The organism is Falsibacillus albus (assembly GCF_003668575.1).
In the GTDB taxonomy this organism is placed as follows: domain Bacteria; phylum Bacillota; class Bacilli; order Bacillales; family DSM-25281; genus Falsibacillus; species Falsibacillus albus.
Genome location: NZ_RCVZ01000020.1, coordinates 1 through 55229, shown reverse-complemented (window position 1 = coordinate 55229; position 55229 = coordinate 1). Strand labels below are relative to the sequence as shown.

Annotated in this window: 72 protein-coding genes and 2 other annotated features (1 of these 74 running past the window's edge); of the genes, 70 read left to right on the top strand and 2 right to left on the bottom strand. The window is 43.0% G+C overall.

What is annotated here, in order from left to right; genetic code table 11:
- The 68 genes from clpC to D9X91_RS19920 all read left to right on the top strand — a co-directional run.
- Nucleotides 1-1083, top strand: the 3' end of a protein-coding gene (gene clpC / locus D9X91_RS20255; protein WP_121682475.1) for an ATP-dependent protease ATP-binding subunit ClpC. Its footprint begins 1362 nt before the window's first position; 1083 of the gene's 2445 nt are visible here — the last part of the coding sequence; its start codon lies off the left edge, out of view; its stop codon occupies nt 1081-1083.
- Between the two features lie 202 nt (nt 1084-1285).
- Entirely contained in the window at nt 1286-2659 is a 1374-nt protein-coding gene (gene radA, locus D9X91_RS20250; protein ID WP_121682474.1) for a DNA repair protein RadA, read from the top strand.
- 4 nt (nt 2660-2663) lie between these two features.
- Entirely contained in the window at nt 2664-3737 is a 1074-nt protein-coding gene (gene disA, locus D9X91_RS20245; RefSeq protein ID WP_121682473.1) for a DNA integrity scanning diadenylate cyclase DisA, read from the top strand.
- 239 nt (nt 3738-3976) lie between these two features.
- Nucleotides 3977-5068 (top strand): PIN/TRAM domain-containing protein, encoded by a 1092-nt coding sequence (locus D9X91_RS20240; RefSeq protein WP_121682472.1) that lies wholly within the window; start codon nt 3977-3979, stop codon nt 5066-5068.
- 28 nt (nt 5069-5096) lie between these two features.
- Nucleotides 5097-5786, top strand: coding sequence for a 2-C-methyl-D-erythritol 4-phosphate cytidylyltransferase (gene ispD, locus D9X91_RS20235; protein WP_121682471.1), 690 nt, complete (start codon nt 5097-5099; stop codon nt 5784-5786).
- 251 nt (nt 5787-6037) lie between these two features.
- Complete coding sequence (gene ispF, locus D9X91_RS20230; RefSeq protein WP_121682470.1) at nt 6038-6514, top strand: 2-C-methyl-D-erythritol 2,4-cyclodiphosphate synthase; 477 nt, start codon at nt 6038-6040, stop codon at nt 6512-6514.
- Between the two features lie 90 nt (nt 6515-6604).
- Nucleotides 6605-8062: a glutamate--tRNA ligase gene (gltX, locus tag D9X91_RS20225; protein ID WP_121682469.1), complete on the top strand. Its 1458-nt coding sequence runs from the start codon at nt 6605-6607 to the stop codon at nt 8060-8062.
- Between the two features lie 38 nt (nt 8063-8100).
- Nucleotides 8101-8340: a binding site (T-box leader), on the top strand.
- A 55-nt stretch (nt 8341-8395) separates the two neighbouring features.
- Nucleotides 8396-9067 carry a serine O-acetyltransferase gene (gene cysE, locus D9X91_RS20220; protein ID WP_121682468.1) on the top strand — a complete coding sequence of 224 codons (672 nt, stop codon included), beginning with the start codon at nt 8396-8398 and terminating at the stop codon, nt 9065-9067.
- Entirely contained in the window at nt 9048-10445 is a 1398-nt protein-coding gene (gene cysS, locus D9X91_RS20215; RefSeq protein ID WP_121682467.1) for a cysteine--tRNA ligase, read from the top strand. Before cysE ends, cysS begins: the two co-directional genes overlap by 20 nt.
- Nucleotides 10446-10459: 14 nt before the next feature.
- Nucleotides 10460-10855, top strand: coding sequence for a Mini-ribonuclease 3 (locus D9X91_RS20210; RefSeq protein ID WP_121682484.1), 396 nt, complete (start codon nt 10460-10462; stop codon nt 10853-10855).
- Nucleotides 10856-10867: 12 nt separating this feature from the next.
- Nucleotides 10868-11611 carry a 23S rRNA (guanosine(2251)-2'-O)-methyltransferase RlmB gene (gene rlmB / locus D9X91_RS20205; protein WP_121682466.1) on the top strand — a complete coding sequence of 248 codons (744 nt, stop codon included), beginning with the start codon at nt 10868-10870 and terminating at the stop codon, nt 11609-11611.
- A 2-nt stretch (nt 11612-11613) separates the two neighbouring features.
- Nucleotides 11614-12123, top strand: coding sequence for an NYN domain-containing protein (locus D9X91_RS20200; protein ID WP_121682465.1), 510 nt, complete (start codon nt 11614-11616; stop codon nt 12121-12123).
- 99 nt (nt 12124-12222) lie between these two features.
- A complete protein-coding gene (sigH, locus tag D9X91_RS20195) occupies nt 12223-12849 on the top strand; it encodes an RNA polymerase sporulation sigma factor SigH (RefSeq protein WP_199738148.1) in 627 nt (208 codons plus the stop codon).
- Nucleotides 12850-12931: 82 nt separating this feature from the next.
- A complete protein-coding gene (gene rpmG / locus D9X91_RS20190; RefSeq protein WP_121682463.1) occupies nt 12932-13078 on the top strand; it encodes a 50S ribosomal protein L33 in 147 nt (48 codons plus the stop codon).
- A 47-nt stretch (nt 13079-13125) separates the two neighbouring features.
- Nucleotides 13126-13308, top strand: coding sequence for a preprotein translocase subunit SecE (secE, locus tag D9X91_RS20185; protein WP_121682462.1), 183 nt, complete (start codon nt 13126-13128; stop codon nt 13306-13308).
- 187 nt (nt 13309-13495) lie between these two features.
- Entirely contained in the window at nt 13496-14029 is a 534-nt protein-coding gene (nusG, locus tag D9X91_RS20180) for a transcription termination/antitermination protein NusG (protein ID WP_121682461.1), read from the top strand.
- A 170-nt stretch (nt 14030-14199) separates the two neighbouring features.
- A complete protein-coding gene (gene rplK, locus D9X91_RS20175; protein ID WP_148709099.1) occupies nt 14200-14625 on the top strand; it encodes a 50S ribosomal protein L11 in 426 nt (141 codons plus the stop codon).
- A 122-nt stretch (nt 14626-14747) separates the two neighbouring features.
- The gene (gene rplA, locus D9X91_RS20170) at nt 14748-15446 is read left to right on the top strand and encodes a 50S ribosomal protein L1 (RefSeq protein ID WP_121682459.1); all 699 of its coding nucleotides are present in this window, start codon (nt 14748-14750) and stop codon (nt 15444-15446) included.
- Nucleotides 15447-15497: 51 nt separating this feature from the next.
- Nucleotides 15498-15652: a sequence feature (ribosomal protein L10 leader region), on the top strand.
- Between the two features lie 79 nt (nt 15653-15731).
- Complete coding sequence (gene rplJ, locus D9X91_RS20165; protein ID WP_121682458.1) at nt 15732-16232, top strand: 50S ribosomal protein L10; 501 nt, start codon at nt 15732-15734, stop codon at nt 16230-16232.
- A gap of 64 nt (nt 16233-16296) precedes the next feature.
- Nucleotides 16297-16662 (top strand): 50S ribosomal protein L7/L12, encoded by a 366-nt coding sequence (rplL, locus tag D9X91_RS20160; RefSeq protein WP_121682457.1) that lies wholly within the window; start codon nt 16297-16299, stop codon nt 16660-16662.
- Nucleotides 16663-16764: 102 nt separating this feature from the next.
- The gene (locus D9X91_RS20155) at nt 16765-17367 is read left to right on the top strand and encodes a class I SAM-dependent methyltransferase (protein WP_121682456.1); all 603 of its coding nucleotides are present in this window, start codon (nt 16765-16767) and stop codon (nt 17365-17367) included.
- A 246-nt stretch (nt 17368-17613) separates the two neighbouring features.
- A complete protein-coding gene (rpoB, locus tag D9X91_RS20150; RefSeq protein WP_121682455.1) occupies nt 17614-21174 on the top strand; it encodes a DNA-directed RNA polymerase subunit beta in 3561 nt (1186 codons plus the stop codon).
- Between the two features lie 54 nt (nt 21175-21228).
- The gene (gene rpoC, locus D9X91_RS20145) at nt 21229-24822 is read left to right on the top strand and encodes a DNA-directed RNA polymerase subunit beta' (protein ID WP_121682454.1); all 3594 of its coding nucleotides are present in this window, start codon (nt 21229-21231) and stop codon (nt 24820-24822) included.
- Nucleotides 24823-24987: 165 nt separating this feature from the next.
- Entirely contained in the window at nt 24988-25236 is a 249-nt protein-coding gene (locus D9X91_RS20140) for a 50S ribosomal protein L7ae-like protein (RefSeq protein ID WP_121682453.1), read from the top strand.
- Nucleotides 25237-25342: 106 nt separating this feature from the next.
- Nucleotides 25343-25765, top strand: a complete 423-nt coding sequence (gene rpsL, locus D9X91_RS20135) for a 30S ribosomal protein S12 (protein ID WP_121682452.1) — start codon at nt 25343-25345, stop codon at nt 25763-25765.
- A gap of 45 nt (nt 25766-25810) precedes the next feature.
- Nucleotides 25811-26281 carry a 30S ribosomal protein S7 gene (gene rpsG, locus D9X91_RS20130; RefSeq protein WP_121682451.1) on the top strand — a complete coding sequence of 157 codons (471 nt, stop codon included), beginning with the start codon at nt 25811-25813 and terminating at the stop codon, nt 26279-26281.
- A 51-nt stretch (nt 26282-26332) separates the two neighbouring features.
- The gene (gene fusA, locus D9X91_RS20125; protein ID WP_121682450.1) at nt 26333-28411 is read left to right on the top strand and encodes an elongation factor G; all 2079 of its coding nucleotides are present in this window, start codon (nt 26333-26335) and stop codon (nt 28409-28411) included.
- 128 nt (nt 28412-28539) lie between these two features.
- The gene (gene tuf / locus D9X91_RS20120; protein ID WP_121682449.1) at nt 28540-29730 is read left to right on the top strand and encodes an elongation factor Tu; all 1191 of its coding nucleotides are present in this window, start codon (nt 28540-28542) and stop codon (nt 29728-29730) included.
- Between the two features lie 360 nt (nt 29731-30090).
- The gene (rpsJ, locus tag D9X91_RS20115; RefSeq protein ID WP_003354783.1) at nt 30091-30399 is read left to right on the top strand and encodes a 30S ribosomal protein S10; all 309 of its coding nucleotides are present in this window, start codon (nt 30091-30093) and stop codon (nt 30397-30399) included.
- A gap of 36 nt (nt 30400-30435) precedes the next feature.
- Nucleotides 30436-31065, top strand: coding sequence for a 50S ribosomal protein L3 (gene rplC, locus D9X91_RS20110; protein ID WP_121682448.1), 630 nt, complete (start codon nt 30436-30438; stop codon nt 31063-31065).
- A 30-nt stretch (nt 31066-31095) separates the two neighbouring features.
- The gene (gene rplD / locus D9X91_RS20105; RefSeq protein WP_121682447.1) at nt 31096-31719 is read left to right on the top strand and encodes a 50S ribosomal protein L4; all 624 of its coding nucleotides are present in this window, start codon (nt 31096-31098) and stop codon (nt 31717-31719) included.
- Nucleotides 31719-32003: a 50S ribosomal protein L23 gene (gene rplW, locus D9X91_RS20100; RefSeq protein ID WP_121682446.1), complete on the top strand. Its 285-nt coding sequence runs from the start codon at nt 31719-31721 to the stop codon at nt 32001-32003. Before rplD ends, rplW begins: the two co-directional genes overlap by 1 nt.
- Nucleotides 32004-32033: 30 nt before the next feature.
- Nucleotides 32034-32864 carry a 50S ribosomal protein L2 gene (gene rplB, locus D9X91_RS20095; RefSeq protein WP_121682445.1) on the top strand — a complete coding sequence of 277 codons (831 nt, stop codon included), beginning with the start codon at nt 32034-32036 and terminating at the stop codon, nt 32862-32864.
- A 60-nt stretch (nt 32865-32924) separates the two neighbouring features.
- Complete coding sequence (gene rpsS / locus D9X91_RS20090; RefSeq protein WP_121682444.1) at nt 32925-33203, top strand: 30S ribosomal protein S19; 279 nt, start codon at nt 32925-32927, stop codon at nt 33201-33203.
- A gap of 18 nt (nt 33204-33221) precedes the next feature.
- Complete coding sequence (rplV, locus tag D9X91_RS20085) at nt 33222-33563, top strand: 50S ribosomal protein L22 (RefSeq protein ID WP_121682443.1); 342 nt, start codon at nt 33222-33224, stop codon at nt 33561-33563.
- 3 nt (nt 33564-33566) lie between these two features.
- Complete coding sequence (rpsC, locus tag D9X91_RS20080; protein ID WP_121682442.1) at nt 33567-34223, top strand: 30S ribosomal protein S3; 657 nt, start codon at nt 33567-33569, stop codon at nt 34221-34223.
- Between the two features lies 1 nt (nt 34224).
- On the top strand, nt 34225-34659 hold the full coding sequence (gene rplP / locus D9X91_RS20075) for a 50S ribosomal protein L16 (protein ID WP_121682441.1): 435 nt from the start codon (nt 34225-34227) through the stop codon (nt 34657-34659).
- On the top strand, nt 34649-34852 hold the full coding sequence (gene rpmC / locus D9X91_RS20070; protein ID WP_003351417.1) for a 50S ribosomal protein L29: 204 nt from the start codon (nt 34649-34651) through the stop codon (nt 34850-34852). Before rplP ends, rpmC begins: the two co-directional genes overlap by 11 nt.
- A 19-nt stretch (nt 34853-34871) precedes the next feature.
- Entirely contained in the window at nt 34872-35135 is a 264-nt protein-coding gene (gene rpsQ, locus D9X91_RS20065) for a 30S ribosomal protein S17 (protein ID WP_121682440.1), read from the top strand.
- A 45-nt stretch (nt 35136-35180) separates the two neighbouring features.
- Nucleotides 35181-35549 (top strand): 50S ribosomal protein L14, encoded by a 369-nt coding sequence (gene rplN / locus D9X91_RS20060; protein WP_121682439.1) that lies wholly within the window; start codon nt 35181-35183, stop codon nt 35547-35549.
- Nucleotides 35550-35588: 39 nt separating this feature from the next.
- On the top strand, nt 35589-35900 hold the full coding sequence (rplX, locus tag D9X91_RS20055) for a 50S ribosomal protein L24 (RefSeq protein ID WP_121682438.1): 312 nt from the start codon (nt 35589-35591) through the stop codon (nt 35898-35900).
- A gap of 26 nt (nt 35901-35926) precedes the next feature.
- Complete coding sequence (rplE, locus tag D9X91_RS20050; protein ID WP_121682437.1) at nt 35927-36466, top strand: 50S ribosomal protein L5; 540 nt, start codon at nt 35927-35929, stop codon at nt 36464-36466.
- A gap of 22 nt (nt 36467-36488) precedes the next feature.
- On the top strand, nt 36489-36674 hold the full coding sequence (locus D9X91_RS20045; RefSeq protein ID WP_121682436.1) for a type Z 30S ribosomal protein S14: 186 nt from the start codon (nt 36489-36491) through the stop codon (nt 36672-36674).
- A 30-nt stretch (nt 36675-36704) separates the two neighbouring features.
- Nucleotides 36705-37103: a 30S ribosomal protein S8 gene (gene rpsH / locus D9X91_RS20040; RefSeq protein WP_121682435.1), complete on the top strand. Its 399-nt coding sequence runs from the start codon at nt 36705-36707 to the stop codon at nt 37101-37103.
- A 30-nt stretch (nt 37104-37133) separates the two neighbouring features.
- Nucleotides 37134-37670 carry a 50S ribosomal protein L6 gene (gene rplF / locus D9X91_RS20035; protein ID WP_121682434.1) on the top strand — a complete coding sequence of 179 codons (537 nt, stop codon included), beginning with the start codon at nt 37134-37136 and terminating at the stop codon, nt 37668-37670.
- A 32-nt stretch (nt 37671-37702) separates the two neighbouring features.
- Entirely contained in the window at nt 37703-38065 is a 363-nt protein-coding gene (gene rplR, locus D9X91_RS20030) for a 50S ribosomal protein L18 (protein ID WP_121682433.1), read from the top strand.
- A 23-nt stretch (nt 38066-38088) separates the two neighbouring features.
- A complete protein-coding gene (rpsE, locus tag D9X91_RS20025) occupies nt 38089-38589 on the top strand; it encodes a 30S ribosomal protein S5 (protein WP_121682432.1) in 501 nt (166 codons plus the stop codon).
- Nucleotides 38590-38601: 12 nt separating this feature from the next.
- Nucleotides 38602-38784 carry a 50S ribosomal protein L30 gene (rpmD, locus tag D9X91_RS20020; protein ID WP_121682431.1) on the top strand — a complete coding sequence of 61 codons (183 nt, stop codon included), beginning with the start codon at nt 38602-38604 and terminating at the stop codon, nt 38782-38784.
- 32 nt (nt 38785-38816) lie between these two features.
- Nucleotides 38817-39257, top strand: a complete 441-nt coding sequence (rplO, locus tag D9X91_RS20015) for a 50S ribosomal protein L15 (RefSeq protein WP_121682430.1) — start codon at nt 38817-38819, stop codon at nt 39255-39257.
- The gene (secY, locus tag D9X91_RS20010) at nt 39257-40549 is read left to right on the top strand and encodes a preprotein translocase subunit SecY (RefSeq protein ID WP_121682429.1); all 1293 of its coding nucleotides are present in this window, start codon (nt 39257-39259) and stop codon (nt 40547-40549) included. Before rplO ends, secY begins: the two co-directional genes overlap by 1 nt.
- 67 nt (nt 40550-40616) lie before the next feature.
- Nucleotides 40617-41270: an adenylate kinase gene (locus D9X91_RS20005; protein ID WP_121682428.1), complete on the top strand. Its 654-nt coding sequence runs from the start codon at nt 40617-40619 to the stop codon at nt 41268-41270.
- Complete coding sequence (gene map, locus D9X91_RS20000; protein ID WP_121682427.1) at nt 41267-42013, top strand: type I methionyl aminopeptidase; 747 nt, start codon at nt 41267-41269, stop codon at nt 42011-42013. Before D9X91_RS20005 ends, map begins: the two co-directional genes overlap by 4 nt.
- A 15-nt stretch (nt 42014-42028) precedes the next feature.
- Nucleotides 42029-42364 carry a KOW domain-containing RNA-binding protein gene (locus tag D9X91_RS19995; RefSeq protein ID WP_121682426.1) on the top strand — a complete coding sequence of 112 codons (336 nt, stop codon included), beginning with the start codon at nt 42029-42031 and terminating at the stop codon, nt 42362-42364.
- A complete protein-coding gene (gene infA / locus D9X91_RS19990) occupies nt 42342-42560 on the top strand; it encodes a translation initiation factor IF-1 (protein ID WP_003178377.1) in 219 nt (72 codons plus the stop codon). Before D9X91_RS19995 ends, infA begins: the two co-directional genes overlap by 23 nt.
- Nucleotides 42561-42598: 38 nt before the next feature.
- Nucleotides 42599-42712 (top strand): 50S ribosomal protein L36, encoded by a 114-nt coding sequence (gene rpmJ, locus D9X91_RS19985; protein ID WP_003156543.1) that lies wholly within the window; start codon nt 42599-42601, stop codon nt 42710-42712.
- A gap of 24 nt (nt 42713-42736) precedes the next feature.
- A complete protein-coding gene (rpsM, locus tag D9X91_RS19980) occupies nt 42737-43102 on the top strand; it encodes a 30S ribosomal protein S13 (protein ID WP_121682425.1) in 366 nt (121 codons plus the stop codon).
- Nucleotides 43103-43127: 25 nt separating this feature from the next.
- Nucleotides 43128-43517 carry a 30S ribosomal protein S11 gene (rpsK, locus tag D9X91_RS19975; protein ID WP_121682424.1) on the top strand — a complete coding sequence of 130 codons (390 nt, stop codon included), beginning with the start codon at nt 43128-43130 and terminating at the stop codon, nt 43515-43517.
- A 173-nt stretch (nt 43518-43690) separates the two neighbouring features.
- A complete protein-coding gene (locus D9X91_RS19970; RefSeq protein WP_121682423.1) occupies nt 43691-44635 on the top strand; it encodes a DNA-directed RNA polymerase subunit alpha in 945 nt (314 codons plus the stop codon).
- 54 nt (nt 44636-44689) lie between these two features.
- Nucleotides 44690-45052, top strand: a complete 363-nt coding sequence (gene rplQ, locus D9X91_RS19965; protein WP_121682422.1) for a 50S ribosomal protein L17 — start codon at nt 44690-44692, stop codon at nt 45050-45052.
- A gap of 313 nt (nt 45053-45365) precedes the next feature.
- On the top strand, nt 45366-46196 hold the full coding sequence (locus D9X91_RS19960) for an energy-coupling factor ABC transporter ATP-binding protein (RefSeq protein WP_121682421.1): 831 nt from the start codon (nt 45366-45368) through the stop codon (nt 46194-46196).
- Nucleotides 46181-47053: an energy-coupling factor ABC transporter ATP-binding protein gene (locus tag D9X91_RS19955; RefSeq protein WP_121682420.1), complete on the top strand. Its 873-nt coding sequence runs from the start codon at nt 46181-46183 to the stop codon at nt 47051-47053. Before D9X91_RS19960 ends, D9X91_RS19955 begins: the two co-directional genes overlap by 16 nt.
- Complete coding sequence (locus tag D9X91_RS19950; RefSeq protein WP_121682419.1) at nt 47050-47847, top strand: energy-coupling factor transporter transmembrane component T family protein; 798 nt, start codon at nt 47050-47052, stop codon at nt 47845-47847. The genes D9X91_RS19955 and D9X91_RS19950 overlap by 4 nt, the downstream gene beginning before the upstream one ends.
- A 13-nt stretch (nt 47848-47860) precedes the next feature.
- A complete protein-coding gene (gene truA, locus D9X91_RS19945; RefSeq protein WP_121682418.1) occupies nt 47861-48607 on the top strand; it encodes a tRNA pseudouridine(38-40) synthase TruA in 747 nt (248 codons plus the stop codon).
- Nucleotides 48608-48743: 136 nt separating this feature from the next.
- The gene (gene rplM, locus D9X91_RS19940; protein WP_121682417.1) at nt 48744-49181 is read left to right on the top strand and encodes a 50S ribosomal protein L13; all 438 of its coding nucleotides are present in this window, start codon (nt 48744-48746) and stop codon (nt 49179-49181) included.
- Nucleotides 49182-49202: 21 nt separating this feature from the next.
- Nucleotides 49203-49595, top strand: a complete 393-nt coding sequence (rpsI, locus tag D9X91_RS19935) for a 30S ribosomal protein S9 (protein ID WP_121682416.1) — start codon at nt 49203-49205, stop codon at nt 49593-49595.
- A 183-nt stretch (nt 49596-49778) separates the two neighbouring features.
- Complete coding sequence (locus D9X91_RS19930) at nt 49779-50225, top strand: YbaK family protein (RefSeq protein ID WP_121682415.1); 447 nt, start codon at nt 49779-49781, stop codon at nt 50223-50225.
- 83 nt (nt 50226-50308) lie between these two features.
- A complete protein-coding gene (gene cwlD / locus D9X91_RS19925; protein WP_121682414.1) occupies nt 50309-51019 on the top strand; it encodes an N-acetylmuramoyl-L-alanine amidase CwlD in 711 nt (236 codons plus the stop codon).
- Nucleotides 51020-51198: 179 nt separating this feature from the next.
- A complete protein-coding gene (locus D9X91_RS19920) occupies nt 51199-52257 on the top strand; it encodes an Mrp/NBP35 family ATP-binding protein (RefSeq protein WP_121682413.1) in 1059 nt (352 codons plus the stop codon).
- 44 nt (nt 52258-52301) lie between these two features.
- Here the strand turns inward: D9X91_RS19920 and gerD are convergent, their stop codons facing one another.
- A complete protein-coding gene (gene gerD / locus D9X91_RS19915; RefSeq protein WP_121682412.1) occupies nt 52302-52940 on the bottom strand; it encodes a spore germination lipoprotein GerD in 639 nt (212 codons plus the stop codon).
- 152 nt (nt 52941-53092) lie between these two features.
- Between gerD and D9X91_RS19910 the strand changes: the two genes are divergently transcribed.
- Nucleotides 53093-53740, top strand: a complete 648-nt coding sequence (locus tag D9X91_RS19910; RefSeq protein WP_121682411.1) for a KinB-signaling pathway activation protein — start codon at nt 53093-53095, stop codon at nt 53738-53740.
- A 109-nt stretch (nt 53741-53849) separates the two neighbouring features.
- Here the strand turns inward: D9X91_RS19910 and D9X91_RS19905 are convergent, their stop codons facing one another.
- Entirely contained in the window at nt 53850-54599 is a 750-nt protein-coding gene (locus D9X91_RS19905; protein ID WP_121682410.1) for a polysaccharide deacetylase family protein, read from the bottom strand.
- Nucleotides 54600-54737: 138 nt separating this feature from the next.
- Here D9X91_RS19905 and D9X91_RS19900 point away from each other — a divergent pair, with 138 nt between their 5' ends.
- Nucleotides 54738-54965 carry a hypothetical protein gene (locus D9X91_RS19900; RefSeq protein ID WP_121682409.1) on the top strand — a complete coding sequence of 76 codons (228 nt, stop codon included), beginning with the start codon at nt 54738-54740 and terminating at the stop codon, nt 54963-54965.
- Nucleotides 54966-55229: the final 264 nt, after the last annotated feature.

The following is a 55229-nucleotide window of genomic DNA, read 5'->3' as shown; positions in this document are numbered from 1 at the left end:
GAAACAAAGAAGACGTGGAAAGAAAAACAAGGCCAGGAAAACAGTGAGGTGACCGTCGAAGATATTGCGCATGTCGTATCAAGCTGGACGGGAATACCTGTTTCCAAGCTCGCGGAAACAGAAACGGAGAAGCTCCTTAACCTGGAAGAAATTCTTCATTCACGCGTGATCGGCCAATCAGAAGCTGTCAAAGCCGTTTCAAAGGCAGTGAGAAGAGCAAGGGCTGGACTGAAAGATCCGAAGCGCCCAATCGGATCGTTTATTTTCTTAGGACCAACAGGGGTTGGGAAAACGGAATTAGCCAGAGCGCTTGCAGAGGCCATGTTCGGCGATGAAGATGCGATGATCCGCGTCGATATGTCTGAGTATATGGAAAAACATTCGACTTCTAGGCTTGTAGGCTCCCCTCCAGGATATGTCGGTTATGACGAAGGGGGTCAACTGACTGAAAAGGTAAGAAGAAAGCCATATTCCGTCATTCTTTTGGATGAGATTGAAAAAGCTCATCCTGATGTATTCAATATCCTCCTTCAAGTATTGGAGGACGGAAGATTGACTGATTCGAAAGGTCGCACAGTCGATTTTCGAAATACCGTTGTGATCATGACATCCAACGTCGGAGCCGATGCATTGAAACGCAATAAATATGTTGGCTTCAACATTCAGGATGGCGAGCAGGATTACAAGGATATGAAAGGAAAAGTGATGGAAGAGCTGAAAAAAGCATTCCGTCCTGAATTCTTAAACCGTATCGACGAAATCATCGTGTTCCATTCACTGGAAAAAGAACACTTGAAACAAATTGTTTCTCTCATGGGAGAACAATTGACCATCAGACTGAAAGAACAGGAAATTGAACTTGAGCTCACCGATGAAGCGAAGCTGAAAATTGCCGAAGAAGGCTTCGATCCGGAGTATGGCGCACGTCCGCTGCGCAGGGCGATTCAAAAGCATATTGAGGACCGTCTATCGGAAGAGCTGCTTAAAGGAACTGTCCTGACAGGCCAGCATGTTATAATCGATGTGAAGGACGGAGATTTTGTCGTCAAGACGAAAGAAGCTACAGGGACACTGTCTAAATAATCAACAGAGGTACACGTTAAAGCATTTTGCGTGTACCTCTTTCTTCATGCTTGGAAGAGTCGGGACTATCAGGGGAAACTCCCTTCCGGTCCGCGGAATTTAGCAGAGTTATCGGAAAGAAGATTGTATTTTTTGGTAATTTTACAATAATATCAAGTATCTGTGGCATTTCGTCACATACACATATAGAGAGGAGCTCGGAATGGCTAAGAAAAAGACGAAATTTATGTGTCAATCGTGTGGATATGAATCACCAAAGTGGATGGGAAGATGTCCGGGATGCGGTGAATGGAACCAAATGGTGGAAGAAGTGGAGGTTGTCTCTAAAGCTAAAGGGGCTTTCCATCATACAGCCCCGGGTACAGCTGCAAAAGCCACGCCCATCACCTCGATTGAATCGATTGAGGAACCAAGAATCAAAACGAATATGAAAGAATTGAATAGAGTACTAGGCGGAGGAGTCGTCCCAGGATCGCTGGTGCTGATCGGCGGCGACCCTGGAATAGGGAAATCAACACTGCTTCTACAGGTTTCCGCCCAGCTTGCCAGACTTAAGCAGAAGGTCATGTACATTTCTGGTGAGGAATCCGTCAAGCAAACAAAGCTGAGAGCGGATCGGTTAAATGTATTGTCTCCTGAACTATTTGTCTATGCGGAGACGAATATGGAATCCATCCACCAAGCCATTGATGAAATCAAACCTGATTTTGTCATTGTCGATTCGATTCAAACGGTGTATAACCCTGAAGTCACATCTGCACCGGGAAGCGTCTCACAAGTACGGGAATGTACAGCAGAATTAATGAGGATCGCGAAAATAAATGGAATTGCCATTTTCATTGTCGGGCATGTTACAAAGGAAGGTTCGATTGCGGGACCAAGACTGCTTGAACATATGGTGGATACAGTTCTTTATTTTGAAGGGGAACGCCATCATACATATCGGATATTAAGAGCAGTCAAGAATCGTTTTGGGTCGACGAATGAGATGGGGATCTTTGAAATGAAAGAAGCCGGTCTGGAAGAAGTGGAAAACCCTTCAGAAATTTTCTTGGAAGAACGGTCCAAAGGTGCATCCGGATCCACGGTCGTCGCCTCGATGGAGGGCACCAGGCCTGTTTTGGTGGAAATTCAGGCACTTATTTCCCCAATGAGCTTCGGTAATCCAAGACGGATGGCAACTGGCATCGACCATAATAGAGTTTCGCTCCTGATGGCCGTATTGGAGAAAAGAGTGGGGATGCTGCTGCAAAATCAAGACGCTTATTTGAAGGTGGCCGGAGGGGTCAAACTTGATGAGCCTGCGATCGATTTAGCGATTGCCATCAGCGTGGCATCCAGCTTCCGTGACAGTCCTACAAGGGCAACGGATTGTTTTATCGGGGAAATCGGTTTGACCGGGGAAGTCAGAAGGGTATCTAGAATTGAACAGCGCGTACAAGAAGCGGCGAAGTTGGGATTTGACCGCGTCATCATCCCAACGAACAATATAGGTGGATGGTCATTTCCGGATGGAATCAATGTGATAGGAGTGTCGACAGTCAGCGAAGCATTGCAATTCGCATTAGGAGGATAAAGGGATGGATGAAAAAAAACCGGCAGAAAAGTCCATGTCAGATATATTGCAATTTATTGCACCGGGCACCCCGATCCGAGAAGGGATAGATAATGTGCTCCGCGCCAACACAGGCGGCCTTATCGTACTTGCGCATAGCGATAAAGTCAGGTCCATTGTGGATGGGGGCTTCCATATCAATTGTTTCTTTACCCCAAGTTTTCTATATGAATTGGCAAAAATGGATGGAGCAATCGTCTTGAATGAAACGGGAAGCAAAATCTTGATTGCGAATGCCCAACTTGCCCCGGACGCATCCATCCCATCATCTGAAACCGGCATGCGCCACCGGACGGCAGAAAGGGTGGCAAAGCAGACGAAAGCATTGGTGATTGCCATTTCCCAGCGTAGAAACGTCATTACCCTTTATCAAGGGAATTTCCGCTATGCATTGAAAGACATTGCCGTCATATTAACGAAAGCAAACCAAGCGATCCAGACGCTTGAGAAATATAAAGTGGTGCTCGATCAAAGCATTTCAAACCTTTCCATTCTTGAATTCGAAGAGCTTACTTCATATTCTGATCTGCTGCAGGTGCTGCATCGATTCGAAATGGTCTTAAGGATCAAAAATGAACTGCTTTCTTATTTGAGCGAGTTGGGGACGGAAGGAAGGCTGATCCGTCTGCAAATGAATGAGCTTCTGTCAGATATTGAAGAAGAAGCAATGATGATCATCAGGGATTACGCTTCTGACCGGGATTGCAAACCATTTGAAGTCCTCTACCGATTTCAGGAGCTTGTCAGCTCGGAAATATTGGATGACACTGTGCTCTTAAAACTATTAGGATATAACGGATATATTCATCTGGATGATGGGATATGTCCAAGGGGCTACAGAGTGCTGAGTAAAATACCGAGGCTTCCTGTCGTCATTGTGGAGAATTTGATCTCTACCTTTGAAATTTTGCCCAAAATCCTTAAAGCCAGTGTGGATGAATTGGATGATGTCGAAGGAATCGGGGAAGTGAGGGCAAGGAAAATAAAGGATGGTTTGAAATTGATCAAAGAGCAGATTTTCGCCGACCGCCAATTATGATTTCAAATAATTTCCCGCTGATAATTGTGTCTAAATTGACACATCAATAAAATTGACACTGCATTGCCGGCGGTGCTAATCTAGTACAAAGAACGAATTTACAAATGGTTACAATTCGAATAAAAACATTATTTTGATATAACAAAAACATTTCTTTTACGTGACAACGAGAAAATTGTTGTTTTTCTCACGTTTCAAATTTAGGAATTTGTTTATAATGAGTAGAAGGAGGTGAAGGAATGTTAAAGCGAATAGTGCAAGCGTGCTTTTTAATCGTAGGGGGAACGCTTGGGATTTTTCTCATTCCTGATTTATTGGATCTTACCGGTTTTTCTACACTGACTTTAATTAATAACCCATATGTCACCGCTATCTTAGGGGCTGTCATCTTTTACATTTTAGCTTTTTGGGCGATTGATTATGTAGTAGATTTTGTGAAATGGTTTGAGGATACTTTAGTAAAGGCTCCGGTAACTGATATCTTATTTGGCAGTTTAGGTCTGATTTTTGGATTGATCGTTGCATTTTTGGCAGGGCTTCCTTTGAATACGATAACAATCCCCATTGTAAATACAGTCGCACCCATATTATTGACCTTGTTGTTGGGGTATTTAGGATTTCAGGTTGGATTTAAAAAGCGTGATGAACTAATTAATTTATTCTCCAATGCAAACCGGACTAATAAAAAGAAAGTGGCAGAAGATGAGCTGGAAAAGCCAGCGAAAACGCTGAAAATATTAGACACAAGCGTCATCATCGACGGACGCATTGCGGATATCTGCCAAACAGGCTTCATAGAAGGGATCATTGTCATTCCTCAGTTTGTCCTTGAGGAGCTTCAGCATATTGCAGATTCTTCCGATGCCCTAAAACGGAACAGAGGCCGCCGCGGCTTGGACATCTTGAATCGGATTCAAAAAGAATTGGCGATCGAAGTCCAAATTTATGAAGGCGATTTTGAAGAAATTCAAGAAGTCGACAGCAAACTTGTAAAGCTGGCAAAGCTTACAAATGGAATTGTTGTGACGAATGATTTTAACTTGAACAAAGTATGCGAGCTCCAGAATGTACAAGTATTCAATATCAATGACTTGGCCAATGCCGTCAAGCCAGTTGTACTGCCTGGCGAAGAACTGAAGGTACAGGTGATCAAGGATGGCAAGGAGCAAAATCAAGGCATTGCCTATTTGGATGATGGTACGATGATCGTCGTGGAAGAAGGGCGCAATTATATCGGTAAATATATTGACGTGCTTGTCACGAGCGTACTTCAAACGTCGGCAGGACGAATGATTTTTGCAAAACCGAAACTATTGGAAAAGGCATTGTAATCGATAAACGGAATAGGAGATTGGATAGATGAATTATGAGGTAGTCATTCCGGCTGCTGGCCAGGGGAAGCGAATGGGTGCTGGACATAATAAGCTGTTGATCAAGCTTAGAGGCCGCCCTATTATTTCCCACACGTTAAAGGTGTTTCTGGAAGATTCATCATGTTCCAAAATCATTTTGGCAATCAATCCGGTTGAACGGGAGATTTTCTCGGACCTGATCAAAGACTTGGATCCGAATAAACCTATATCTCTTGTCCACGGGGGAGAAGAGCGGCAGCACAGTGTCTTCAATGCGTTGAAGTCGGCTGATGAAGGCGGCATCGTGCTCGTTCATGACGGTGCAAGGCCATTTATCCGGCAATCGGTCATCCAGCAGCTTGTGCAGACAGCCGACTCCTCAGGTGCTGCGATCGCTGCGGTGCCCGTCAAAGACACGATCAAAAAAGTGGAAAACTCAAAAGTGGCAGAAACAATTGAACGCTCTAGCTTGTGGTCCGTACAAACACCACAAGCTTTTCGCATTTCTTTATTGCTTCATGCCCATGCCGTGGCCGAACGTGATTGCTTCCTTGGAACAGATGATGCCTCTTTAATTGAGAGATTGGGGAAAGAAGTAAGGGTAGTCCAGGGTCATTATGATAATATTAAACTTACGACACCGGAGGATCTTTATTTTGCGGAGGCCATTCTCCGGAATAACCAAAAAGGTCAATGAATCGACCATCAGCACTTGGGAAATTTAGAATTGATTCGTATATAATGCGCTTTTTGAGTAATCATTTGTTATTGATTGGGGCAGAAGGTGCGAGACTCCGCAGCGGATTAAGGAGGTCGACCGACCGCCCCTCGGAAAGCGAGAATCCTTCCGAGGAATCCAACCTTGCATACCTTTGACCTATAACAACAATCTTTACCGAAACAGCCTATATTAATAACCATAGAGAAACTACAAAAGGAGAAGAGGACATGTTTAGAGTCGGACAAGGTTTTGATGTGCATCAATTGACAGAAGGGCGGCCATTGATCATTGGAGGAATCGAAATCCCTTATGAAAAAGGCCTGCTGGGGCACTCCGATGCAGATGTATTGCTGCACACAATTGCTGATGCATGTTTAGGCGCCATCGGGGAAGGCGATATCGGCAAGCATTTCCCGGATACCGATCCAGAGTTTAAGGATGCGGATTCTGCGAAACTCCTCATGCATGTATGGGGGATTGTAAAGGAAAAAGGCTATAAGCTGGGAAATATTGATTGCACAATCATTGCACAAAAACCGAAAATGGCACCTTACATCACCCAGATGCGCGAAAGGATTGCTGATTTATTGGAAGGTGAAATCGATCAAGTCAACGTAAAAGCCACGACGACTGAGAAGCTTGGATTTACTGGGCGCGGGGAAGGGATCGCCTCTCAGGCGGTTGTGCTCCTTCAAAAAGGATAAGGCAGAATTCAACGCTTTATTCCTGCGCATGGTGATGGTAAAATATCTTAAGAATTCAAGGACCTTTAATGAACATGAGGAGGCATATCTATGTCAAACGAAATCCGTGTGCGCTACGCACCGAGCCCAACAGGACATCTACATATTGGGAATGCGCGTACTGCACTCTTCAATTATTTATTTGCTCGTCATAATGATGGAAAATTCATCATCCGCATCGAAGATACGGACCAAAAACGAAATATCGAGGGCGGGGAAGAAAGCCAGCTGAAATATCTAAAATGGCTTGGAATCGATTGGGATGAAAGCATTGATATCCCTGGTGAATACGGACCTTACCGCCAATCGGAGCGTAATCATATCTATCAAGAATATTACAATGAGCTGTTGGAAAAAGGCCTTGCCTATAAGTGCTACTGCACGGAAGAGGAACTTGAGGCAGAACGCGAAGCACAACAAGCACGCGGTGAAATGCCGCGCTATTCTGGTAAATGCCGCCATTTGTCTGAAGAAGAGGGAGGGAAACTGGCTGCTGAAGGACGCAAGCCGAGTGTACGATTTAAAGTCCCTGCCGGAAAAGTGTATGCATTCAATGATATGGTCAAGCAAGATGTATCATTCGAATCAGATGGAATCGGCGATTTTGTCATTGTCAAAAAAGACGGGATTCCAACTTATAATTTTGCAGTGGCGGTTGACGACTACTTAATGAAAATATCGCATGTATTGCGCGGTGATGACCACATTTCCAATACGCCAAAACAATTGATGATCTTCGAAGCCCTTGGCTGGGAGCCGCCGATTTATGGCCATATGACGCTAATCGTCAATGAAAACAGAAAAAAATTAAGCAAAAGGGATGAAAGCATCATCCAATTCATTGAACAATATGCCGATCTCGGCTACTTGCCTGAAGCGCTGTTTAACTTTATCGCATTGTTGGGCTGGTCACCGAAAGGCGAAGATGAACTATTTACGAAAGAAGAGCTGATCGATATATTCGAAGCCAGCCGTTTATCCAAATCGCCTGCATTATTTGATAAACAAAAGCTCACATGGGTGAATAATCAGTACATGAAAAACCTGGACCTGGACAAAGTGGTTGAACTGGCGATGCCGCATTTAATCAAAGCGGGCCGCATCAGTGCTGATATGTCGGAAGCGGATTTGGAGTGGGTACGAAACGTCGTGGCTTTGTATCAGGAGCAAATGAGCTTTGGTGCAGAGATCGTTGAATTATCAGAAATGTTCTTTAAAGATGAACTTGACTATGAAGCGGAAGCAAAAGAGGTCATTGAAGAAGAACAGGTTCCACAAGTGCTTTCCGCTTTTCTTGAGGAAGTTGAAAAGTTGGAGCCATTCGAAGCAGCTGAAATTAAATCAGCGATCAAAGCGGTGCAAAAATCAACCGGCCAAAAAGGAAAGAAGCTGTTCATGCCGATCCGTGTGGCAGTCACTGGCCAGACACATGGACCGGAATTGCCGAATACGATTGAACTTTTAGGTAAAGATAAAGTTAAAAATCGTTTGTTGAGCATTATTAGTTAACATTTTTCACATTGTGTAATATAGTAAGATTATATATTGCGAAAGTGATGATGAGGAGAAGTAAAAAATTGATGCTTTCTAGAGAGAACCATCACCGGCTGAAAGTGGTTTAAGCCTCTCATTTTTTGAAATGCACCTCAGAACCTTGTGTCGAAAGCTCATGTTGAGTAGATGCAAGCGGGAGCCTGCCGTTACCAGGATAAGTTGGAATACAGCTTTTTTCGGCCTTCGGGTGCTGTATTCAAACAGAGTGGAACCGCGTGTCAAGCGTCTCTGTCTTTTACAGAGGCGCTTTTTTGTATGTTTGACTAAGAATAAAAAGAGGTGAAAATCATGTTTCGTCTTTTTAAAGAAGATATCGAGGCTGTATTTGAACAGGACCCTGCAGCAAGAAGCTACTGGGAAGTCATTTTAACCTATGCTGGCTTGCACGCCATTTGGTCTCATCGTATCGCTCATGGATTTTATAAACGGAAATTCTTTTTTATCGCAAGGGTCATTTCTCAAATCAGCCGATTCTTCACAGGGATTGAAATTCATCCTGGAGCCAGGATTGGACGGCGTTTTTTTATTGATCACGGCATGGGAGTGGTGATAGGAGAAACGTGCGAAATTGGGGATAATGTTACTGTATACCAAGGTGTGACGCTTGGCGGTACTGGAAAGGAAAAAGGCAAGCGGCATCCGACAATTAAAGATAATGCCCTGATTGCCACAGGTGCGAAAGTATTGGGATCGATCACGATCGGAGAATATTCCAAGATAGGTGCAGGTTCGGTCGTTTTAAAGGATGTCCCGGATAATTCGACGGTGGTCGGGATTCCTGGAAGAGTCGTGATACAGGACGGAGTGAAGATCCTTAAAGATCTAAATCACAGCGATTTGCCTGATCCGGTATCCGATCGCTGCCACATGATGGAAGAGGAAATAGAGAGATTAAAGAAAGAACTGAATGCTTTAAGAAAGAAAGGAGAACAGAATCAAAATGTCCATTCAAATTTATAATACATTGTCTCGAAAAAAAGAACCATTTATCCCGATGGAAGAAGGAAAAGTGAAGATGTACGTCTGCGGACCGACGGTTTACAACTATATCCACATTGGGAATGCGCGTCCTGCCATCGTGTATGATACTGTTCGAAAATACTTGGAATTCAGGGGATACAATGTAGAGTTCGTTTCGAATTTCACTGACGTCGATGATAAATTAATCAAAGCAGCGAATGAATTGGGCGAGGATGTACCAGCCATTGCCGAGCGGTTCATCGATGCTTATTTTGAAGATGTGTCTGCACTGGGCTGCACAAAAGCTGATGTCCACCCTAGGGTGACGGAAAATATCGAGCTCATCATTGATTTCATTAAAGTTTTGATCGAAAAAGGAATGGCTTACGAATCAGAGGGAGATGTTTATTATCGAACTAGAAAATTCGAAGGATATGGAAAATTATCGCACCAATCCATCGATGATTTGAAAGTGGGATCAAGGATCGAAGTCGGTGAGAAGAAAGAAGATGCGCTCGACTTTGTCCTATGGAAAGCGGCGAAAGAAGGAGAAATTTCCTGGGATAGTCCTTGGGGCAAAGGAAGGCCGGGATGGCATATCGAGTGCTCTGCCATGGCAAGGAAATACTTGGGTGACACGATTGATATTCATGCAGGCGGACAGGATTTGACTTTCCCGCATCATGAAAATGAGATTGCACAGTCAGAAGCTTTGACAGGTAAACCATTTGCAAGGTATTGGATGCACAATGGCTATATCAATATTGATAATGAAAAAATGTCCAAGTCGCTCGGGAATTTTGTGCTGGTCCATGATATCATCAAACATCATGATCCGCAGGTGCTGAGGTTCTTCATGCTGTCCGTTCACTATAGACATCCAATCAACTATAGCGAAGAGTTGTTGGAAAATGCCAAAACAGCATTGGAAAGGTTGAGGACTTCTTATCAAAATCTAAAGCACCGCAAAGAGTCGAGTGCTAACTTGGTGGACCATCAAGAAGAATGGCTGTCCAAAATTGAAGACTTCAAGCTGCGTTTCATCAAAGAAATGGATGATGATTTCAACACAGCCAATGGAATATCTGTTCTGTTCGATCTTTCCAAGCAAGCGAACTACTACTTGATGGAGAAAAACACATCAGAAAAAGTGATTGATGCATTTACAGAAACATTTGATCAGCTTGCAGCTGTTTTAGGATTTGGGATGGAAGCTGACGAACTGCTGGATGAAGAAATTGAAGAGTTGATTCAAAAACGAATCCAGGCCCGCAAGGATAGGGATTTTCAATTGGCAGACGATATTCGAGACCAATTGAAAGATATGAATATCATCCTTGAAGATACACCGCAGGGAACGAGATGGAAAAGGGGATGATCCCGATGTTTGAAATGGGAAATAACAGCGTGGATCCGAAGCAATTGAATAGCTTGGCGCTTGCTTACATGGGTGATGCCGTATATGAAGTGTACGTACGGCGCCACCTCCTCGAGCAAGGAAAGGTGAAGCCGAACCAGCTTCATCGCGAAGCGACGAAATATGTATCAGCAAAAGCCCAGGCGCAAATATTGCATGAACTTTTCGATAGATCGTTTTTTTCGGATGAGGAACAAAGTGTCATCAGGCGCGGAAGAAATGCAAAATCGGGAACGGTGCCGAAGAATACGGATGTTCAAACGTACCGCTACAGCACTGCTTTCGAAAGTCTGATTGGCTATTTGCATTTGTCGGGAAGCAAGGAAAGGATGGAGGAAATCATCCTATGGGCACTGCAAAGGAATATGTGAGGAGGACAAGCAATGAGCCAGGAGTATATTTCCGGGAAGAATCCCGTCATTGAAGCTTTAAAATCCGACCGTGATATCAATAAAATTTGGATCGCGGAAGGTTCGCAAAAGGGTCAGATGCAGCAAATCATCAGTCTTGCCAAAGAGACGAGGGTTTTCGTACAGTTTGTACCCAAAAAGAAAATCGATCAAATGGTGGAAGGAAATCACCAGGGAGTGGTTGCCCAAGTGGCAGCATACGACTACGCTGATATCGACGATCTATTTAAGAATGCCGAAAGCAAAGGGGAGCCTCCATTTTTTATCATCCTTGATGAATTGGAAGATCCCCACAATCTAGGATCCATCATGAGGACGGCCGATGCAATCGGTGCCCACGGCATCGTCATTCCAAAGCGTCGGGCGGTTGGTTTGACCGGAGCGGTAGCCAAAGCATCGACCGGCGCCATTGAATATATCCCGGTAGCCAGGGTCACCAACTTGGCGAGGACGATCGATGAAATGAAAGACCGTGGGATATGGGTGTTCGGAACAGATGCAAAAGGCAGCGAGGACTATCGAAAAATGGATGGCTCGATTCCGCTCGCATTAGTGATTGGCAGTGAAGGAAAAGGAATGGGGCGTTTGATCAGGGAAAAGTGCGACTTTTTGATTCATCTTCCGATGGTCGGGAAAGTGACTTCTTTAAATGCTTCCGTAGCAGCCAGTCTACTCATGTATGAGGTTTATCGAAAACGTCATCCGCTGGGAGAATGAAAATGGATATTCTCCTTGTGGATGGCTATAACATCATTGGGGCCTGGCCGGAGCTGAGGGAATTAAAGAATAGAGATTTAGCTGCCGCCAGGGACCGTCTTGTGGAGCGCTTAGCGGAATATCAGGGCTACACAGGGTATCGGGTGATTGTGGTCTTTGATGCTTATTACGTCAAGGGGATCGAAAGGAAGTACAAAAACTATCGGATCGATGTCATTTTCACCAGGGAAAATGAAACGGCAGATGAGCGGATCGAAAAGATGGCCATAGAGTTAAATAATATAAAAACACAAATTCATGTAGCTACCTCCGATTTTACGGAGCAGTGGGCAATTTTTGGACAGGGCGCATTAAGGAAGTCAGCCAGGGAATTATTGAATGAAATAAATGAGATCGATCGAAAAATCGAAAAAAAACTGCAGAAAAACCATGGCGTACGCCCTTCCTCCAAGATTTCCCTCAGCCGGGAAGTGGCAGAAATTTTTGAAAAATGGCGAAGAGGAGACGGTTGAGCGGTTGACGCTTTTTTGGAGGTTGCTGTATAATATTTCTATCTATTGTTTTGCGCGGTTCAAGGGGGGACTTGTGTGAGCTTAAACAAAGGAATAGGAATGTATGAAGAGTTCGAACAGCTGGAGGATGAGCATCTAGTAGACCTGGTCCACCAAGGTGATAGCGAAGCCTTGGACTTTCTTATTCAAAAATATCGGAATTTTGTGAGAGCAAAGGCTAGGTCCTATTTCTTAATAGGTGCAGACAAAGAGGATATTGTTCAAGAAGGTATGATTGGACTTTATAAAGCCATTCGCGATTATAAAGAAGACAAGCTTACGTCATTCAAAGCATTTGCGGAGCTGTGCATAACAAGGCAGATCATCACTGCCATCAAAACAGCCACGAGACAAAAGCATATTCCATTGAATTCATACGTTTCTCTGGACAAGCCTATCTATGACGAAGAATCTGACAGGACGCTTATGGATGTAATATCGGGTGCGAAAATCATGAACCCTGAAGAATTGATTATCAACCGTGAAGAATTTGATAACATTGAGGGCAAGATGACTGAATTGTTGAGTGATCTGGAAAGGAAAGTGTTAGCGCTTTATCTTGATGGACAATCTTATCAGGAAATTTCCGAAGAGCTCAATCGTCATGTGAAATCGATTGATAATGCCCTTCAGAGGGTGAAAAGAAAATTGGAACGGTATTTGGAAGTAAGGGAATTCAGTTTGTAAAAAAATGGACCTTTTATTGACACACCCTCTTTAGCGTGTTATTTTTTTAAGGACGTTATGAAGTAAAACAGGTGATATAACAATGAGTAAAAAGATAATTTTAGCGTGTTCAATTTGTGGCTCTCGCAACTATTCTACCAATCATAAACCTTCGGGCGCGGAGAGGCTGGAATTGAAAAAGTTTTGTAAAGCCTGTAACGATCACACTATTCATAAAGAAACAAGATAGGTCCCTTTGGTATAAATCGCTGATTTAACTAGTTGGAGGTTACACAAATGTCAAGCATAGCGCAATTCTTCCGAAATGTATCTTCTGAGATGAGAAAGGTAAGCTGGCCTAAGAGGAAAGAACTTACAGGCTATACCATCACAGTTTTGACGACTGTCATTTTGCTGACCCTTTTCTTTGCAGTCGTAGATCTAGGAATTTCAAAACTTGTACGTCTCGTCTTAGAATAGTAATATAGTATCAAAGAAATTTTGAAGGTTTACTTGAATAACCTTCCCCCTGACATGGTATAATGGGGATAATAAAGTATTTTCTTTCAAAAGCCCGTATAACGGGTTTTTTCATTTGGTTTAAAAAAAGCAGCGCAGTCGCCGTTGACAATAGAGTCGGGGAGGGAAGGACGAAAAGTCCTAATGAATGGAAAAGAATTGGTATGTCGTTCATACGTATTCAGGCTATGAAAATAAAGTCAAAGCCAACCTTGAAAAACGTGTGGAATCGATGGGAATGCAGGATAAGATTTTCCGCGTCATTGTTCCTGAAGAGGAAGAAACAGATATTAAGAATGGTAAAAAGAAAGTGGTCAAAAGGAAAGTATTTCCTGGCTACGTCCTGGTTGAAATCATCATGACCGATGACTCATGGTATGTGGTAAGGAATACGCCGGGAGTGACAGGGTTTGTTGGTTCGACCGGATCTGGATCAAAGCCGACGCCGCTTCTTCCTGAAGAAGTGACGACGATCCTGAAGCACATGGGCATGGAAGAAAAACGCGTGGACATCTCATTCTCACTTGGTGAGACCGTATCCGTCAAAGAAGGGCCGTTTGCCAACTTCACAGGATCTGTTGAAGAGATCGATCGCGATAAAGGCAAAGTGAAAGTAATGGTAAATATGTTCGGTCGTGAAACTCCGGTCGAGCTTGATTTTGAACAAGTTGATAAAATATAATGGAAAACAACTTGAAATATTTCTGGATAAATGATAATATTTCATAGGTCAGTATGTCTCAATCCGAGAGACTGAACATATTCTAAGTACTTTATTCTTATAAAGACATCTATATGAGTGGGAGGGCCAGAGCCCTATTACCACATCACGGACTTAAGGAGGTGTGTCTCGTGGCTAAAAAAGTAATTAAAGTTGTTAAATTGCAAATTCCTGCTGGAAAAGCAAATCCGGCACCGCCTGTAGGACCTGCATTGGGTCAAGCTGGTGTTAACATCATGGGATTCTGTAAGGAATTTAACGCTCGTACAGCAGATCAAGCTGGCTTAATCATTCCAGTTGAAATCACGGTATTTGAAGACCGTTCATTTACATTTATTACGAAGACTCCGCCTGCTGCTGTTCTCTTGAAGAAAGCAGCTGGAATCGAGTCTGGTTCTGGTGAACCAAACCGTAACAAAGTAGCAACAGTCAAACGTGACAAAGTACGTGAGATTGCTGAAACAAAAATGCCTGACCTGAACGCAGCTGACGTTGAAGCGGCTATGCGCATGGTAGAAGGTACTGCACGCAGCATGGGTATCTTAATCGAAGACTAATCTGTGTGATTTGAAATTTTGTTTCAGGTGAACGAGGTTGCGATGCTGAAGATTTGTTCGCTCGCAACCTTTATTCGTGGGAGGTTATTCCGCTAAAACCACAATCAAGGAGGAAGTTTAAAATGGCGAAAAAAGGTAAAAAATATCTTGAAGCTGTAAAATTAGTAGACCGTTCAAAAGCTTACTCAGTTGAAGAAGCAATTGAACTAGTAAAGAAAACAAACTTCACGAAGTTTGATTCTACTGTTGAAGTTGCATTCCGTCTAGGTGTAGATCCTAAGAAAGCAGATCAACAAATCCGCGGTGCAGTCGTTCTTCCGAACGGAACTGGTAAAACACAACGTGTATTGGTATTTGCGAAAGGTGAAAAAGCGAAAGAAGCGGAAGCTGCTGGAGCTGACTACGTAGGAGATGCAGAATACATCAACAAAATCAACCAAGGCTGGTTTGAATTTGATGTAATCGTTGCGACTCCAGACATGATGGGTGAAGTTGGTAAACTTGGCCGTGTATTAGGACCAAAAGGTTTAATGCCAAACCCTAAAACTGGAACGGTAACTTTCGATGTTGAAAAAGCAGTAAATGAAATCAAAGCTGGTAAAGTTGAGTATCGTGTAGACAAATCCGGCAACATCCATGTGCCGATCGGTAAAGTTTCTTTCGAAGACAACAAATTGGTTGAAAACTTTACGACTATTTTCGATACAATGCTTAAAGCGAAACCATCAGCGGCTAAAGGTACTTACATGAAAAACATCACTGTAACGACTACAATGGGCCCTGGTTTAAAAGTTGATTCTTCTTCATTTGCTGTAAAATAAAAAAGAGTTGACATTACAAATCATTTAAAGTAATATATGATTTGTTGTAAAAATAGAATAACATTTATACCGTAGACAGTAGGTGCTTATCATAAGCTTAATTTCCTGCCGAGGTAATTGCGATATACGAAATGTATCGTCACCAATGACTATACAATATTGCGCCTCCATGTCTTCTACGGATATGGAGGCTTTATTATTGTCGGTATGAATGTTCATCTAGCAAGTAGAGGTAGAGGCTGCCCATGGCGGCTGAAACTTGACAAATCTACAGGAGGTGTAAGGATGAGCAGCGTTTTAGAACAAAAGAAACAAATCGTTGAAGAGATCTCTGAGAAATTTAATTCAAGCGTTTCTACTGTAATCGTAGACTATCGTGGATTGAATGTTGCAGAGGTGACTGAGCTTCGTAAGCAACTTCGTGAAGCTGGCATCGACTTCAAAGTGTACAAAAACACAATGACTCGCCGTGCGGCTGAAGCAGCAGAACTATCTGGTTTGAATGATGCTCTTACTGGTCCTAACGCTATCGCGTTCAGTACAGAAGATGTTGTTGCACCAGCAAAAGTTCTTAACGACTTTGCTAAAAAGCATGAAGCACTAGAAATCAAAGCCGGTGTCATCGAAGGAAACATCGCAACTGCTGAGGAAATCAAAGCTCTTGCAGAACTACCATCTCGCGAAGGCTTGCTTTCTATGTTGCTTAGCGTACTTCAAGCACCAATGCGCAACTTTGCTCTTGCTACTAAAGCAGTGGCAGAACAAAAAGAAGAACAAGGCGCTTAATACAGCGTTTGTCTGTTAAAGGACGAAAAAATATTATTATAAAATTCCAAGGAGGAAATAAATCATGACTAAAGAACAAATCATTGAAGCGATTAAAGAAATGACAGTTCTTGATCTTAACGATCTTGTAAAAGCAATTGAAGAAGAATTTGGTGTAACTGCTGCAGCTCCTGTAGCTATGATGGGCGGCGCTGCTGGTGGAGAAGCTGCTGCTGAAAAAACTGAATTCGATGTAATTTTGGAAAGTGCTGGAGCACAAAAAATCAAAGTTATCAAAGTTGTTCGTGAAATCACAGGTCTTGGCCTTAAAGAAGCGAAAGAAGTTGTTGATAACACTCCTAAACCACTTAAAGAAGGCATTTCTAAAGAAGAAGCAGAAGAACTTAAAGCTAAGCTTGAAGAAGTTGGAGCTAACGTCGAAGTTAAGTAATCTTCTTTTGAACAAAAAGCTCGCTTGCTAAGCGGGCTTTTTTTCACTTCTTATGTCCTCGATTTTTTGTCTGCAAGTATTCTCCGGTAGGAGGTGATTTGGATGTCAAGTCACTATTATTCCCGAACTCCCGATGTGAAAAGTGATCCGAAATATTGGGACTTCACATTAAAGGATCATCAGTTCCGTTTTAAGAGTGACCTTGGGGTCTTCTCCAAGAATGAAGTGGATTATGGTTCAAGAGTTTTAATAGAGGCTTTTGAAATTCCGGAAACAGCCGGTCCGGTTCTCGATGTAGGATGCGGCTATGGACCGATTGGGCTCAGCATTGCCAAAACCAATGAAGATCGCGTTGTCCATATGGTGGATGTGAATCAGCGGGCGTTGGCGCTTGCGGATGAAAACGCAAAAGCGAACGGGATAGGAAATGTTCAAATCTATGAAAGCGATCGTCTTTTGGGTGTGCAAGAAAAAGAGTTTGCTGCCATAGTTACCAATCCTCCGATAAGGGCCGGAAAGAAAGTTGTTCATGATATTTTCATACAAAGTCATCAGCATTTAGCAGTCAATGGAGAGCTCTGGGTTGTGATTCAGAAAAAGCAGGGAGCGCCAAGCGCGAAGGCGAAATTAGAAGGATTATTTGCAGAGGTGCAGGTGGTAGCTAAAGACAAGGGCTACTTTATTATTAAAGCAAAAAAACATTGACTGCCTATAGGTGCTATGTTAACATTATAAAATGCCAATATATTATTTTCCTGAAATATATCAATTTTATACTTAATTTGTATAAATTTTGGGTGTATTGGAAAGTATTATAAAATAATAGTTCGTCATGTGAAAATGCGGTTTTTAATAAAAAACCCTTTTTCTTTTTGTCTGTTGAGATGGGAAATACCGTGTCAATAGGCATTATAGACGCAATCAAAACGCTTGATTTGAGGGGTGAATCAGTTGACAGGTCAACTTGTTCAGTATGGACGACACCGCCAACGCAGAAGTTTTGCGCGTATCAGTGAGGTTTTGGAACTACCAAACCTTATTGAAATCCAAACATCTTCCTATCAATGGTTTCTTGATGAGGGACTGAGAGAAATGTTCCAAGATATTTCTCCTATCGAAGATTTCACAGGGAATCTCTCTTTGGAATTCATCGATTATAGTCTCGGGGAACCAAAGTATCCGGTCGACGAATCAAAGGAAAGAGATGTTACATTCTCCGCGCCTCTTCGAGTGAAGGTACGTTTGGTAAACAAGGAAACAGGTGAAGTAAAAGATCAGGATGTATTCATGGGCGATTTCCCATTGATGACGGAAACAGGTACTTTTGTCATTAATGGTGCAGAGCGTGTCATCGTTTCACAGCTTGTTCGTTCACCGAGTGTGTATTACAGCGAAAAAATGGATAAGAACGGTAAAAAAGGTTTTACCGCTACTGTTATCCCGAATCGCGGTGCATGGCTTGAATATGAAACAGACGCGAAAGATGTAGTATATGTACGCATCGACCGCACACGTAAATTGCCGGTTTCGGTTCTTCTGCGTGCGCTCGGGTTTGGTTCAGACCAGGAGATCATCGATTTAATAGGTGATAATGAATACATTCGCAACACACTTGAGAAAGACAATACTGAAAGCACTGAAAAAGCACTATTGGAAATTTATGAGCGCTTGCGCCCTGGTGAACCTCCAACAGTGGAAAACGCAAAAAGTTTGCTAGTATCCCGCTTTTTCGATCCTAAACGCTACGATCTAGCCAACGTTGGTAGATATAAAATCAACAAAAAGCTTCACATTAAAAATCGCTTATTCAATCAGAGATTGGCAGAAACGCTTGCTGATGCCGAAACAGGCGAAATCATTGCAGAAAAAGGAACTCTTCTAGACCGCCGCACGCTGGATAAGATTCTTCCGAAACTAGAAAGTGGAGTAGGATTCAAGACGATCAATCAAAGCGGGGGAGTAGTGGAAGAGGATATTGTCCTGCAATCCATTAAGATTTACGCTCCGAATGAAGAAGGCGAAAAAGAAATCAATGTGATCGCGAATGCATTTGTTGAAGATGCAATCAAAAATATCACACCGGCTGATATCATCTCTTCCATCAGCTATTTCTTCAACCTTCTCCATGAAGTGGGAAATACAGATGATATCGACCACTTGGGCAACAGACGTTTACGTTCTGTAGGTGAATTGCTTCAGAACCAGTTCCGCATCGGGTTATCCCGTATGGAGCGCGTCGTTCGTGAAAGAATGTCCATTCAAGATACAAATACGATTACACCGCAGCAGCTGATTAATATCAGACCGGTGATCGCTTCTATAAAAGAGTTCTTTGGAAGCTCCCAGCTTTCACAGTTCATGGATCAAACAAATCCGCTTGCAGAGTTGACTCATAAACGTCGTTTATCTGCTCTTGGACCTGGTGGTTTGACGCGTGAACGTGCTGGTTTCGAAGTTCGTGACGTCCATTATTCCCACTATGGCCGTATGTGTCCAATTGAAACGCCAGAGGGTCCGAACATCGGATTGATCAACTCTTTATCTTCCTTTGCTAAGGTAAACCGTTTCGGATTCATTGAAACACCTTACCGCCGCGTAGATCCTGAAACAGGAATGGTAACGAGCCACTTCGATTACTTGACTGCTGACGAAGAAGATAACTACGTTGTAGCCCAAGCAAATGCGAGACTTGGGGAAAATGGCGAATTCCTGGATGAAGAAGTTGTAGCACGTTTCCGAGGCGAAAATACAGTTGTCAAGAGAGAGCGCATCGATTATATGGATGTATCTCCGAAACAGGTCGTTTCGGCTGCGACAGCATGTATCCCGTTCTTGGAGAATGATGACTCCAACCGTGCCCTAATGGGAGCGAACATGCAGAGGCAGGCGGTTCCGCTCATGCAGCCGGAATCCCCGATCGTCGGAACAGGTATGGAATATGTATCTGCAAAAGACTCCGGTGCTGCCGTAATCTGTAAGCACGAAGGAATTGTCGAGCACGTAGAATCCCGTCAAGTATGGGTTCGCCGAATCAAAGAAGTCGATGGCCAGGAAGTACAAGGCGATTTGGATAAGTATCGTATGCAGAAGTTTATCCGCTCCAACCAAGGAACATGCTACAACCAACGTCCGATTGTCGCTGTAGGAAATAGAGTGACAAAAGGTGAGATCCTTGCCGATGGACCTTCAATGGAAAAAGGTGAATTGGCACTGGGCCGAAATGTAATGGTCGGGTTCATGACTTGGGACGGCTACAACTATGAAGATGCGATCATCATGAGTGAACGTCTTGTAAAGGATGATGTTTATACATCCATCCATATTGAAGAATACGAATCAGAATCACGCGACACTAAGCTTGGACCTGAAGAAATCACACGCGATATCCCGAATGTCGGGGAAGACGCTCTTCGCAATCTAGATGAGCGCGGCATCATCCGTGTTGGTGCAGAAGTGAAAGACGGCGATTTGCTTGTCGGTAAAGTCACTCCTAAAGGGGTAACCGAACTGACTGCAGAAGAACGTTTATTACATGCCATCTTCGGTGAAAAAGCCCGTGAAGTCCGTGACACATCCTTGCGGGTACCTCATGGTGGCGAGGGTATTATCCTTGATGTCAAAGTCTTCAACCGAGAAGATGGCGACGAGCTTCCACCAGGAGTCAATCAATTGGTCCGCGTTTACATCGTTCAGAAGCGTAAGATTTCTGAAGGGGACAAAATGGCCGGACGACATGGAAACAAGGGTGTTATCTCCAGGATTTTACCTGAAGAAGATATGCCGTTCCTACCAGATGGAACGCCGATCGACATCATGTTGAATCCATTGGGTGTACCATCTCGTATGAATATCGGACAGGTGCTTGAATTGCATCTCGGTATGGCTGCGAGACACTTGGGCATCCATGTTGCATCTCCTGTATTCGATGGAGCGCGTGAAGAAGATGTTTGGTCTACGATCGAAGAGGCTGGCATGGCGCGCGACGCCAAAACCGTCTTATACGATGGTCGTACTGGTGAACCATTCGATAACCGTGTATCCGTCGGAATCATGTATATGATCAAACTTGCTCACATGGTTGACGATAAGCTTCATGCGCGTTCAACCGGACCTTACTCACTCGTAACTCAGCAGCCGCTTGGCGGTAAAGCCCAATTCGGCGGACAGCGTTTCGGTGAGATGGAGGTATGGGCACTCGAGGCATATGGTGCTGCTTATACATTGCAGGAAATCTTAACGGTTAAATCCGATGACGTAGTCGGTCGTGTGAAAACATACGAAGCCATCGTCAAAGGTGAAAATGTTCCTGAACCGGGTGTTCCGGAATCATTTAAAGTATTGATAAAAGAACTTCAAAGTTTGGGAATGGACGTCAAAATCCTTTCCAGCAACGAAGAAGAAATAGAAATGCGGGATTTAGAAGAAGACGAAGAACAGCAGCAAGCTGACACACTAAATATCGCGCCCGAAGCTAAAGAAGAAGAGTCGGAAATTGTTGGCAGTAAGGAATAATCTCTTGTGAAGCAATAAGGGTAGAACCTGTAGATTAAAAGGGAGGTAGGCCCCTTGCTAGACGTTAATAATTTTGAGTATATGAAAATCGGTTTAGCTTCCCCTGATAAGATCCGTTCTTGGTCTTTCGGGGAAGTCAAAAAACCAGAAACAATCAACTATCGTACATTGAAGCCGGAGAAAGACGGTCTGTTCTGCGAGCGCATTTTCGGTCCTACAAAGGACTGGGAGTGCCATTGCGGAAAGTACAAACGTGTTCGCTATAAAGGCGTCGTTTGTGACCGCTGCGGCGTTGAAGTAACGAGGGCGAAAGTTCGCCGTGAGCGCATGGGCCATATTGAACTTGCCGCCCCTGTATCTCACATTTGGTACTTCAAAGGCATCCCTAGCCGGATGGGACTTGTCTTGGATATGTCTCCAAGGGCTTTGGAAGAAGTAATTTATTTTGCTTCCTATGTAGTAACAGATGCTGCAGACACAGCATTGGAAAAGAAACAGCTATTATCCGAAAAGGAATATCGTGCATACCGCGAAAAGTATGGAACTAAATTCCAGGCTGCGATGGGTGCAGAAGCAATCAAAAAGCTTCTTCAGGATATCGATTTGGATAAGGAAGTCGATTTCTTGAAAGAAGATTTAAAAACTGCACAGGGACAACGCCGTACCCGTGCGATTAAACGTTTGGAAGTGCTTGAGGCATTCCGTCATTCCGGAAATGACCCGGATTGGATGATCCTTGATGTCCTTCCTGTCATCCCTCCTGAGTTGCGCCCGATGGTGCAGTTGGATGGTGGACGTTTTGCAACATCCGATTTGAACGATCTATATCGTCGAGTCATCAACCGCAATAATCGTTTGAAACGTTTATTGGACTTGGGTGCTCCTAGCATCATTGTCCAAAACGAAAAACGCATGCTTCAAGAAGCTGTCGATGCATTGATCGACAACGGCCGCCGCGGACGCCCAGTAACAGGTCCGGGTAATCGCCCTCTTAAATCCCTTTCGCATATGCTTAAAGGGAAGCAGGGACGATTCCGTCAAAACTTGCTTGGTAAGCGTGTTGACTACTCAGGTCGTTCCGTAATCGTCGTAGGTCCTAACCTGAAAATGTACCAATGCGGTCTTCCGAAAGAGATGGCATTGGAACTCTTCAAGCCTTTTGTCATGAAAGAGCTTGTTGAAAAAGGGCTTGCTCATAATATCAAGAGCGCGAAAAGAAAGATTGAACGCGTCCAGCCGGAGGTTTGGGACGTATTGGAATCGGTTATCAAAGAACATCCTGTTCTTTTAAACCGTGCCCCAACGCTTCACAGACTGGGAATCCAGGCATTCGAGCCGACTTTGGTGGAAGGTCGTGCGATTCGCCTCCACCCTCTCGTATGTACTGCATACAACGCAGACTTCGATGGTGACCAAATGGCGGTTCACGTTCCTCTATCATCTGAAGCACAGGCGGAAGCCCGACTTCTAATGCTCGCAGCTCAAAACATCTTGAATCCGAAAGATGGAAAGCCGGTTGTTACACCTTCCCAGGACATGGTTTTAGGTAACTATTACTTAACATTGGAGCGTGAAGGTGCTGTAGGTGAAGGAAGTGTCTTCAAAGATACAAATGAAGCGCTTGTGGCGTACCAAAATGGCTATGTACACTTGCATACTCGTGTTGCCGTACATGCCAGCTCACTGAATAACCAAACCTTTACTGAAGAGCAGAATAAACAGCTGCTTGTGACAACGGTTGGAAAACTGATTTTCAACGAAATACTTCCTGGCACATTCCCGTATATCAACGAGCCTACGAATGTCAACTTGGAGGAGTATACTCCGCCTAAGTACTTCGTAGATCCGACAACGAATGTAAAAGAGCATCTTAAAGATCAGCCGGGAATCGATCCGTTTAATAAAAAGATCCTTGGAAACGTCATTGCAGAAGTGTTCAAACGCTTCAAAATCACTGAAACGTCTAAAATGCTTGATCGGATGAAAAACCTTGGATTCAAATATTCTACAAAAGCCGGAATTACGGTTGGTGTAGCAGATATCGTCGTCTTGGGCGAAAAAGAAGAAATTCTCAAAGATGCCCAAACAAAAGTAGACAATGTCATGAAGCAGTTCCGCCGCGGTCTCATAACAGAGGAAGAACGCTACGATCGCGTAATTTCCATTTGGAGCGGTGCGAAGGATACCATCCAAGGCAAATTGATGGCTTCCTTGGACAAACGAAATCCAATCTTCATGATGAGTGACTCGGGTGCCCGTGGTAACGCCTCTAACTTCACACAGTTAGCCGGTATGCGCGGACTGATGGCCAACCCGGCCGGCCGAATCATTGAGTTGCCGATCAAATCAAGTTTCCGTGAAGGCCTAACAGTATTGGAATACTTCATTTCAACGCATGGTGCCCGTAAAGGTCTTGCTGATACGGCTCTTAAAACGGCTGACTCTGGTTACTTGACACGTCGTCTTGTCGATGTTGCGCAGGATGTCATCGTTCGCGAAGATGACTGCGGAACTGATAGAGGCCTTCAAATCAGCTCAATCAAGGATGGAACAGAAATCATCGAACCACTTGAGGAGCGCTTGATTGGCCGTTATGCAAGAAAAGTGATCAAACACCCTGAGACAGGTGAGGTCATCGTAGAAGAAAATCAATTGATCAATGAGGATCTTTCAAGAGTGGTCATCAGTGCTGGCGTCGATACGGTTACGATCCGTTCTGCATTTACTTGCAACACTCGCCATGGTGTATGTAAGAAATGCTACGGCCGCAACTTGGCAACAGGCCAACAGGTTGAAGTGGGTGAAGCAGTCGGTATCATCGCTGCCCAATCCATCGGTGAACCTGGAACCCAGCTTACAATGCGTACCTTCCATACAGGTGGGGTAGCAGGAGATGACATCACTCAAGGTTTACCGCGTATCCAAGAATTGTTCGAAGCGCGTAACCCTAAAGGTCAAGCCGTCATTTCTGAAATCGATGGTGTCGTCACTGCCATCAACGAAGGACGTGACCGTCAGCAGGAAATCGTCGTTCAAGGTAAAGTTGAGACGCGTTCTTACAATGCGCCTTATACAGCCCGCATGAAAGTAGCTGTAAACGACGCCGTTGTTCGCGGTCAAGAGCTGACAGAAGGTTCTATCGATCCGAAAGAATTAATCAAAGTACGCGACGTTACAGCCGTACAGGAATATCTATTGAGAGAAGTTCAAAAGGTATACCGTATGCAAGGTGTTGAAATCGGCGATAAGCACGTTGAAGTAATGGTAAGGCAAATGCTTCGCAAAGTGCGTGTAATCGATGCCGGTGATACGGATGTTCTGCCTGGAACATTGTTGGATATCCATCAATTCACGGATGCCAATGAAAAGGCGCTTCTTGAAGGAAACGTTCCTGCGACAGGCAGACCGGTATTACTCGGTATTACTAAAGCATCACTTGAAACGGATTCCTTCTTGTCTGCAGCATCATTCCAAGAGACGACTCGTGTCCTGACTGATGCCGCAATCAAAGGAAAGCGCGATGAATTGCTAGGTCTTAAGGAAAATGTAATCATCGGTAAGCTTGTACCAGCAGGAACAGGTATGCAGCGCTATCGCAAAGCAGAGCCAGAGCTGCTCGGTGCGGAAGAACCAGTAACAGTAGAGTAAACAACAAGCAAGGCCTGAATTTAAAAATCGATCATGCGGTTAATGATTCAGGCCTTGTTATTTGATTAAATTATCTCTAATATTTTGTTGACATTAAAATATGAAGATGATAATATATTCAAGGTTGCTCCTATTCTTTATCTCGTTACTTTGGAGGATATGAAAATGTCTTATGAAAAAGTATCGCAGGCAAAAAGCTTTATAGTAGGAACTAAACAAACAGTAAAAGCTCTTAAGAACGGAAATGTCAAAGAGGTATTGGTTGCGTCGGATGCAGATCCGAGGGTGATTGCGAAAGTGGTCCAGACCGCCGAAGACATGAACGTCAAACTGATCCATGTGGATTCGATGCGAAAGCTCGGGAAAGCGTGTGGAATAGAAGTTGGAGCTGCAACTGTTGCGCTCATTTATTAACATGTTTTTGCAGCTTTTGAGGTAAACTGCAAGAACTTTGTTTTTGCTTAAAAATGAACCACCTGGATGTGTGGGCTTAACAATCTATGAAGGGAGGAAACACCCCATGCCAACTATTAACCAATTAGTGCGCAAGCCTCGTAAGTCTAAATCAACAAAATCTAAATCGCCAGCGCTTAATAAAGGTTACAACAGCTTCAAAAAAGTGAACACGAACGTTTCATCTCCACAAAAACGTGGTGTATGTACTCGTGTTGGTACGATGACGCCAAAGAAACCAAACTCCGCGTTGCGTAAATATGCACGTGTTCGTTTGACTAACGGCATCGAAGTAACAGCATACATTCCTGGTATCGGACATAACCTGCAAGAGCACAGTGTTGTGCTTATCCGCGGCGGACGTGTAAAAGATTTACCAGGGGTACGTTATCATATCGTACGTGGTGCATTAGATACTGCAGGTGTTGAAAGCCGCAGACAAGGCCGTTCTAAATACGGTACTAAGCGCCCTAAAGAAGCAAAAAAATAATTGACTAACTTGAAATTCAGCTTTTGTTGAAAGGAGGAAATACACATGCCACGTAAAGGTCCTGTTTCTAAAAGAGACGTTTTACCTGATCCAATGTATAATTCAAAATTAGTTACTCGTCTTATTAACAAGATGATGGTTGACGGCAAGAGAGGTACATCCCAAAAAATTCTTTATGCTTCTTTCGATTTAATCAAAGAACGTTCTGGTAAAGATGCAATGGAAGTATTCGATCAAGCTTTGAAAAACATCATGCCAGTATTGGAAGTAAGAGCACGTCGAGTTGGTGGTGCAAACTACCAAGTACCGGTTGAGGTTCGCCCTGAGCGCCGTACGACTCTTGGTCTTCGCTGGTTAGTGAACTACGCTCGCCTTCGCGGTGAAAAAACGATGGAAGAGCGTCTCGCTAACGAAATCCTTGATGCAGCCAATAACACTGGTGCAGCTGTCAAGAAACGTGAAGATACTCATAAAATGGCAGAAGCAAACAAAGCGTTTGCTCACTACCGTTGGTAATTTTACCTTCGTATATAAAAATATACTCATATAAGGAAGGAGAAATGCATCATGGCTAGAGAGTTCTCCTTAGAAAAGACACGTAATATCGGTATCATGGCTCACATCGATGCCGGTAAAACGACAGCAACTGAGCGTATTCTTTTCTACACAGGACGCATTCATAAAATTGGCGAAACTCATGAAGGTGCGTCTCAAATGGACTGGATGGAGCAAGAGCAAGAACGTGGTATCACGATCACTTCCGCTGCTACAACAGCATCATGGAAAGGTCATCGTGTAAATATCATCGATACCCCAGGACACGTAGACTTCACAGTTGAAGTTGAACGTTCCCTGCGTGTATTGGATGGTGCCGTAGCAGTTCTTGATGCACAATCCGGTGTTGAGCCGCAAACTGAAACAGTTTGGCGCCAAGCAACAACTTACGGAGTTCCTCGTATCGTGTTCGTCAATAAAATGGACAAGATCGGTGCAGATTTCCTATACTCTGTAAAAACAATTCATGATCGTTTGCAAGCGAATGCTCATCCAATTCAATTGCCGATCGGTGCTGAAGATGAATTCGACGGCATCATCGATTTAATTGAAATGAAAGCTTACTTCTATGAAGATGATTTAGGAACTCGTGCGGAAGCTCGTGACATTCCTGAAGAATACAAAGATCAAGCTGAAGAGTATCGCGCAAGCTTAATCGAAGCAGTAGCAGAACTTGATGAAGAATTAATGATGAAATATCTTGAAGGTGAAGAGCTGACAAACGACGAGTTGAAAGCTGCGATCCGTAAAGGTACTTGTAACGTTGAATTCTACCCAGTAATCTGTGGTTCTGCTTTCAAAAACAAAGGTGTTCAATTATTGCTTGATGCGGTTCTTGATTACCTTCCAGCTCCAACTGATGTTGCAAACATCAAAGGTATCATCCCTGATTCCGATGAGGAAGTAACACGTCCATCTTCTGATGACGCACCTTTCTCTGCGTTGGCATTTAAAGTAATGACTGACCCTTATGTTGGTAAACTTACATTCTTCCGCGTATATTCCGGTGTGTTGAAATCTGGATCTTATATCAAGAACTCAACTAAAGGAAAACGCGAACGTGTAGGTCGTATCCTTCAAATGCACGCGAACTCTCGTGAAGAGATCTCTGAAGTGTATGCTGGGGATATTGCTGCAGCGGTAGGTCTTAAAGACACTACTACTGGTGACACTCTTTGTGATGAAAAGGATCTAGTAATCCTAGAATCAATGGAATTCCCAGAGCCTGTTATCTCTGTTGCAATCGAACCAAAATCTAAAGCTGACCAAGATAAAATGACGACAGCTTTACAAAAACTTCAAGAAGAAGATCCTACTTTCCGTGCTCATACAGACCAAGAAACTGGCCAGGTCATCATCGCTGGTATGGGTGAACTTCACCTTGACATCATCGTTGACCGTATGAAGCGTGAATTCAAAGTAGAAGCAAACGTAGGTGCACCACAAGTTTCTTACCGTGAAACTTTCCGTGCTACTGCACAAGTTGAAGGTAAATTTGTACGTCAATCTGGTGGACGCGGACAATATGGTCACGTTTGGATCGAGTTCTCTCCTAACGAAGAAGGAAAAGGATTCGAATTCGAAAACGGAATCGTCGGTGGGGTTGTACCACGTGAATACGTGCCAGCCATCCAGTCTGGATTAGAAGATGCATTAGATAACGGTGTCCTTGCTGGATATCCGCTAATCGACATCAAAGCTAGACTTTATGACGGATCTTACCATGACGTTGACTCCAGTGAAATGGCATACAAAGTTGCCGCTTCAATGGCGCTTAAAAACGCTGCTTCCAAATGTAGCCCAGTTATCCTTGAGCCTCTTATGAAGGTTGAGGTTGTTATCCCTGAGGAGTACCTTGGAGATATCATGGGTGATATCACATCCCGTCGTGGACGTGTTGAAGGTATGGACGCTCGCGGAAACGCTCAGGTAGTTAAAGCGTTCGTTCCACTTTCTGAAATGTTTGGTTATGCAACTTCCCTTCGTTCAAATACACAAGGTCGCGGAGTATTCTCCATGCACTTTGATCACTACGAAGAAGTTCCTAAATCAATCAGCGAAGAAATTATCAAAAAAAATAAAGGTGAGTAATTGATTTCTCATCTTTAATGAAGTATAACTACTATTGTAAAGATGGTTGGAATTGAAGGTGGGCGCCCGCCTTCAATGAAGCCATACAATATACTTATTTCTTATATAATTAAAGGAGGATTTCCAAAATGGCTAAAGAAAAATTCGATCGTTCCAAAACACATGCGAATATTGGTACAATTGGTCACGTTGACCATGGTAAAACTACTTTGACAGCTGCTATCACAACTGTTCTTGCTAAACGCAGTGGTAAAGGTGCTGCAATGGCATATGACATGATTGACGCTGCTCCAGAAGAGCGCGAGCGTGGAATCACAATCTCAACTGCACACGTTGAGTATGAAACTGATACTCGCCACTATGCACACGTTGACTGCCCAGGACATGCTGACTACGTTAAAAACATGATCACTGGTGCTGCACAAATGGACGGCGGAATCCTAGTTGTTTCTGCTGCTGATGGCCCAATGCCACAAACTCGTGAGCACATCTTGCTTTCTCGCCAAGTAGGTGTTCCTTACCTTGTTGTATTCATGAACAAATGTGACATGGTAGACGACGAAGAACTACTTGAACTAGTAGAAATGGAAGTACGTGACCTTCTTTCTGAATACGACTTCCCTGGTGACGATGTACCAGTTATCAAAGGTTCTGCTCTTAAAGCTCTTGAAGGCGACGCTGCGTGGGAAGAAAAAATCGTTGAACTTATGAACGCTGTTGATGAGTACATCCCAACTCCAGAACGTGACACTGAAAAACCATTCATGATGCCAGTTGAGGATGTATTCTCAATCACTGGCCGTGGTACAGTTGCTACTGGACGCGTTGAGCGTGGACAAGTTAAAGTCGGTGACGAAATTGAAATCATCGGTATCCAAGAAGAGTCTAAAAAGACTACAGTTACTGGTGTAGAAATGTTCCGTAAGCTTCTTGATTATGCAGAAGCTGGCGACAACATCGGTGCACTTCTTCGTGGTGTATCCCGTGACGATATCCAACGTGGACAAGTACTTGCTAAGCCAGGTACAATCACTCCACATACTAAATTCAAATCTGAAGTTTATGTTCTTTCTAAAGAAGAAGGTGGACGTCATACTCCATTCTTCTCTAACTACCGTCCTCAGTTCTACTTCCGTACAACTGACGTAACTGGTATCATCCAACTTCCAGAAGGCGTTGAAATGGTAATGCCTGGCGATAACGTTGAAATGACTGTTGAACTTATCGCTCCAATCGCGATTGAAGAAGGTACTAAATTCTCAATCCGTGAAGGTGGACGTACTGTAGGTGCCGGCGTAGTAGCATCTATCCAAGCGTAATCTTACTCATAGATTCAAAAAAAGCAGATGGCTGATCACCATCTGCTTTTTTTATTTCTTCTATATAATAGATGTTAGTAAGCTGGGAATCTGTTTGTCGAAAAGAATATTTTCCATTCATTTAACAATGGTTGAAATGCTTAGTCCAAGTATGTATAATAGTAAAAGTGTGTGAGGCGCAAAGAAAATCAATAAAGATATTGCATATTCTTTGGGCTTTTAGTATAATAGACAATGTTGGTCTTTGACTGCGATGAAGTGGAAGGTTGCTGACACACCCGGCCGCTTTGCCATGGCGCGTGTGTGGGAAATTTCCATGGAGAATGTCTATACTTAAATAGGCGAAAAGGAGGGAAAATGATGGCAAAACAAAAAATTCGTATTCGATTAAAAGCATATGATCACAGAATCCTTGATCAATCTGCAGAGAAAATCGTTGAAACTGCAAAACGTTCTGGTGCGGCGGTGTCCGGCCCGATCCCGTTGCCGACTGAAAAGTCCGTTTACACGATTCTTCGTGCGGTGCACAAATATAAAGATTCACGTGAGCAATTTGAGATGCGTACGCACAAACGCTTAATCGACATCGTTAATCCAACACCACAAACTGTTGATTCTTTGATGCGTTTGGATTTACCATCCGGTGTTGACATCGAAATCAAACTTTAATTAATAAAATTTATTATTTTTCAGGAGGTGTGACTCATGACCAAAGGAATCTTAGGAAGAAAAATCGGTATGACTCAAGTTTTCGCTGAAAATGGTGAGCTTATCCCTGTAACTGTTATTGAAGCTGCTCAAAACGTGGTACTTCAAAAGAAAACAGTTGAAGCAGATGGCTACGAAGCAGTTCAGATCGGTTTCGAAGACAAGCGTGAAAAACTTTCTAACAAACCAGAAAAAGGACATGCTGAAAAAGCGAATACTGCTCCTAAGCGCTTCGTTCGCGAAATCCGCGGAACAAACTTAGATGATTATCAAGTTGGTCAAGAAGTCAAAGTAGATGCATTCGCTGAAGGCGATGTTGTTGATGTAACAGGAATTTCAAAAGGTAAAGGTTTCCAAGGTGCGATCAAGCGCCATAACCAATCTCGCGGACCTATGTCTCACGGTTCCCGCTATCACCGTCGTCCTGGTTCAATGGGTCCTGTAGCGCCTAACCGCGTTTTCAAGAACAAATTGTTGCCTGGCCGCATGGGTGGAGAGCAAGTTACAATCCAAAACTTGCAAATCGTTAAAGTTGACGCTGAGCGCAACTTGCTTTTAGTTAAAGGCAACGTGCCTGGACCTAAAAAAGCTATGCTTAAAGTAACAAGTGCAATTAAAACAAAATAATTCACTTCATAAGAAAGGAGGCAAACAGGAATGCCAAAAGTAGCACTCTTTAACCAAACTGGATCCAAAGTTGGTGATATCGACTTAAAAGATTCTGTATTTGGTATTGAACCTAACAATTCTGTATTGTTTGAAGCAGTTGTAATGCAAAGAGCTTCCTTACGTCAAGGAACTCATAAAGTAAAAAATCGTTCTGAAGTTGCAGGCGGTGGACGCAAGCCTTGGCGCCAAAAAGGAACAGGTCGTGCACGTCAAGGATCGATCCGTTCTCCACAATGGCGCGGTGGTGGTACTGTATTTGGACCAGTTCCACGCAGCTACAGCTACAAACTTCCTAAAAAAGTTCGTCGCTTAGCGATCAAATCTGCACTATCTTCTAAAGTATTAGAAGAAAACATCCTAGTATTAGAAGCGCTAGCTTTCGATGCACCTAAAACAAAAGAGTTTGCTAACGTTCTGAAGAATCTATCTCTTAACACTAAAACTTTAGTGGTAACAGACGGTCTTGATGAGAATGTTGCTCTATCTGCTCGTAACATCCAAGGTGTTACAGTTGTAGAAGCAAACAGCGTTAATGTTTTAGATTTGCTTGGTCATGAAAAATTGATCATGACGAAAGCTGCGGTTGAAAAAGTAGAGGAGGTGCTTGGATAATGGATGTACGTGATATCATTAAGCGCCCCGTTATCACTGAGCGTTCTACTGACTTAATGGCAGAGAAAAAATACACGTTTGAAGTGGACGTGAAAGCTAACAAGACTCAAGTTAAAGATGCAGTAGAAGAAATTTTCGACGTCAAAGTTGAAAAAGTGAACATCATGAACTACAAAGGTAAGTTCAAACGCATGGGTCGACATGCTGGATACACTAACAAACGTCGTAAAGCTATTGTTAAATTAACAGCAGACAGCAAAGAAATCGAATTCTTTGAAGTTTAATTAACTTAATCAGAAGAGGAGGGAAACGAAATGGCGATCAAAAAATATAAACCTACCTCCAACGGTCGTCGCGGCATGACAGTTTCTGATTTTGCTGAAATCACTACTGATAAACCAGAAAAATCATTACTTGCGCCTCTTACTAAAAAAGGCGGCCGTAACAACCAAGGTAAGTTAACCGTTCGTCATCAAGGTGGCGGCCACAAGCGTCAATACCGTATCATCGACTTTAAACGTGATAAAGATGGTATACCAGGACGCGTTGCCACTATTGAGTATGATCCAAACCGTTCAGCTAACATTGCATTAATCAACTATGCTGATGGTGAAAAACGCTATATCTTAGCACCTAAAAACATCACTGTAGGTACAGAAGTTATGTCTGGACCTGAAGCTGATATCAAAATCGGTAATGCACTACCGTTAATCAATATCCCTGTTGGTACAGTTATCCACAATATCGAGCTTAAGCCTGGTAAAGGTGGACAATTGGTACGTTCAGCTGGTACTTCTGCACAAGTACTAGGTAAAGAAGGAAAATACGTGTTGGTTCGCTTGAATTCAGGTGAAGTTCGCATGATCTTATCTTCTTGCCGTGCTACTGTAGGTCAAGTTGGTAACGAGCAGCATGAACTTATCAACATCGGTAAAGCAGGACGTTCACGCTGGTTAGGCAAGCGCCCAACTGTTCGTGGTTCTGTAATGAACCCTAATGACCATCCACACGGTGGTGGTGAAGGACGCGCTCCTATCGGACGTAAATCACCAATGTCTCCATGGGGCAAACCGACTCTTGGATTCAAAACACGCAAAAAGAAAAGCAAATCAGATAAATTTATTGTGCGTCGTCGCAAAAAATAACGGGATTGAACTACGGTTCAACATCCGAACCGTAGCGCAATCACGAAGGGAGGTTCAATCATGGGTCGCAGCTTAAAAAAAGGACCTTTTGTTGATGAACATTTAATGAACAAGATCGAAAAGTTGAATGAAACTGAAGGCAAACAGGTTGTGAAAACTTGGTCTCGCCGTTCTACGATCTTCCCAGCATTCATTGGTCACACAGTTGCTGTATACGATGGTCGTAAACATGTGCCGGTATACATTACTGAAGATATGGTAGGTCACAAGCTTGGTGAATTTGCACCATCACGTACTTACAAAGGTCACGGAAGTGACGATAGGAAAACAAGACGTTAATGAGAGGAGGGCATCCTGATGCAAGCAAAAGCTGTTGCTAGAACAGTTCGTATTGCTCCTCGTAAAGTACGCCTAGTAGTTGATTTAATTCGAGGAAAGCAAATCGGTGAAGCAGTTGCTATTTTACGTCACACACCAAAAGCGGCTTCTCCAGTAGTTGAGAAAGTTTTGAAATCTGCTATGGCGAACGCAGAGCATAATTATGAATTGGACGTAAACAACTTAGTTATTTCTGAGGCATTCGTTGACGAAGGCCCAACATTGAAACGCTTCCGCCCACGTGCGATGGGACGTGCTAGCGCTATTAATAAACGCACAAGCCACATCACAATTGTGGTATCAGAAAAGAAGGAGGGATAAGTAGTGGGTCAAAAAGTACATCCAGTCGGGTTGCGTATCGGAGTCATTCGTGATTGGGAGTCCAAATGGTACGCTGGTAAAGACTATGCAGACCTTTTACACGAAGACCTTAAGGTTCGTGAATATATCGCGAAACGCTTATCAGACGCTTCTGTTTCTAAAGTAGAAATCGAGCGCGCTGCTAACCGTATCAATATTACTGTCCACACTGCGAAGCCAGGAATGGTAATCGGTAAAGGTGGTACTGAGGTTGAAGCTCTTCGTAAAGCTTTAAACCAATTAACAGGTAAAAGAGTTCATATCAATATCGTTGAAATCAAGAGAGCAGATCTTGATGCGAAATTAGTTGCAGAAAACATCGCTCGTCAATTGGAAAACCGTGTTTCTTTCCGTCGTGCTCAAAAGCAAGTAATCCAACGCGCTATGAGAGCAGGAGCTAAAGGAATCAAAACAATGGTGTCCGGTCGTCTTGGCGGTGCTGATATTGCACGTGCTGAACACTACAGCGAAGGAACAGTTCCACTTCATACTCTTCGTGCTGACATTGACTATGCTCACGCTGAAGCGGACACAACTTATGGTAAGCTTGGAGTAAAAGTATGGATCTATCGTGGAGAAGTCCTTCCTGCTAAGAAGAAAACTGAGGAAGGAGGAAAATAATATGTTAATGCCTAAACGCGTTAAATATCGTCGTGAACATCGCGGGAAAATGCGCGGTCGTACAAAAGGTGGCGCAGAAGTAGCGTTCGGTGAATACGGTTTACAAGCTCTTGAAGCATCTTGGATCACTAACCGCCAAATTGAAGCAGCTCGTATTGCGATGACTCGTTACATGAAACGCGGCGGTAAAGTATGGATTAAAATCTTCCCTCATAAGCCTTACACTGCTAAACCACTAGAAGTCCGAATGGGTTCCGGTAAGGGGGCGCCTGAAGGATGGGTTGCAGTTGTAAAACCAGGCAAGATCATGTTCGAAATTGCCGGCGTTTCTGAAGAAGTAGCTCGTGAAGCACTTCGTCTTGCAGCACACAAACTTCCAATCAAATGCAAGTTTGTAAAACGAGAAGAAATTGGTGGTGAATCAAATGAAAGCTAATGAAATCCGTGACCTTACCACTGCCGAAATAGAACAAAAAGTTAAATCTTTAAAAGAAGAGCTTTTCAACCTTCGCTTTCAATTAGCGACTGGTCAACTTGAGAACACAGCTCGTATCCGCGAAGTACGCAAAGCGATTGCTCGTATGAAAACCGTTATCCGTGAAAGGGAGATCGGAGTTAACAATCGATAATTGAGAGGAGGTTTGCAGAATGAGTGAGCGCAACCAACGCAAAGTTTATACTGGACGTGTTGTTTCCGACAAAATGGACAAAACAATCACAGTCATGGTAGAAACTTACAAAAAACATTCACTTTACGGCAAACGCGTAAAATACTCTAAAAAGTTTAAAGCTCATGATGAGCAAAACGAAGCAAAAACAGGCGACGTAGTACGTATCATGGAAACTCGCCCGTTATCCGCAACAAAACGTTTCCGTCTTGTTGAGGTTGTAGAAAAAGCTGTAATTATTTAATTCAATAGTTCGGATTGATGTTTATTCCGAAAGGAGGTAACCTAGATGATTCAACAAGAATCACGCTTGAAAGTTGCTGACAACTCTGGTGCACGTGAAGTATTGACAATTAAAGTTCTTGGCGGCTCAGGTCGTAAGACTGCCAACATTGGTGATGTGATCGTCTGCACAGTAAAACAAGCAACACCAGGTGGCGTTGTTAAAAAAGGTGAAGTTGTAAAAGCTGTAGTGGTACGCACAAAACGCGGCGTTCGTCGTAACGATGGATCTTACATCCGCTTTGATGAAAATGCTTGTGTAATCATTCGTGATGATAAAGGACCACGTGGAACTCGTATTTTCGGACCTGTTGCTCGTGAACTTCGCGACAACAACTTCATGAAAATCGTATCTTTAGCTCCAGAAGTTCTTTAATAAATATTTGATTCGGCCATTCAAGGAGGTGCGATTGAAATGCATGTTAAAAAAGGCGATAAAGTAATGGTCATCACTGGTAAAGACAAAGGGAAAACAGGCGTAGTGCTTGCAGCATTCCCTAAGAAAGACCGTGTGCTTGTTGAAGGTATCAACATCGTGAAAAAACACTCAAAACCTTCTCAAGTGAATCCGCAAGGCGGGATCATTAGTCAAGAGGCAGCGATTCACGTATCCAACGTGATGCCGTTGGACCCAAAGACAAATGAACCTACTCGTGTTGGTTATAAAGTTGAAAACGGCAAAAAAGTACGTGTAGCTAAAAAATCCGGTGAATTTTTAGATAAATAGTTCTTATAAGAAGGGAGGTACACGACATGAACCGCCTAAAAGAAAAATTTCAAAAAGAAATTTCTCCTGCTCTTGTGAGCAAATTCAACTATAAATCAGTAATGGAAGTACCAAAAGTTGAGAAAATCGTTATTAACATGGGTGTTGGTGACGCTGTTCAAAACGCAAAATCTTTAGATACTGCTGTTGAGGAATTAACTCTAATCGCTGGTCAGAAGCCAGTTGTAACTAGAGCAAAAAAATCCATCGCAGGCTTCCGTCTTCGTGAAGGCATGCCTATCGGTGCGAAAGTTACATTACGCGGAGAGCGTATGTATGAATTCCTAGACAAATTAGTATCTGTTTCACTACCGCGTGTACGTGACTTCCGCGGCGTTTCTAAAAAGGCATTCGACGGCCGTGGAAACTATACATTAGGTGTAAAAGAACAGTTGATCTTCCCTGAAATTGATTATGATAAAGTATCAAAAGTACGCGGTATGGATATTGTTATCGTTACTACTGCGAACACAGATGAAGAATCTCGTGAACTTTTAACACAATTAGGAATGCCATTCCAAAAGTAATCGCTAAAAGGGAGGCGAAAACGTGGCTAAAAAATCAATGATAGCGAAACAAAAACGTGCTCCTAAGCACGCGGTCCAAGCATATACTCGTTGCGAACGTTGTGGTCGTCCACATTCAGTAATCCGCAAGTTTAAATTGTGCCGTATCTGTTTCCGCGAACTTGCATATAAGGGTCAGATTCCTGGCGTTAAAAAAGCTAGCTGGTAAACCCCGAATTTGGGAAGGAGGTTAATTTAAATGGTTATGACAGATCCAATTGCAGATTTGCTTACTCGCATCAGAAATGCGAACATGGTTCGTCACGAGAAGCTGGAAGTTCCTGCTTCTAACATCAAGAAAGAAGTTGCTGAAATCCTCAAGCGTGAAGGTTTCGTACGTGACGTTGAATTCATCGAAGATAACAAGCAAGGAATCATCCGTATCTTCCTTAAGTACGGTTCAAATAACGAGCGTGTTATCACAGGCTTAAAACGTATCAGTAAACCAGGTTTACGCGTATACGCTAAAGCTAACGAAGTACCAAAAGTATTGAACGGTCTTGGTATTGCGATCGTTTCTACTTCAAATGGTGTATTGTCTGATAAAGAAGCTCGCGCTAAACAAGTTGGCGGAGAAGTATTAGCATACGTTTGGTAATTAATTGATAGTGAATGGAGGTGCATATGAATGTCTCGCGTAGGAAAAAAACCTATTGAAATTCCATCTGGCGTCACTGTGACTCTTGATGGATCTACGGTTACTGTTAAAGGACCAAAGGGAGAGCTTTCCCAAACGTTTAATCCTGATATTGCAATCAACATCGAAGAGAACGTAGTAAACATTACTCGTCCTTCTGATGCGAAAGAACATCGCGCATTGCACGGAACAACTCGCGCTTTGATCGCTAACATGGTTGAAGGTGTATCTGCAGGATTCGAAAGAAAGTTAGAACTAATCGGGGTAGGTTACCGTGCTCAAAAACAAGGGAACAAGCTTGTATTGAACGTTGGTTACTCACATCCAGTCGAAATTGAACCTGAAGCAGGAATCGAAATCGAAGTTCCTAAAAATACGAACATCACGATTAAGGGTTCAAATAAAGAACGTGTTGGAGCACTAGCTGCTAACATTCGCGCTATTCGCCCGCCAGAGCCTTACAAAGGTAAAGGTATTCGTTTCGAAGGTGAATATGTACGCCGTAAAGAAGGTAAAACAGGTAAATAATGCCTCTTAGGCAGAAGAAAGGAGTGACCTCAATGATTACGAAGCCAGATAAAAACAGTACTCGTAAGAAGAGACATGCTCGTGTACGTTCTAAACTTAGCGGTACAGAGTCTCGTCCACGCTTAAACGTATTCCGTTCCAGCAAACATATCTATGCTCAATTGATCGACGATCTTAATGGTGTAACACTTGCAAGTGCATCATCTTTAGACAAAGATTTCGATGTTGAAGCAACTGGAAATGTTGAAGCTGCTCAAAAGGTTGGCGAATTAGTCGCTAAACGTGCAGTTGAAAAAGGACTTAAATCTGTCGTATTCGACCGTGGTGGTTACCTCTATCATGGACGTGTAAAAGCACTTGCTGATGCAGCACGTGAAAACGGCTTAGAATTTTAATAGTAAAAGGAGGGACATATCAGATGCTTCGCATTGATGCTAACAAACTTGAATTAGAAGAACGCGTTGTTACAGTAAATCGTGTTGCGAAAGTTGTTAAAGGTGGACGTCGTTTCCGCTTCACTGCGCTAGTTGTTGTCGGTGACAAGAACGGTCATGTAGGTTTTGGTACAGGTAAAGCGCAAGAAGTGCCGGATGCAATCCGCAAAGCGATTGAAGACGCTAAGAAAAACTTAATCGAAGTACCAACTGTTGGTGCTACTATCCCTCATGAAGTGATTGGACGCTTCGGCGCTGGTCAAATCTTCATGAAGCCTGCTTCTGCCGGTACAGGGGTTATCGCTGGTGGTCCGGTTCGTGCGGTACTTGAGTTAGCAGGTATTGCTGACATTCTTTCTAAATCTTTAGGATCAAACACACCAATTAACATGGTTCGTGCTACAATTAACGGTTTAACTCAATTGAAACGTGCTGAAGAAGTAGCGAAACTACGTGGTAAATCAGTAGAAGAACTGTTAGGATAAGGAGGGATTTAAGTGGCGGAAAAATTAACAATTACCCTCACTCGCAGCTTGATCGGTCGTCCGAATGATCAGCGTGAAACAGTTAAGGCCCTAGGTCTTCGTAAAGTTAATCAAACTGTTGAGCATCAAGATAATCCTGCTATCCGCGGTATGATCAATAAAGTTGCTCATCTTGTGACGGTTAAAGAACAATAAGTTGATTCTTTTTATACAAGGAGGTGCCAACAATGAAACTACATGAATTAAAACCTGCAGAAGGTTCTCGTAAAGAACGAAATCGTGTTGGTCGTGGTACTGGTTCAGGCAACGGAAAAACTTCCGGCCGAGGCCAAAAAGGTCAAAACTCCCGTTCAGGCGGTGGGGTTCGTCCTGGTTTCGAAGGTGGTCAAACGCCTTTATTCCAACGTTTGCCTAAACGTGGATTCACGAACATCAACCGTAAAGATTATGCGATCATTAACCTTGATGCATTAAATCGTTTTGAAGAAGGTACAGAAGTTACTCCAGAACTTCTTATCGAAACGGGTGTTGTAAGCAAAGAAAAAGCAGGAATCAAAATTCTTGCCAACGGTAAAGTCGAGAAAAAGCTTACAGTTAAAGCTCATAAATTCTCCTCTGCTGCAAAAGAAGCTATCGAAGCTGCTGGCGGTAAAACTGAGGTGATTTAATGTTTCAGACAATCTCCAATTTTATGCGCGTGGGTGATATAAGAAAGAAGATATTCTTCACCTTACTAATGTTGATTGTATTCCGCATCGGGGTTTTCATCCCCGTTCCACATGTGGATGCCGAAATATTGAAAATGCAAGATCAATCTGGGCTATTCGGATTTCTGAATACGTTTGGCGGTGGAGCATTAAAGAACTTCTCCATCTTTGCGATGGGGATCATGCCTTACATCACTGCTTCGATCATCGTTCAGTTGCTGCAGATGGACGTTGTTCCTAAGTTTACTGAATGGTCGAAGCAAGGTGAAGTCGGCCGCCGCAAATTAGCTCAGTTTACCCGCTATTTCACAATTATTCTTGGTTTTATCGAAGCGCTAGGCATGTCCTATGGCTTCAATAATTTGGCTGGCGGTATGTTGATCAAAGACCCTGGAATCGGAACGTACTTGTTAATCGCTCTTGTATTAACAGCTGGTACATCCTTTTTAATGTGGCTTGGTGAACAAATCACTTCCAAAGGTGTTGGAAACGGAATTTCTATCTTGATCTTTGCCGGGATCGTGGCTAGGATTCCGACAGCAGCCAATCAGGTATATGCACAGCAGATTGAAGGAGCAGGGCAGCAATTGTTCTTGCACATTGTGATCCTTTTGCTTATCGTTCTCGCTGTCATTGCGATTGTAGTCGGTGTAATCTTCTTCCAGCAAGCATTGCGTAAAATTCCGATTCAATATGCAAAACGCATTGTCGGACGCAGTCCTGTTGGCGGGCAATCAACACATCTGCCGTTAAAGGTTAATGCAGCTGGAGTAATCCCGGTAATCTTTGCCGTTTCATTCATTGTCACGCCAAGAACCATTGCGACATTCTTCGGCCAAAATGATGTAACGACGACGATTGAATGGATCTTCGATTATACGAAGCCAGTCGGGATGCTTATCTATGTGGCACTAATCATCGCTTTCACATATTTCTATGCATTCATTCAGGTCAATCCTGAACAGGTAGCAGAGAATTTGAAAAAGCAAGGTGGATATATCCCTGGAATCCGACCTGGTAAAAACACACAAGAGTACTTGACTCGAGTTCTTTACCGTCTGACATTCAGCGGATCAATCTTTCTAGCGTTGATCGCGATACTTCCAGTACTATTCGTCAAGTTTGCAGGGTTGCCAACTACTGCACAAATCGGCGGAACAAGCTTACTGATCGTTGTCGGTGTTGCGCTTGAAACAATGAAACAACTTGAGTCTCAATTAGTGAAACGTCACTATAAAGGCTTTATAAAATAATGCTTGAGGTTTTAGGAACACACTGTTGTTCCTGAAACCGGATTTAGATACTGAGGGGGAAATACGAGTGAACTTGGTACTAATGGGGCTTCCGGGTGCTGGTAAAGGTACTCAAGCCGACAAAATCGTAGCAAAATATGAAATCCCTCATATCTCAACCGGAGATATGTTTCGTGCTGCTATCAAGGATAGTACGGAACTTGGATTAAAAGCTAAATCTTTCATGGATAAAGGCGAACTGGTTCCTGATGAAGTAACGATCGGAATCGTCCGCGAGCGATTAGGCAAGGATGATTGCTACAAAGGATTCCTTCTTGACGGTTTCCCGCGTACAGTTGCCCAAGCTGATGCGCTTGAAAATATCCTTGGTGATTTAGACAAGAAAATGGATTTTGTCATTAATATTGAAGTAGATCAAGATATATTAATGGAACGTCTGACAGGGCGCCGAATCTGCAAGGATTGTGGAGCAACTTATCATTTGGTATTCAATCCACCGAAGGAAGAAGGAGTCTGCGACCGATGTGGCGGAGAGCTATACCAACGGGCTGATGATAATGCCGAGACGGTACAAAATCGTTTGGAAGTAAATATGAAGCAAACAAAGCCGCTTCTTGATTTTTACAGCGAGAAAGGCTACTTGCGCAATATCAATGGACAGCAGGATATCAACAAAGTATTCGCCGATATCGACGAATTACTTGGAGGCCTGCCTCGATGATCATTTGCAAGACCCCTCGTGAAATTGAAATCATGAAAGAAGCAGGCAGCATTGTGGCGATCACCCATCAGGAGTTGCAAAAGCATATAGTTCCAGGGATTACGACCAAGCAATTGGATGTAATTGCTGAAAAAATTATAAGCGAACATAATGCAATTCCATCTTTTAAAGGTTATAATGGGTTTCGTGGCAGTATTTGCGCTTCAGTCAATTACGAGTTAGTCCACGGGATACCCGGTGACCGGACATTGAAAGATGGCGACATTATCAGCATCGATATCGGTGCTAAATATAAAGGCTATCATGGTGATTCGGCATGGACATATCCTGTCGGTGATATAAATGAAGAAACCCAAAGGCTGCTAGATGTTACAGAGGAGTCTCTCTATCTGGGCTTGAATGAAGCTAAGCCAGGCGAACGCCTTTCGAACATCTCCAACGCGATCCAAACATATGTTGAAGCAAATGGCTTTTCTATCGTACGTGAGTATGTCGGACACGGTGTTGGTCAAGACTTACATGAGGAGCCTCAAATTCCTCATTTTGGACCACCAAACAAAGGTCCTCGCTTGAAGCCTGGAATGGTGCTTGCGATTGAACCGATGGTGAATGCAGGCAGCCGTTATGTAAATACATTGGCTGATAACTGGACGGTTGTGACAGTGGATGGGAAAATGTGTGCACATTTTGAACACACCATTGCCATAACAGAAACAGGTTATGAAATTCTAACGAAAGCCTAAGTGAAGGTGATAGTGTTGAACGAGTCTGATTCGACTCCCCTTATAGGGCAGATAGCCATAATTAAAAAGGGACGAGATGCAGGGCAAATTGCGATAGTTGTTCATCGTGTGGATGATCGATTCGTATTGTTGGCGGATGGAGACAAACGCAAACATGATCGTCCAAAAAAGAAGAACATTCAACATCTGGAATTATACGACTATGTTTCTCCAGAAGTTCAAAGCAGTATTCATGAGACCGGGCGCGTCACGAATGGCAAACTGCGATTTGCGATAGCGAAATTTATGAATGAGGTCCTTGAAGATGGGAAGAAGGGAGTAGAGTTCGATGGCGAAAGACGATGTTATTGAAGTAGAAGGCACAGTTGTTGAAACTTTGCCGAACGCGATGTTTAAGGTAGAATTAGAGAATGGTCATACTGTATTGGCTCATGTCTCCGGTAAGATCCGAATGCATTTCATTCGTATTTTACCAGGTGATAAAGTTACAGTAGAGCTTTCTCCATATGATCTTACTCGTGGTAGAATTACGTATCGATATAAATAATCTTATGCACTCCGTACTATTAAGGAGGTTAGAACAAGATGAAAGTAAGACCATCAGTCAAGCCAATCTGTGAAAAATGTAAAGTTATCCGCAGAAAAGGCAAAGTAATGGTTATCTGTGAAAATCCTAAACATAAACAAAAACAAGGCTAATATAGAAGGAGGTGCGCTTATACAATGGCACGTATTGCTGGTGTGGATATTCCACGTGATAAACGTGTAGTCATTTCATTGACTTACATCTTTGGTATTGGAAAAAATACAGCTCAAAAAGTACTTGCGGAAGCTGGTGTATCCGAGAATACACGCGTTCGCGATTTAACTGATGAAGAATTAGGTAAAATCCGTGATGTAATTGATAAGCTTAAAGTTGAAGGTGACCTTCGTCGTGAAGTTTCACTTAACATTAAGCGTCTAATGGAGATCGGAAGCTACCGTGGACTTCGTCATCGCCGTGGCTTGCCTGTTCGCGGACAAAACACGAAGAACAATGCACGTACTCGTAAAGGTCCTCGTAAGACTGTAGCGAACAAGAAAAAATAATTAGTAAAGGAGGTTGCTTCTTAAAATGGCACGTAAACAAAACACTCGTAAACGTCGTGTGAAAAAGAATATCGAAGCTGGTATTGCACACATTCGTTCAACATTTAACAATACAATCGTAACAATCACTGATGTTCATGGAAATGCTATTTCTTGGTCATCTGCAGGTGCGCTTGGATTCAGAGGTTCTCGTAAATCCACTCCTTTCGCAGCTCAAATGGCAGCAGAAACGGCAGCAAAGACTTCTATCGAACACGGTTTGAAAACTTTAGAAGTAACAGTTAAAGGTCCTGGAGCAGGTCGTGAAGCTGCTATCCGTGCGCTTCAAGCTGCTGGTCTTGATGTAACTGCTATTAAAGACGTTACTCCAGTTCCTCATAACGGATGCCGTCCACCAAAACGTCGCCGTGTTTAATTTTTCTGTATAAATTCGAGTATCCCTGTCTATAATGGGGTATTATATGATGTTTCGTTCATACAGAAATGATGAATCCAGTTGTTGTGCACAATCGGGAACGTAAACATGGGGGAATTTCGGTAAGATGAATCGAACCGGGGTTTCGACGTTTTGAAGGAGGGTATATTTGAATGATCGAAATTGAAAAACCAAAAATTGAAACGGTTGAGATCAGCGATGATGCCAATTTTGGTAAGTTTGTCGTAGAGCCACTTGAGCGTGGATATGGTACAACTTTGGGTAACTCCTTACGTCGTATCCTATTATCTTCACTCCCTGGTGCCGCTGTCACTTCTATCCAAATCGATGGAGTACTGCATGAGTTTTCAACAATTGAAGGCGTCGTTGAGGATGTAACATCCATTATCTTGAATATTAAAAAGCTTGCCCTTAAGATTTATTCTGATGAAGAAAAGACGCTTGAGATTGACGTACAGGGTGAGGGAGTTGTCACTGCAGCTGACATTACTCATGATAGTGATGTAGAAATCTTAAACCCAGATTTACACATCGCGACTCTTGGTAAAAATGCAAACTTCCGTATGCGTCTTAATGCAAAACGTGGTCGCGGGTATACTCCAGCCGATCAAAACAAGCGTGAGGACCTTCCTATCGGTGTGATTCCTATCGATTCGATCTATACCCCGGTATCACGTGTAAACTACCAAGTAGAAAATACACGTGTCGGCCAAATGACGAATTATGATAAACTTTCGTTGGATGTATGGACAGACGGTAGTATCGGTCCGAAAGAAGCGATTTCCTTAGGCGCTAAGATTTTAACTGAGCACTTAAATATTTTTGTCGGTTTAACAGACGAAGCTCAAAATGCTGAAATCATGGTTGAAAAAGAAGAAGACCAGAAAGAAAAAGTCCTTGAGATGACGATCGAGGAATTGGACCTTTCCGTTCGTTCTTACAACTGCTTGAAGCGTGCTGGCATCAACACAGTACAGGAGTTGGCTAATAAAACCGAAGAAGATATGATGAAGGTGCGCAACTTAGGTCGTAAATCTTTGGAAGAAGTCAAGGCTAAGTTAGAAGAACTAGGTTTAGGCTTGCGCAAAGACGACTGATAAAAAAATTAATTTATTTCAATAGAGATAACTTCAACAAAGGAGGGAAACTTCATGGCATACAGAAAGTTAGGACGTACAAGCGCTCAACGTAAAGCGATGTTACGTGACTTAGCAACTGACCTTATCATCAGCGAGCGTATCGAAACGACTGAAACTCGTGCGAAAGAATTGCGTTCAGTTGTTGAAAAAATGATTACTCTTGGTAAACGTGGTGATTTGCATGCACGCCGTCAAGCTGGTGCTTTCATCCGTAACGAAGTAGCTAACGCTGAAACAAACCAAGATGCACTACAAAAATTATTCGCTGATATCGCTCCACGTTATGCTGAGCGTCAAGGTGGATACACTCGTATCATGAAAATGGGTCCTCGCCGCGGTGACGGTGCTCCAATGGTGATCATCGAGTTAGTTTAATAGCTATGACAAACAAAGGGCAGGACAGTTAGTTGGATAACTGCTTTCTTGCCCTTTTTTGCTAAATGCTTGGTAATAGAGTTCTAAAGCTTAACGAGCGTTATGATGAGCGCTTTATGTTTTGAGAGATTTGAAAAAGTGTCTCGTTTAGCTCATGCGCCTCCTTCCTCCTTTATTCATAGAGGAGTTCATGTAATGAGCAGGGAAAAGGTTCCTTTTCTTTGGATGGAGGTGCAGGCTTTTTTCTATTTATAGACCTTTTTTAAATGAGCATAGAATAGGGAGCAAAGTTGAGGCTAGAGGAGGACAGCTTATGGGAAGGAAACTGATTCAGATTCAGGGAGTATCTTTTCGATACCATGGCCAAGATCAATTTGCGTTGGATGACATATCCTTTGATGTAATGGAAGGCGAATGGCTTGCCATTGTCGGCCATAATGGATCAGGTAAATCAACATTGGCTAAAATGCTTAATGGATTGCATTTTCCGGAAAAAGGACAAGTTTCAGTCTCTGATACAATTTTGTCTGAACAGACAATCTGGGAAATCCGCAAACAAATAGGAATGGTGTTCCAAAACCCGGATAATCAATTTGTGGGCACTACAGTTCAAGATGATGTGGCTTTTGGGTTAGAAAACAATGGCATTCCAAGGGATATAATGGTGAAAAGAGTTTCAGATGCACTTGATAAAGTCGGAATGGCAGATTTTCTTGATCAAGAGCCGCACCATCTTTCTGGTGGACAGAAGCAGCGTGTGGCAATAGCAGGGGTACTCGCTCTGCAGCCGCAGGTGATCATCCTGGATGAAGCTACATCCATGCTCGATCCAAGGGGTCGTGAAGAAGTGCTTTCCACCATTAGGGAACTGAAAAAGGAAACAAACATGACGGTCATCTCCATCACGCATGATCTGGAAGAGGCTGCGAAAGCAGACCGAATCATCGTCATGAATCGCGGCCAGGTATACAAGGAAGGTGTCCCTGAAGAGATTTTTCAGCTTGAGGAAGCGCTGACATCCTTAGGACTGGATATTCCGTTTGCGATAAAGATGAAGAGAGCCCTCCAGCAAAAAGGTATCCCTATTCACGATCAATATTTAACAGAAGAAGAGTTGGTGAATGCCCTATGGATATCTCATTAAATCAAGTTGAGTATCGGTACCAGGCAGGATCTCCTTTTGAAAGGCTGGCACTGCAAGAGGTAAGCTTTTCGATTCCTTCCGGCACCTTTCTTGCCATCATCGGCCATACGGGCTCGGGAAAATCGACATTGCTGCAGCATTTGAATGCACTGCTTAAGCCCACGAAAGGAACGGTCCAGATTGGCGATCGAATGATTTCGGCTGATAAAAAAGAAAAGCATCTAAAGGAAATAAGGCAAAAGGTCGGCATCGTCTTTCAATTTCCGGAACATCAATTGTTTGAGGAAACCGTTGAAAAGGATATTTGCTTTGGGCCGATGAATTTCGGCGTGTCTGAACAGGTAGCCAAACAGCGGGCAAAAGAATTGATCAAACAGGTCGGGCTTTCTGAAGAGATTTTGGCAAAATCGCCATTTGATCTATCTGGTGGACAAATGAGAAGGGTTGCGATAGCCGGTGTATTGGCGATGAACCCGGATATCCTTGTATTGGACGAACCGACTGCAGGCTTGGACCCGAGAGGCAGAAAAGAAATCATGGATATGTTTTATCGAATCCATCAAGAAAAAGGCCTGTCAACCATCCTTGTCACCCACAGTATGGAGGATGCTGCAACGTATGCAGATGAGATCGTCATCATGCATAAAGGCAGGGTCAGGAAACAAGGGGCACCAAGGGAAATATTTTCTGTTCCCGACGAACTTCTCGAACTGGGGCTCGATGTTCCTGATGTCGTGAGGTTCCAATATATGCTGGAAAAGAATTTGGGCGAGAAGATTGGCGAAACATGCCTGACCGTCGACGAACTTTCCTCAATGATTGCAGAGTGGAAGAGAAGACGAGGTGATGAACAATGATGGAGAAAATGATCTTTGGACGCTATGTCCCTGTTGATTCCATTATTCATAAGCTCGATCCGCGTGCAAAGCTGATCTTTGTGTTTGCATTCATATGTATCGTATTCTTAGCGAACAATGCGGCAACCTATGGCATTATGGCGTTGTTCACGCTAGTCCTGATCCTGATGTCGCGGATTCCCGTCATCTTTCTCATTAACGGGCTTAAGCCAATCTTGTTTTTGATCATCTTTACCTTTTTCCTTCATGTCTTTTTTACAACGGGAGGAGCTCTGCTTTTTCATTTCAGTTTCATTCGTATTTATGAAGAGGGACTAAGACAAGGGATATTCATATCTTTAAGGTTTTTGCTGCTTATTTTTGTGACATCGCTGCTGACGTTGACGACCTCTCCCATTTCCATTACGGATGGTCTTGAAAGCTTGCTGAACCCGTTCAAAAAGATCAAGCTGCCAGTTCATGAGCTTGCACTCATGATGTCCATTTCATTGAGATTCATTCCGACGCTCATGGATGAAACGGATAAAATCATGAAGGCACAAACGGCGAGGGGAGTCGATTTTACGAGCGGACCCATCAAAGATCGTGTCAAGGCGGTCATCCCTTTGTTGATCCCATTATTCGTCAGTTCGTTCAAACGGGCGGAAGAACTGGCAACTGCCATGGAAGCAAGGGGCTACCGCGGAGGTGAAGGCCGATCAAAATACAGGCTTTTGAAATGGACAGGAGCAGATTCACTCACCATCCTGTACTTGGCGCTGATGGCTTCGCTGCTCATTATATTCAGGTCTTGATGGAGGTAATCTCATGCAGCGTTATAAGTGTATCGTAGCCTACGATGGCACCCAGTTTTCCGGTTATCAAATCCAGCCGAATGGAAGGACCGTTCAAGGGGAGATTGAGAAAACATTGGGAAAGATGCATAAAAAGGATTGTGTGCAAATCACTGGGTCGGGCAGGACGGACGCAGGTGTCCATGCTGTGGGGCAAGTGATTCATTTTGATTCTGAATTGAATATCCCTGAAGAACGATGGGTGAAGGCGATAAACGGGCAGTTGCCAGAAGATATCGCCATCCAATCCGTCGAAAGGGCGGAAGAAGATTTTCACGCCCGTTTTTCAGCAAAGGGAAAAGAATACCGGTATAAGGTAAGTTTAAGTAAACGAAAGAATCCATTAATCCGGAATTACGTATATCACTATCCATATCCATTGGATATGGAGGCTGTCCAGGAAGCATCACGCTTTTTGATCGGCACCCACGACTTCACGAGCTTTTGCTCTGCGAAGACGGAAGTGGAGGATAAGGTCCGGACCATCTCTGCCATCAATGTGTTGGAGACGGACCAGGATGAATATACATTCCAATTCATCGGCAATGGATTCTTGTACAACATGGTCCGAATCCTCGTTGGAACATTGCTGGATTCAGGTGCTGGAAAATTAAATCCAAAAGAATTCCCAAAAATTTTAAAAAGCAAAAATCGCGACATGGCTGGTAAAACAGCGCCTGCAAAGGGCTTGTATTTGTGGAAGGTGATGTATGACAACTAAACCAGGTGTAACATCCTGTTGACATTGTGTTTTAAACAGGTTATTATATCATATGGTATGTATTTAACCCCACGGTGAGCCCCGGAAGACTTATTCGTGATTAAAATAAATACAGCATTATTTAGGAGGTAACACAATGCGTACTACGTATATGGCAAAAGCAAGTGAAGTAGAACGTAAATGGTATGTTGTTGACGCAGAAGGTAAAACTTTAGGTCGTCTTGCAAGTGAAGTAGCTTCAATCTTGCGCGGTAAAAACAAACCAACATTTACACCACATGTAGATACAGGTGATCACGTGATCATCGTAAATGCATCTAAAATTGAACTATCCGGTAAGAAATTAACTGACAAAATTTATTACCGTCACAGCCAATTTCCTGGCGGATTAAAATCTCGTACTGCTCTTGAAATGCGTACGAACTACTCTGAGAAAATGCTTGAGCTAGCTATCAAAGGCATGCTTCCAAAAGGTTCTCTTGGACGTCAAATGTATAAAAAACTACATGTTTTCGCTGGTGCAGAACATAACCATCAAGCACAAAAACCAGAAGTTTACGAACTTCGCGGATAATCACTAAAGGAGGGAAATATCTTGGCACAAGTTCAATATATCGGAACAGGTCGTCGTAAAAGTTCTGTTGCACGTGTACGTTTAGTACCGGGCGAAGGAAAAATCGTAATCAATGATCGTGAAGTTGAAAACTACATTCCGTTTGCTGCTTTGCGTGAAGTAATCAAACAACCTCTAGTTGCTACTGAAACTCTTGGCAGCTACGATGTTCTTGTTAACGTAAACGGTGGTGGATACACTGGTCAAGCTGGAGCAATCCGTCACGGAATCGCTCGTGCTCTTTTGCAAGCTGATCCAGAATTCCGCGGAACTTTAAAACGCGCTGGTCTATTAACTCGTGATGCACGTATGAAAGAGCGTAAAAAATACGGTCTTAAAGGTGCACGCCGCGCGCCTCAGTTCTCAAAACGTTAATTTTTTGTACAACTTGTTGTACACTCAGAACCCAGTCGAATTTCGACTGGGTTTTTTATTTTGCCGCAAAAGGTGCAATAAAGGTGCCTGTCACCAAAGTGCAGGGCTGGTAATGATTGTGATTGGAATTCTTGCATCATAACGCTTTGTTCGTTGAAAAATACGTTCAAAGGGGTTGAGAATATGAACGTGATTACGACGTTTACAACTAAGAAAAGAGAAAAACAAATCAAATCAGAACGCAAGCTCCTAAAAGAGCTTTCCATACAAATGCTTAAGAAAAGTGTACAGCAGCACTTTGATGCCATCCGTGTGCAAGGCGGTGTGTTCCTGCAGCAGGGATTGGAAGAAGGCTGCTATGATGTAGCGATAGAAGCTTTCCTTCTTGGAGCGCAATTCAGCAGGTTTGCACCATTAGGGGAATCGAGTGAGAAGATCCAGCAAAGATGTGAAAAGGAGATGAAGCATCTCATCGACACCTTATACAACTTTTGGCTGTATTGGGGGAAGCTTGGGGATGAAGTCATCTTTAACGATTCATTATATTTTTTGTGTGAAAGCTTTATCGAGTATTGGTGGAGTGAAGGCTTTACAAGGGGGGAGAGAAGGAGAAAGCTTCGCCTGCATTAAGAGGCAGGACAAAATCCTTGTTCTAAATTCATTTCTTGTCCCATATCCTTTTTCATAGAGAGACAAGGAAGGGAAGGAAAAGAATGGGAAGAAGGATGAAGCTTGGAATTTTTATCGCCAGCGCCTTAGTCTTATTTTTGCTTTTTCAATTTAAGCTATATGAGAATGATTCCTGGAAATCCTGGAATCTGCCTTTATCGGGTAAGATTATTTATTTGGATGCAGGACATGGCGGACCGGATGGCGGTGCGGGCGATCAAGATGCCTTAGAAAAAGATATTTCCTTGAAAGTCACGCTAAAGGTGCGTGATTATTTGCAGGAACAAGGTGCACTTGTCATTTTGACGAGGGAAAAGGATCAAGATTTGGCTGCAGAGGATACGAAAGGTTATAGCAGAAGGAAAACGGAGGATTTGAAAAAAAGGCTTAAATTAATTAATGAATCGAAAGCCGATTTATTTATCAGCATCCATCTCAATTCAATACCATCTCCACAATGGAGTGGCGCTCAAACTTTTTTTGCACCACAATACGAAGAAAATCAAAAGGTTGCCAAATTCATTCAGGATGAATTGGTGAAAAATCTTCAAAATACAAATCGGGAAGCGAAGGCCATCAATAATGTATATATATTGAAGCATGCCAAAAAACCAGGCGCACTTGTGGAAGTTGGATTCCTCTCCAATCCATCTGAAAGGGCCCGACTAAAAAAAGACGACTACCAAGAAAAAATATCAGCTTCCATCTATAATGGGATTATGAGATATTTTACAAATGAACCCAGCTTAAAATAAAGCTGGGTTATTCTTTTGTTAATTCTCAATCCATTAATTATAATTGGCTGTGTATGCACAGTTTTACGAAAAGGGCCATTCAATTAATGATGGCGGATCAAGACCTCATCCCTTCGGAAATAGAATATATGTGTTATACTGTAAGGGAATTGTAAACGAATACAAGGATGGTGTCGCTGGTGTTAACAGAACAACAGGTATTTGATTTGCTTAAGGATATCCAAGATCCTTTTTTACATAAGAGCTTCGGTGAGTTGGATTCAATCGAAGAAATCAAAATTAAAGAAGAGAAGCAGCATGTAAGCGTCAAGATTCTTTTGGCCAAAACAGGCGGAGGGGAACAGCTGCAAATTCAGCAAAAAATTGTGGGCATTCTTAAAAATGAAGGCGCCGAAACAGTGGGAATCCGTTTTGGGGAACTGCCTGAAGAAGTATTGAACCGCTACCGCGAGAGCCTTTCAGGTCAGGCGGATGGAGGCCTGCTTTCTCCTGCAAGCAAAACCACTTTCATTGCGATCGCAAGTGGAAAGGGCGGGGTCGGAAAATCCACGGTTTCTGTCAATTTAGCCGTTTCCCTTGCGCGGCAAGGAAAAAAGGTTGGTTTGATTGATGCCGATATTTATGGGTTCAGTGTTCCGGATATGATGGGAATCGTCAAGCGTCCGGTTGTCCGCGGGGAAAGAATCATCCCTGTTGAGCGCTTTGGAGTGAAAGTCATCTCCATGGGATTCTTTGTGGAGGACAACGCCCCAGTCATCTGGAGAGGGCCGATGCTTGGCAAAATGCTCAACAACTTCTTTACCGAAGTGGAGTGGGGAGAGCTGGATTACTTGCTGTTGGACTTGCCTCCAGGAACTGGTGATGTAGCACTCGATTTACATACGATGCTTCCGCACTGCAAGGAAATCATCGTGACGACTCCGCACCCTACAGCTGCTTTTGTTGCGGCAAGAGCAGGCGCCATGGCGCTGAGAACGGAGCATGAAATCATCGGAGTCATTGAAAATATGTCTTATTTTGAAAGTCAGTTGACCGGTGAACGTGAATATGTGTTTGGTGAAGGCGGAGGTAAAAAGCTTGCAGAAGAGCTGAGAACAGAACTTCTTGGACAGCTTCCGCTAAGACAGCCTGATTGGGATGAAAATGATTTTGCCCCATCGATCTATGCTGAAGACCACCAACTAGGGAAGATATATCATGATATCGCCGGCAAGGTCATTGATGTATTATCGAAATAACGTATTAGAGGCTATTCCATGGCGGAATAGCCTCTTTTTGTGTTTTAAGAAGATGAAGAAGATGATTGGCCTTGACTCTGGCCCTGACCCTGCTGGTTTCCTTGTCCGCCTTGCTGGCCTTGTGAGCCGCCGCTCTTCATATCCTCGGCTGCTTTCATCAGCAGCGATTGAATTTTAGTTTTGAATAAAGGACTATCTACCGTTTCCATAAGGACGTTTTGCAAATGTTCACGGTATTCCTTGCTTTTCAAAATTTGGAGAACGACCTTTTGGTATTCGGGATCTTTAAATATATCCATCATCATCCCTTGGTACTCTGGGTCCTTCATCAAATCCTTCAACAGCTTTTCATTTTCCTTTTTCATGCTTTTAGCCATTGCCTCTGTGAATTTTGGATCTTCAAAAGCTTTTTTCCAAAATTCCGCACCCTTATCAGATGTGAGAGTTTTTTCAATCGTATGTGTCACAATACCTTGATCCATTATCAGCTCTTGCTTCATCTTGTCATCCGACATAACATCTTTAAGCGCTTTTTTTCCATCGTCTGACTTGAGTATATCGACAACCATTTTTTTTGTTTGATCATAATCCATTTGTCCACTGCTGCTGGATCCCCCGCCGCCGGAACAAGAGGAAAGAAAAACTACAGAAAATGTGAGGAGCAAGAGGACCATTTTTTTCATAAAGAAGCTCCTTTCCTTTCAGCTGTCCTTACTGTTAATATGGGATTTTGTGAAATATTTATGCACAACATATGCAAGTCCTAGATTTTTCAAACTTTGGTTGGTACAATCAAATGAGTGAATTTTTCTAAAAATATTGGGGGATATGCATCGTGACAATCCGAAATTGGATTAAATTGTTTTTCACGACGTTGTTGGTCGGTGGAATAACAGCTGGAGTTATTGGCTTTATCGTTAGATGGGGTGAATTTGCACCGTTGTTTGCCAAAATGGAAATCGGTCAGATTTTCTCAGTGTTGATATGGTTGATCGGAGTGGGCTTCACTTTCAGTGTGATTAGCCAAATGGGTTTTTTTGCTTATTTAACAATACATCAATTCGGTCTTAGAATGTTCCGCTCACTTTGGAATGGCGTCCAAGTCATTGTCATTCTTCTTGTTTTATTCGATCTTGTTTACTTCAGATTTAAAGCGTTTGCAGATAAAGGGGAGAGCATAGTCCCTTATATCCTGCTGGCTATTGTCATTATGGCAGCGGCTTTGGTCACTTCTTGGGCAAAGACGAGGCAAACGAATAAAAACACATTTATTTCAGCGATGTTCTTCATGGTTGTCGTTACAATATTAGAGTGGCTCCCTGTTCTGACCGTCAACGAAAAAAGTTGGCTATACTTGATGCTTTTCACACTTCTAGCCTGCAATACATACCAATTGCTTATTCTGCCAAAATATAACCAGCAGTCAAAGCGGCAAATGGAGGAGCGGGGTAAACAGCAGAAGGGGGCGGACAAATCAACGTAAAAACATATCATCAACGCACGGTGATGATATAAACAAAAAAAGCCCTGTCGCCCCTTGATTATTGGGGGACAAGGCGATTGATCCCATTAACATAGCATGGGGTCTTTTTTTATGGCACCAATGTGGTCTTTACATTTCCATTTGCAAGCATATCCGAAACAGACACAAATGGACCTTTTTTCTTTAAATAAGAAATTATATCCGGCAAGGCAACTGCGGTTTGTTTAGCGGAGTCGGAAGCGTGGAATAATAGAATGTCGCCTTGCTTCGCGCCTTCGATGTTTTGAACGATGTTTTGAACGCCGGGACTTTTCCAGTCATCGGAATTAATGCTCCAATGGACGACGGTCAATCCTAATTGATCGGCTATCTTTATGGTCCGCTTGTCAAAATGCCCCGTAGGAGAGCGCAGTAATTTGACCTGCTTCAAATTCAATTTTTTAAACACTTCCTGCGATTTCATCATGTCACGCCTGACTTCGGCATCCTTTAAATCAATATAATCAGCATAGGAATACCCCAAGCTCCCGACTTCATAGCCTTGCTTCACAATCCGCTGTACAAGGTCAGGATGGCGTTCGGCCCATTCACCTGAGAGAAAAAAAGTGGCGGATTTGACATTCAATTTTTCTAGTGTGTCCAATATCGGCTCAGCCTGAACATCACCCCAGCCGATATTAAAGGTAAGCGCAATTCCCTTATCACCCTGGTATACAGCTTTTGGCCCTGCCTTGGTTGAAAAGACAGGATAATACCCGAGGTTTTCACTATAAAAAAACAAAGCAGTAAAAAAAGAAATCATAATGACAAGCAAAACCTTTTTGATGTTTCGTCCATTCAAGGTCACAAAAAAATTCATACAAATCCCCCTATTAGACAAGTCCTATTCCATCTTATGCATGGCTAATAAAAAATATATGCAGCGTACATAAATCTTTTTAATAATTTCCCACCACTTGGAAAAAACTACAAATAATCTTTTGAAGGGGTGAATGTTTTGTTAGGTATTTTAATTCATGAGAAGGAAAAAGAAGAAATTCAATATTTATTAAAAAGGGAAATGGATGAAATTCTTTTTGACTTGAAGGATTCCAGGATCGATCATCTTGTAAAACGTGCCATGGAAGAAAGGTATAAAATCCTGTTCAACCTATTTACTCGTATAGCGCCTCATGCTGAATGCATCAAGTATATTCTGAATCCCAAAAAGAAAAAAGAAATGTAATGATACACAGATTTTAACACCATCAGAAAAACTTTGAAAAAAATCATAAAAAAGCATTGACGGTCAATGGATATCTTGGTATATTAATAAACGTCGCTGATGACGAAACGCTTTTTGAAAGAAAAAAACAAAAAAAGTTGTTGACATCAACGGAGTGAAAATGTTACATTAATAAAGTCGCTGTCAAAGAAGAAGACAGTAAAATTGATCTTTGAAAACTGAACAAAACAAACGTCAACGTTAATTCAATTTTTATTTTAAATC

What these genes read in the sequence shown, in the direction of transcription:
- rpsL (WP_121682452.1), top strand. Translation starts at nt 25,343, where the DNA reads ATGCCAACTATTAACCAATTAGTGCGCAAGCCTCGTAAGTCTAAATCA.
- rpsE (WP_121682432.1), top strand. Translation starts at nt 38,089, where the DNA reads ATGCTTCGCATTGATGCTAACAAACTTGAATTAGAAGAACGCGTTGTT.
- D9X91_RS20210 (WP_121682484.1), top strand. Translation starts at nt 10,460, where the DNA reads ATGGGAAATAACAGCGTGGATCCGAAGCAATTGAATAGCTTGGCGCTT.
- D9X91_RS19950 (WP_121682419.1), top strand. Translation starts at nt 47,050, where the DNA reads ATGATGGAGAAAATGATCTTTGGACGCTATGTCCCTGTTGATTCCATT.
- rpsK (WP_121682424.1), top strand. Translation starts at nt 43,128, where the DNA reads ATGGCACGTAAACAAAACACTCGTAAACGTCGTGTGAAAAAGAATATC.
- rplJ (WP_121682458.1), top strand. Translation starts at nt 15,732, where the DNA reads ATGAGCAGCGTTTTAGAACAAAAGAAACAAATCGTTGAAGAGATCTCT.
- rpsQ (WP_121682440.1), top strand. Translation starts at nt 34,872, where the DNA reads ATGAGTGAGCGCAACCAACGCAAAGTTTATACTGGACGTGTTGTTTCC.
- D9X91_RS19960 (WP_121682421.1), top strand. Translation starts at nt 45,366, where the DNA reads ATGGGAAGGAAACTGATTCAGATTCAGGGAGTATCTTTTCGATACCAT.
- cwlD (WP_121682414.1), top strand. Translation starts at nt 50,309, where the DNA reads ATGGGAAGAAGGATGAAGCTTGGAATTTTTATCGCCAGCGCCTTAGTC.
- tuf (WP_121682449.1), top strand. Translation starts at nt 28,540, where the DNA reads ATGGCTAAAGAAAAATTCGATCGTTCCAAAACACATGCGAATATTGGT.
- rpsS (WP_121682444.1), top strand. Translation starts at nt 32,925, where the DNA reads ATGGGTCGCAGCTTAAAAAAAGGACCTTTTGTTGATGAACATTTAATG.
- D9X91_RS20200 (WP_121682465.1), top strand. Translation starts at nt 11,614, where the DNA reads ATGGATATTCTCCTTGTGGATGGCTATAACATCATTGGGGCCTGGCCG.
- secE (WP_121682462.1), top strand. Translation starts at nt 13,126, where the DNA reads ATGTCAAGCATAGCGCAATTCTTCCGAAATGTATCTTCTGAGATGAGA.
- rplX (WP_121682438.1), top strand. Translation starts at nt 35,589, where the DNA reads ATGCATGTTAAAAAAGGCGATAAAGTAATGGTCATCACTGGTAAAGAC.
- sigH (WP_199738148.1), top strand. Translation starts at nt 12,223, where the DNA reads ATGTATGAAGAGTTCGAACAGCTGGAGGATGAGCATCTAGTAGACCTG.
- fusA (WP_121682450.1), top strand. Translation starts at nt 26,333, where the DNA reads ATGGCTAGAGAGTTCTCCTTAGAAAAGACACGTAATATCGGTATCATG.
- ispD (WP_121682471.1), top strand. Translation starts at nt 5,097, where the DNA reads ATGAATTATGAGGTAGTCATTCCGGCTGCTGGCCAGGGGAAGCGAATG.
- rplP (WP_121682441.1), top strand. Translation starts at nt 34,225, where the DNA reads ATGTTAATGCCTAAACGCGTTAAATATCGTCGTGAACATCGCGGGAAA.
- rpmG (WP_121682463.1), top strand. Translation starts at nt 12,932, where the DNA reads ATGAGTAAAAAGATAATTTTAGCGTGTTCAATTTGTGGCTCTCGCAAC.
- secY (WP_121682429.1), top strand. Translation starts at nt 39,257, where the DNA reads ATGTTTCAGACAATCTCCAATTTTATGCGCGTGGGTGATATAAGAAAG.
- gerD (WP_121682412.1), bottom strand. Translation starts at nt 52,940, where the DNA reads ATGAAAAAAATGGTCCTCTTGCTCCTCACATTTTCTGTAGTTTTTCTT.
- D9X91_RS19930 (WP_121682415.1), top strand. Translation starts at nt 49,779, where the DNA reads ATGAACGTGATTACGACGTTTACAACTAAGAAAAGAGAAAAACAAATC.
- D9X91_RS19970 (WP_121682423.1), top strand. Translation starts at nt 43,691, where the DNA reads ATGATCGAAATTGAAAAACCAAAAATTGAAACGGTTGAGATCAGCGAT.
- rplB (WP_121682445.1), top strand. Translation starts at nt 32,034, where the DNA reads ATGGCGATCAAAAAATATAAACCTACCTCCAACGGTCGTCGCGGCATG.
- rpsG (WP_121682451.1), top strand. Translation starts at nt 25,811, where the DNA reads ATGCCACGTAAAGGTCCTGTTTCTAAAAGAGACGTTTTACCTGATCCA.
- rplW (WP_121682446.1), top strand. Translation starts at nt 31,719, where the DNA reads ATGGATGTACGTGATATCATTAAGCGCCCCGTTATCACTGAGCGTTCT.
- rplC (WP_121682448.1), top strand. Translation starts at nt 30,436, where the DNA reads ATGACCAAAGGAATCTTAGGAAGAAAAATCGGTATGACTCAAGTTTTC.
- rpmJ (WP_003156543.1), top strand. Translation starts at nt 42,599, where the DNA reads ATGAAAGTAAGACCATCAGTCAAGCCAATCTGTGAAAAATGTAAAGTT.
- disA (WP_121682473.1), top strand. Translation starts at nt 2,664, where the DNA reads ATGGATGAAAAAAAACCGGCAGAAAAGTCCATGTCAGATATATTGCAA.
- D9X91_RS20155 (WP_121682456.1), top strand. Translation starts at nt 16,765, where the DNA reads ATGTCAAGTCACTATTATTCCCGAACTCCCGATGTGAAAAGTGATCCG.
- rplL (WP_121682457.1), top strand. Translation starts at nt 16,297, where the DNA reads ATGACTAAAGAACAAATCATTGAAGCGATTAAAGAAATGACAGTTCTT.
- D9X91_RS19905 (WP_121682410.1), bottom strand. Translation starts at nt 54,599, where the DNA reads ATGAATTTTTTTGTGACCTTGAATGGACGAAACATCAAAAAGGTTTTG.
- D9X91_RS19955 (WP_121682420.1), top strand. Translation starts at nt 46,181, where the DNA reads ATGGATATCTCATTAAATCAAGTTGAGTATCGGTACCAGGCAGGATCT.
- ispF (WP_121682470.1), top strand. Translation starts at nt 6,038, where the DNA reads ATGTTTAGAGTCGGACAAGGTTTTGATGTGCATCAATTGACAGAAGGG.
- rplR (WP_121682433.1), top strand. Translation starts at nt 37,703, where the DNA reads ATGATTACGAAGCCAGATAAAAACAGTACTCGTAAGAAGAGACATGCT.
- gltX (WP_121682469.1), top strand. Translation starts at nt 6,605, where the DNA reads ATGTCAAACGAAATCCGTGTGCGCTACGCACCGAGCCCAACAGGACAT.
- radA (WP_121682474.1), top strand. Translation starts at nt 1,286, where the DNA reads ATGGCTAAGAAAAAGACGAAATTTATGTGTCAATCGTGTGGATATGAA.
- cysE (WP_121682468.1), top strand. Translation starts at nt 8,396, where the DNA reads ATGTTTCGTCTTTTTAAAGAAGATATCGAGGCTGTATTTGAACAGGAC.
- rplF (WP_121682434.1), top strand. Translation starts at nt 37,134, where the DNA reads ATGTCTCGCGTAGGAAAAAAACCTATTGAAATTCCATCTGGCGTCACT.
- D9X91_RS20140 (WP_121682453.1), top strand. Translation starts at nt 24,988, where the DNA reads ATGTCTTATGAAAAAGTATCGCAGGCAAAAAGCTTTATAGTAGGAACT.
- rplE (WP_121682437.1), top strand. Translation starts at nt 35,927, where the DNA reads ATGAACCGCCTAAAAGAAAAATTTCAAAAAGAAATTTCTCCTGCTCTT.
- rplV (WP_121682443.1), top strand. Translation starts at nt 33,222, where the DNA reads ATGCAAGCAAAAGCTGTTGCTAGAACAGTTCGTATTGCTCCTCGTAAA.
- rplQ (WP_121682422.1), top strand. Translation starts at nt 44,690, where the DNA reads ATGGCATACAGAAAGTTAGGACGTACAAGCGCTCAACGTAAAGCGATG.
- rpsH (WP_121682435.1), top strand. Translation starts at nt 36,705, where the DNA reads ATGGTTATGACAGATCCAATTGCAGATTTGCTTACTCGCATCAGAAAT.
- D9X91_RS20240 (WP_121682472.1), top strand. Translation starts at nt 3,977, where the DNA reads ATGTTAAAGCGAATAGTGCAAGCGTGCTTTTTAATCGTAGGGGGAACG.
- infA (WP_003178377.1), top strand. Translation starts at nt 42,342, where the DNA reads ATGGCGAAAGACGATGTTATTGAAGTAGAAGGCACAGTTGTTGAAACT.
- rplM (WP_121682417.1), top strand. Translation starts at nt 48,744, where the DNA reads ATGCGTACTACGTATATGGCAAAAGCAAGTGAAGTAGAACGTAAATGG.
- rplD (WP_121682447.1), top strand. Translation starts at nt 31,096, where the DNA reads ATGCCAAAAGTAGCACTCTTTAACCAAACTGGATCCAAAGTTGGTGAT.
- rpsM (WP_121682425.1), top strand. Translation starts at nt 42,737, where the DNA reads ATGGCACGTATTGCTGGTGTGGATATTCCACGTGATAAACGTGTAGTC.
- rlmB (WP_121682466.1), top strand. Translation starts at nt 10,868, where the DNA reads ATGAGCCAGGAGTATATTTCCGGGAAGAATCCCGTCATTGAAGCTTTA.
- rplA (WP_121682459.1), top strand. Translation starts at nt 14,748, where the DNA reads ATGGCGAAAAAAGGTAAAAAATATCTTGAAGCTGTAAAATTAGTAGAC.
- nusG (WP_121682461.1), top strand. Translation starts at nt 13,496, where the DNA reads ATGGAAAAGAATTGGTATGTCGTTCATACGTATTCAGGCTATGAAAAT.
- map (WP_121682427.1), top strand. Translation starts at nt 41,267, where the DNA reads ATGATCATTTGCAAGACCCCTCGTGAAATTGAAATCATGAAAGAAGCA.
- cysS (WP_121682467.1), top strand. Translation starts at nt 9,048, where the DNA reads ATGTCCATTCAAATTTATAATACATTGTCTCGAAAAAAAGAACCATTT.
- truA (WP_121682418.1), top strand. Translation starts at nt 47,861, where the DNA reads ATGCAGCGTTATAAGTGTATCGTAGCCTACGATGGCACCCAGTTTTCC.
- rplN (WP_121682439.1), top strand. Translation starts at nt 35,181, where the DNA reads ATGATTCAACAAGAATCACGCTTGAAAGTTGCTGACAACTCTGGTGCA.
- rpsJ (WP_003354783.1), top strand. Translation starts at nt 30,091, where the DNA reads ATGGCAAAACAAAAAATTCGTATTCGATTAAAAGCATATGATCACAGA.
- rplO (WP_121682430.1), top strand. Translation starts at nt 38,817, where the DNA reads ATGAAACTACATGAATTAAAACCTGCAGAAGGTTCTCGTAAAGAACGA.
- rpmC (WP_003351417.1), top strand. Translation starts at nt 34,649, where the DNA reads ATGAAAGCTAATGAAATCCGTGACCTTACCACTGCCGAAATAGAACAA.